Genomic DNA, 57,671 nt, shown 5'->3' on the forward strand with positions numbered 1-57,671 from the left:
CGACCGGTAGTTTGTCCCGCATGGACGTTGCCGTCAGCGCACTGCGCGCCGAGCTCAAACAGTGGATCGAGCGCGCTCGGGACGGTGAGGACGTGGTCATCACCGACCGTGGCGTGCCTGTCGCCCGCCTGTCCGGGATCGGTTCCGCGGACCTCGTCGCCCAGCTGATCCGGGACGGGGTCCTGACGGCCCCGGACGCGCCACGGGCCGAGGTCCGTGCGCCGGAGCGCACGGCCCGCACCTCGGGCGTGACCAGCTTCGTCCGACGGATCCGACGCTGACGTGCTCGTCTACATGGACGCGAGCGCCCTCGTGCATCTCTGCACGCCGGGCACGGGCTCGGAGCTGGCGGCGACCCTGTGGAACCGCGCGGACCTCGTGGTGACCAGCCGGGCCGCCGTCGTCGAGATCCCCGCCGTGCTGCGTGCCGGCCACCATGCGGGTGCGCTCGACGACGCGGCGTACGTGACGGCGTTGACGGCGTGGCAGGGGCTCCGTGGTGGTCTTCATCTGGTCGAGCTCACCCCGGAGGTGTCGCGGCGTGCGGTCCAGGTCGTCGAGAACGCGGTGACCCCGGTGCGGACGGACGACGCGCTGCACGTGGCGAGCGCGTTGACGGTGGCCCACGAGGAGCTCCTGGTCGCGGCCTGGGACGAGGCGGTGGCCGGGGCTGCCCGGCGCGAAGGCCTCACCGTCGTCCCGTAGGCTCGGTAGGTGCTCTACTCCGCCCAGCTTCTCGTGATGGACCTGCTCTCGGTCGCCATCCTCGCCATCGCCGTCTTCGCCCTCGTCGACTGTCTGCGCCGCCCTGCCGAGGCGTTCACGTCGGAGCGCAAGCTGACCAAGCCGATCTGGACGGGCATCCTGGCCGTCGTCGCGGCTCTCGCGTTCATCGCGGTCCCGCCGCTCCGGATGAACCTCGGGTTCCTGAATCTCATCGCCGCCGTGGCCGCGATCGTCTATCTCGTGGACGTGCGTCCCCGCCTCGCGCCTTACCGGCGTCGTGGCCCGCGGAAGGGGTCGGGCGGATGGTGACGGCCCCGATCGCGCGCGACGCCGTCGAGCTCGCGCTCGTCGTCCGCGGTGACCTGGTGGAGTCGGTCCACCTCGGCCATCTGGTGGTGACCGCCCCGGACGGCTCCGTGCGTACCGCGCGCGGGGACGGGAACGTCGTGTTCTGGCCGCGGTCCTCGGTGAAGCCCATGCAGGCGGTCGCGATGGTGCGGGACGGTCTGGACCTCCCCGACCGCCTGCTCGCGCTCGCGGCGGCCTCGCACGACGGCGCGGTGGTGCACGTCGCGGGCACCCGCGAGATCCTCGCGGGGACCGGGCTGCACGAGTCCGACCTCCTCAACACGCCCGACCTTCCGTACGACGCGGTGCAGGCCGCGATCTGGCGCGGTGCGGGTCACGGTCCGGCGCGCGTGGTGCAGAACTGCTCCGGCAAGCACGCGGCGATGCTGGCCACGTGCGTCGCCAACGGGTGGGACACGGCCACCTACCTGGACCTCGACCACCCGCTGCAGCGGTCGATCGCCGCGACGATCACGGAGTTCACGGGCGACGAAGCAGGCCTCCCGGTGACTCGCGACGGGTGCGGGGCACCGCTGTTCGCGACGACGCTCGCAGGCCTGGCGCGTGCGCTCGGCCGTGTGGCGGCCGCCCCCGGCACGGCACCGGGCAGCGCCGAGGCGCGCGTCGCCCGGGCGATGTCCGCGGTGCCCGAGATGGTCGGCGGTCCCGAAAGGACCAACACGCGCCTGATGCGCGAGATCCCGGGTGTCGTGGCCAAGGACGGTGCCGACGGCGTCTTCGCGCTGGGGCTGCCTGACGGGACCGGTGTGGCGTTCAAGGTGCTCGACGGCGCGGACCGACCGCGGTCGGCGATCGCCGTCGCGGCCCTGCGTGCGGTCGGCGTCGACACCCCGGGCCTGGACACGATCGGCGAGAGCCCGATCCTCGGCGGCGGGGTGCCCGTGGGGGAGATCGTGGCGGTGCTCTCGTGAGGGCGGTCGTGCAACGGGTGGCCCGAGCGGCGGTGCGCGTCGACGACGAGGTCGTCGGGCAGATCGCCGAGCCCGGGCTCTGCGTGCTCGTCGGCGCGACGCACGACGACGGCCCGGAGCAGGTCGCGCTGATCGTGCGCAAGATCGCGGAGCTCCGCCTCCTCGACGGCGAGGTCAGTGTCCAGGATGCGGACGCACCGGTGCTGGTCGTCAGTCAGTTCACCCTCTACGCGGACACACGCAAGGGCCGACGCCCGTCGTGGAACGCGGCTGCCCCGCGGGAGGTCGCCGAGCCTCTGGTCGAGCAGGTGGTCGCGGGCCTGGTGGAGCGCGGTATTCGCGTCGCGACCGGGCAGTTCGGCGCTCACATGCAGGTCGAGATCGTCAACGACGGACCGGTGACGATCCTCCTCGAGGCGTGAAAGCGCTCCCAGGCTCGGTCAACAGGACAAAAGTCGTGGACGGGTGTATCCAGGCTTTCTCAAGGTTGTTAACATTTCCATCGTCGTCCACGCCGGACGGGAGGATCGACGATGACGTCTACGACACGAACTACCGACAGCCGCGCTGAGCCACAGGCCCGACGCAGCGGTCGCAGCGGCGTGGTGCTCGATTCCAGGACGATGGAGATCGAGAACGCGCGGGACCTGGTCGACGCCGGTCACGGTGCGATCGTGTGGACCGCCGAGACCGGCTCCGGCAAGAGCACATTGCTCGACCAGGCCGTCGACGCCGTCGAGGACCTCGGTCACGTCGTCGTCCGGTCGAGCGCGCAGGTCGCGCCGACGGACCGTGGCCCGGGCCGAGCTGTCGAGAGCCTGGTCGCCCAGGTGGTCGCCGCCACCGGTGTCGCGGTGGCGGACCGTCTCGTCGAGGCCCTCGACATCGCCGCGCCGACGTACCCCTACCTGCCGGAGGTCGCGGCCGCGGCACTCGGCGAGTACCTCAAGGATGCCCTGGCGGACCGGACGCTGATCGTCGTCGCCGACGACATCGACCGGATCGACGCCCTCAGCCGAGCCGTCGCCGTCGCCGCGATATCTCAGCGTCAGGCGCGCATCGTGCTCCTGGGGACGGCCACGTCGTCGGACGACTTCGGGAGGCTGCCCTACGACGTGCGGACGCGTCCGCTGCCCCGTGTCGACGGCACGGACGTGCTGAGGCTGCTGCGCGCCAACGACGCGGGCCCGGTCGCCCCGTCGGTCGCCGCGCATCTGGCCCGTGAGCTGCACGGCAACCTCGTGTGCATCCTCGAGGCGGCCGAGCACCTCGACGCGGACCAGCTCGCCGGGGCGCGCCTGCTCCCCGACCCGCTGCCCGCGGGCGCTGCCGTCCACGCCGCGCTGGAGCCGGCGATCCTCGCGCTGGACGAGACCGAGCGCCGTGCGCTCCTGATCGCGTCGGTCAGCGTGGTCAACCGCACGGACGTCCTCGTGGCGGCGGCCGACTGCCCGGTCGAGGTGGTCACGGACGGACGCCTGGCCGACTGCCTCGGGCTTGTCTCCGGACGATTCCGGTTCGTCGACCCGCGAGTACGGTCGCTCGCCCACAGTCTCGCCTCCCTGCAGGCCCGGACTGCGGCGCACGCCGCCCTCGCTGTTGCTCACGCGGCGGCGGGGGACGATCTCCTCTCGGCGTGGCACCGGGCGCTCTCGTCCCTTGAGGGCGACCCCACCGTCGTCAGGCCGCTCCTGGATCTGGCGGTCCAGCACCTGCGGCAGGGTGAGGCGACGTGGGCGCACGAGGTCGCCCGTGAGGCGATCAACCACGCCTCCGACGCGGAGCGGCCCCACGCCTACGAGCTCGCCGGTGCTGCGGCGCACTGTGCCGGGCACGTCGTCGACGCCGTGTCGTGGCTGCGGCGTGCCGCACGCACCGGCGACGTCCAGGTCCGCTCCCGCACGCTGATGCCGCTGACGTCCGCTCTGACCCTCGCCGACGACCAGGTCCCGGACGACGTCGTCACCCGAGGGCTCGCCGAGGCCCAGGACGGCCGGGTGACCGACGGCGACAGGTTCGCGATCGCCCGCGGCCTGACCATGGCCGCGGCCCTGCACGTCGAGCGGGGCAGCGCGACGACCGCCCGCGAGCTCATGGGCGAGGCGGAGCGCCTCTGCCCCGGTGAGGGGTGGGACTCGGGCCTGCAGCTGGCGCAGACGTGGATGGCTGCCTACCAGGTGGACGACGCGGACCTGCCGCGGTCGAGCGGCGGCCCGCCGGACCACGAGGGACTCCTGTGCGCCGCGCGCGCGGTCGCGGTGGCCAGGACGGGTGACTGCGGCGCGGCGTCCCGCATGCTGGCGTCGTTCATCGCCGAGCTCGCACCCGTGCGTTCTGACGAGCGGTGGCTCGACGGGCCGCAGAGGTCCGTGACGCCGATCGTCGAGGCGCACCTGCGCGTCGCCCAGGCGCTCGTCGAGTTCTGGTCGGGCGACCTGCGGCGCGCCGCCACGATCTTGGCGAACGCGGCCTTTCGGCTGCCCGTCGGGCTGGTCTGGGCGGGGACGGCGTCCGCGCTTGCGCGGCGGCTCGACCTGCTGCGCAGCGGCGCCGTCGGTGTCCTGGCCGAGTCCCTCGAGTCGACCAGCGCGGGGACGAGCGCCCCGCCGATGCGGATCGGCGGGCTCGTCGACCGCGCGCTCTCGGCCGCGTTCCTGGGGCGGTACGGCGAGGCAGCGACGCTGCTCCAGCTTGCGGCCGAGAGGGAACGGCGGGACGAGGTGCGCGCGCTCCCGCTCGCAGGGCTCGACGAGGCCGAGACGTGGGCACTTGTCGGTCGACGCGAGGCGGCGGTCGCTGCCTACGAGCGGCTGGAGACGACCACCCGGTGCCTGCCCCCGGAGCTTCGTCAGGCAGTCCGGGACCGTTCCGCGGCGGCGGTGGCCCTCCCGGAGGAGTCTCCCGCGGCGTGCGAGCGTGCCGTCGCGTCGTCCTGGGCGTTGGACTCCGCGTTCGAGCGTGCCCGGACAGAGATGACCGTGGGTCGGGTGGCGATCCGTGACGGCCGGACGGCCGAGGCGCACGGTCATCTGCGCGCGGCCCAGGAGCTCTTCGAGGAGGCCGGCGCGCCGGCCTGTGTCGAGGTTGCCGCACACGCGCTGGCGGGGCTGACCGCGAGCCGTGCGCCCGCGCAGGAGTCCGACGGCGCCGGTGACCCTCTGCCGGTCGGGGTCTCCGCGCCCGAGGCGACGGCGGTGTCGACCGAGGAGTGGATGGAGCCCCTGACCGAGCGGGAGAGGGACGTGGCCCGGCTCGTGGTCCGCGGGCTCTCGAACCGCGAGGTCGCGGAGAGGCTCTTCCTCTCCGTGCGCACCGTCGAGGTCCACCTGGGGCGGGTGTTCCGCAAGCTCGACGTCCGCAGTCGCGTGGAGCTGACCGTCCTCGCTCACGGCGGGTAGTGCGAGGTACGGGATCGCCCGTACTCGCTGCCGTGATATAGGTCACGATCCTGTGGGTTTCCCTGATTCGGTACGGATCTCGCGTCGCTAGCGTCACCGCGTGAACGGGCCCGCAACGGGGCGGACCCGTGGAGCAGGGGAGGATGCACATGCATGTCTCGAAGCGGGCCCGCGTGGTCGCGGCCCTGACGACGGCGACGGCCCTCGTCGGAACATCCTTGAGCACCGCGGCCTGGGCGAAGACGCCGGCCGCGGTCGTCGTCGAGTGCGCACCCGCGTGGAGCGCGACGACGACCTATACCGGCGGCGACGTCACGTCGTCGGGCGGGGTGAACTACCGGGCGAAGTGGTGGACCCTCGGTGAGAAGCCGGGCGCCAGCCCGTGGGGGCCGTGGGCCGTGGTCGGCGACTGTGGCGAGCCGGACCCGGACCCGACGACGGATCCCACGACCGACCCGACCACCGACCCCACGACCGACCCGACGACGGATCCGACGACCGACCCCACGACGGACCCGACCACCGATCCCACGACACCGCCGTCGGGCAACCCCGACGAGGTCTGCCGACCGGACGGGATGGAGCCGACCGCGGGTGTCGACACGCCCTACTGCGACGTGTACGACGAGAACGGTCGCGAGATCCTGCCGAACGGGCTGGACAGGCGCGTGATCGGCTACTTCACGAGCTGGCGCACGGGGGAGAAGGGACAGCCCGCGTACCTGGCGAGCGACATCCCCTGGGACAAGCTCTCGACGATCCACTACGCCTTCGCGCACATCGGGCCGGACAACAAGGTCTCGGTGAACGCGGACGTCCCGGACAACGAGGCGACGGACATGACGTGGCCGGAGGTCCCCGGCGCGGAGATGGATCCGTCCCTGCCCTACACCGGGCACTTCAACCTGCTGCACCAGTACAAGGAGCAGAACCCGGGGGTGAAGATCCTGCCCTCGGTCGGTGGCTGGGCCGAGACCGGCGGCTACTTCGACGCTGACGGCACCAGGGTGGCCTCCGGCGGCTTCTACGAGATGACGAAGACGCAGGCGGGGATCGACACGTTCGCGGACTCGGTGGTCGACTTCATCCGGGAGTACGACTTCGACGGCATCGACATCGACTACGAGTACCCGACGTCGAACGCGGATGCCGGGAACCCTGACGACTTCGCGATCGCCAACGCACAGCGTGGGCAGCTCTGGGCGAACTACGAGAAGCTGATGAAGACGCTGCGGCTCACGCTGGACGAGGCCGGTGCCGAGGACGGTGAGTACTACCAGCTGACGGCAGCGCTCCCGGGCTCGGGCTGGCTGCTGCGTGGCATGGAGGTCTCGCAGGTCGTCGAGCACCTCGACTTCGTCAACATCATGTCCTACGACCTGCACGGGGCGTGGAACGAGTACGTGGGTGGGCTCGCCCCGTTGTACGACGACGGCAAGGACCCTGAGCTCGCGGCCGCGAACGTCTACGGCGCGTACGACAACATCGGCTATCTCAACACGGACTGGGCGGCGCACTACTTCGGCGGTGCGATGCAGGCAGGCCGCATCAACATCGGTGTCCCGTTCTACACCCGCGGATGGGACGGCGTGACGGGCGGGACCAACGGGATGGGCGGCTCGGCCCGTGCTCCCTGGGGCTACGACTGCCCGCCCGGGACCGAGGGCAGCTGTGGTGCGGGTGCCGCCGGCGTCGCGAACCTCTGGTACGACCTCGGGGAGGACGGGACGCCGGAACCGGCGGGCTTCAACCCGATCTGGCACGCGCTGAACCTCGAGAACGGGGTCGTGGGCGACTACGCCGAGTCGTTCGGCATCCCGACGACGATCACCGGCTCGTTCAGCCACCACTTCGATCCCGTGACGAAGAACGAGTGGTGGTGGAACAGCACCACCAAGACCCTGATCACCGGCGACAGCGAGCAGGCCGTCGGCGAGAAGGCCGACTACGTGATCGACCAGGAGCTCGGCGGGATCATGATCTGGGAGCTGGCCGGCGACTACGCGTGGGACGAGGCGGCCGGTCAGTACCAGCAGGGGCACACGATGATCGACCTGCTCCACCAGCGGTTCTCGGGCACCTCTCCTTACGGGGCGACGAAGGCTACCGGCGCGGCGCCGACGGAGGCGCTCGACGTCGACATCTCGTACGAGGGCTTTGCGCTCGGGGACAACAACTATCCGATCAACCCGTCCGTGCGGTTCACGAACAACGGTTCGACGGCGATCCCGGGCGGGGCGAAGATCTCCTTCCAGTACGGGACGTCCGCCCCCGGGGACATGAGCGGACAGGGTGGATGGGGCACCAGGGTCGTCGCCCGCGGGCACATCGGTGACAACATCGGTGGTCTCGACGGGCGTTTCCACACGGTCGAGATGACGGTGCCGTCCTCCGGCATCGCCCCCGGGGCGTCGTCCGCGTCCAAGGTCTCGTGGCGGCTTCCCGCCGCGCAGTTCTCGAACGTGACGGTGTCGTTCGGCGGAAAGACCTACGCGACGACGTACGACCACCCGCGTGGGGTCACGGTCGTCAGCCCGGGGCCGGGTACCGACCCCGGGACGGATCCGACGACGGGGCCGCCGGGAGCGTGCTCGGGTGCGGCCTGGTCGCCGCAGACGGCGTACAACGGCGGAGCTCGCGTCTCGCACGACGGGCACTACTGGACCGCCCGCTACTGGACCCAGGGAGAAGCCCCGGGCGGGGCCGGTCAGTGGGGTCCGTGGCTGGACGCCGGCGCGTGCTGACTCGGTGAGGTGAGGTGGAGCCCGGGACGCGACGAACGGTCCCGGGCGCCACCTCTGTGCGCAGGTCTGTCAGATCTCCGCACCGCTGTACGTAGTTACCCCTACCCGTACGAGTGGTTGAGCACTGAACGGTGTGGGAAACGCTGATTCAACTTTCCACTGGTGGTTCGTAGCGTTCTCTGGTAGTCCCGCCCGGCGCATTCGATGTCGATGCGACGGGCGCCATATCCAGGAGAGGCAGGAACCATGCTCCCCATCTCGAGGCGATCACGCAGAGGTGCGGCACTCGCCGCAGCTGCGGCCCTCGTCGGCGCATCCATGGTCTCGTCGGCCGGAGCGTGGGCACAGGCGCCCGCTGCGGTCTCGACGGCCACCGTCGCCGAGTGCGAACCCGCGTGGAGCTCGTCGTCCACGTACGTCGGAGGCGCGCTCGTCTCCGTCGACGCGACCAACTACCGGGCCAAGTGGTGGACCCAGGGCGACCAGCCCGGAGCCACGCCGTGGGGACCGTGGGAGAACCTCGGCGCCTGTGGTGCCGAGCCGACGACGGATCCCACGACGGACCCAACCACGGACCCGACGACCGATCCGACGACGGACCCGACGACGGACCCGACGACGGACCCGACCACGGACCCGACGACGGACCCGACGACGGACCCGACGACGGACCCGACGACGGACCCGACGACCGATCCGTCCACCGGGACTCCGATCTCCTCGAACCCGGACGACGTCTGCCGGCCTGACGGCATGATCCCGACGCCCGGGGTGGATACCCCGTACTGCGACGTCTACGACGAGGACGGGCGGGAGATCCTGCCCAACAACCTCGACCGCCGCGTGATCGGCTACTTCACGAACTGGCGCACCGGCGTCGCCGACCAGCCGCGGTACCTGGCCAGCGACATCCCGTGGGACAAGGTCTCGCACGTCAACTACGCCTTCGCGCACGTGGGCTCGGACAACAAGGTCTCGGTGAACGCCGATGTGCCGGGCAACTCCGCGACCGACATGACGTGGCCGGGCGTCGCCGGGGCCGAGATGGACCCGTCGCTCCCGTTCACCGGGCACTTCAACCTGCTCGCCAAGTACAAGAAGGAGAACCCGGGCGTCAAGGTGATCCCGGCGGTCGGCGGCTGGGCCGAGACCGGCGGGTACTTCGACGGCGAGGGCAACCGTGTCGCCTCCGGCGGCTTCTACACGATGACCGAGTCGCAGGCGAAGATCGACACGTTCGCCGACTCGGTGGTCGACTTCATCCGGACCTACGGCGTCGACGGCATCGACATCGACTACGAGTACCCGACGTCGAACGCGAACGCCGGCAACCCGGACGACTTCGCGTTCTCCGACGCACGTCGCGGCGACCTCTTCGCCGGCTACGTCGACCTGATGAAGACTCTCCGCGAGAAGCTCGACGTCGCGGGCGCCGAGGACGGCGAGTACTACATGCTCACCACCGCGTCGCCGTCGTCCGGATGGCTCCTGCGTGGCATGGAGGTTCACCAGGTCGTCCAGTACCTCGACTACGTCAACCTGATGTCCTACGACCTGCACGGTGCGTGGAACGAGTACGTCGGCGGCAACTCGCCGCTCTTCGACGGCGGGAACGACCCCGAGCTCGCGGCGGCCGGCGTCTACACGGCGTACGACGGCATGGGCTACCTCAACGGTGACTGGGCCGCGCACTACTTCCGCGGCGCGATGCAGGAGGGGCGCATCAACCTCGGCGTCGGCTTCTACACCCGTGGGTTCCAGAACGTCCAGGGCGGCACCAACGGCATGGGCGGCCGGGCTCCGGCACCGGCGGGCTTCAACTGCCCGGCGGGCACGAGCGGCAAGTGCGGCTACGGGGCCGACGGCATCGACAACCTGTGGTTCGACACCGACCCGCAGGGGATCGCCATCCCGGCCGGTGCCAACCCGATCTGGCACGTGCTGAACCTCGAGAACGGCGTGGTCGGCGACTACGCGGAGGCCTACGGCGTCCCCACCACGATCGAGGGCAGCTACGAGCGTCACTTCGACCCCGTCACCAAGAACGAGTGGTGGTGGAACGCGCAGACCAAGACGTTCCTGTCCGGCGACACGACGCAGGCGATCGGCGACAAGGCCGACTACGTCGTCGACCAGGGCCTGGGCGGCATCATGATCTGGGAGTTCGCCGGTGACTACGGGTACGACGCGGCCAAGGGGCAGTACGAGATCGGCCAGGACATGGTCGACCTCATGCACTCGAAGTTCAGCGCGGCGACGCCGTACGGCGCGTCGAAGGCGAACGCGGACCGCACGATGCCGAGCAAGGCGCTCGACCTGAGCATCGACTACACCGAGTTCGCGCTCGGCGACAACAACTACCCGATCGCCCCGAAGGTCGTGTTCACGAACAACGGCGCGACCGACATCCCGGCCGGCTCGACCGTGTCCTTCCAGTACGGCACGAGCGACCTCGGCGAGATGAGCGACTGGTCGGGCTACAAGACGACGACCACGAAGCAGGGGCACACCGGCGCCAACGTCGGCGGTATCACGGGCGACTTCCACGACGCCGAGTTCACGGTCCCGACGGGTGGGATCCCGGCGGGTGGCTCGATCACCAACAACATGAAGTGGACGCTCCCGATCGCGCAGTTCTCGAACGTGGTCGTGACGATCGAGGGGGTCGACTACGCGACCACCTACGACTGGCCGCGAGGCGCCACGGTCGTGGACGTCGCTGCCGGTGGCGGCACGGGCGGAACCGGCGGAACCGGCGGAACCGGCGGCTCCGGCGGGACGACGGGCGGCGGAGACGGCGTCTGCTCAGCTCCCGCCTGGAACGCGAGCACCGCCTACACGGGTGGCGCCACGGTGAGCAGCGACGGTCGTGAGTGGACCGCCCGCTACTGGACGCAGGGCAACACGCCGAGCACGGCGACGGCCTACGGGCCGTGGGCCGACGCCGGCGCCTGCTGAGACGGCGGCGCGAGAGCGCCGTGACCGGGTCGGGTGGAGGGCACCCTCCACCCGACCGTCCACCGGGCGACCGGTGGACACCAGACCAGGCCGTCACCGACGGCCGAGGTGCTGCATCGATGCGGCACCGTGACCAGAGAGGAAACACTCTGATGAGAACGACCACCACACGCGGCACGGCCCGGTGGGCCCGTGTCGGCGCGCTGGCGACGTCGTTGGCGCTCGCAGGAACGGCGGCCGTCACGTCCGTCGCTTCCGCATCGACGGAGCAGGCCGTGCAGACCGCGGCCACCGTCGAGACGGGTGACTCCGCGATCAACGGCTACCGCAGCGTCGGCTACTTCGCCCAGTGGGGGGTGTACGGCCGCGACTTCCAGATCCCGGACCTGCACACCTCCGGCTCGGCCGACAAGCTCACGCACATCAACTACTCGTTCGCGAACATCCACCCGACGACGGGTAAGTGCTTCATCGCGAACAAGGCCGTCACCGAGGGCCCGAACGGCGCCGACGGCGCGGGCGACGCCTGGGCCGACTACGGGATGACGTACACGGCGGCCAACTCGGTCTCCGGTGTCGCCGACACGTGGGACCAGCCGCTCGCAGGCTCCTTCAACCAGCTCAAGCAGCTGAAGGAGAAGCACCCGCAGATCCGCCCGATGATCTCGATCGGTGGCTGGACCTTCTCGAAGTACTTCTCGAAGGTGGCCGCGACCGACCAGGGTCGCAAGACGCTCGTCTCCTCCTGCATCGACGTCTACCTCAAGGGCAACCTGCCCGTCATCGACGGTCGTGGGGGCCCGGGAGCCGCAGCCGGGATCTTCGACGGCATCGACATCGACTGGGAGTGGCCCGGGACCAACAACGGTCTCGAGGGCAACATCGTCGACGAGGCCAACGACAAGGAGAACTACCGTCTCCTTCTCAAGGAGTTCCGCGAGCAGCTCGACGCCTACGGGGCCGAGACCGGCAAGGACTACCTCCTGTCGGCCTACCTCCCGGCGAACCAGGAGGACATCGAGGCCGGTGGCTGGAACGACCCGCGCATCTGGAACTACCTCGACTACGGGAACCTGCAGGGCTACGACCTGCACGGTGCCTGGGACCCGGACCTGACGGGCCACCAGGGCAACGTCTACAAGGACCCGAACGACCCGCGTGAGCCGAGCCGTCAGTTCAACATCGACGAGTCGCTCTCGCTGTACCTCGACGCGGGCATCGACCCGGCGCAGATCGGTCTCGGCCTCGCGATGTTCGGCCGCGGCTGGAAGGGCGCCGACCAGGCGGAGCCGTGGGGCACCGCGACGGGTGCCGGACCGGGCACCTGGGAGCCTGGCAACGAGGACTACGACAAGCTGAAGAACCTCGGCCAGGGCTACTACGACCCCGAGACGATCTCCTCGTGGCGCTACGACGGCAACCAGTGGTGGTCGTTCGACGACACCAAGTCGATCACCGCGAAGGCCGACTACATCCGTTCCAAGGGCCTCGGTGGCGGCATGTGGTGGGACCTCTCGGGCAACCGCGACGGCTCGCTGATCGACACGCTGTTCTCGAAGCTCGGGACCGGCGCGGCCGGCCCGGTCGTCGGCGGCGGCACCGTTCCCGACCCGGACCCGACCACGGATCCCACGACGGACCCGACCACGGATCCCACGACGGACCCGACCACGGATCCCACGACGGACCCGACGACGACCCCGACCACGCCCGGTGACTGCACCGTGGCGGCCTGGGACTCCTCGAAGGCCTACTCGGGTGGTGCCGCGGTCTCGTACAACGGCAAGAAGTACACGGCCAAGTGGTGGACCCAGGGCGACGTTCCCGGATCCGCCGGAGCCCCGTGGGCCGAGGCCGGCTCGTGCGGGACGTCGACTCCGACGACCACCCCCACCACGACCCCGACGGCCACGCCGACGGCCACGCCGACGACGACTCCGACGACGACCCCGACGACGACCCCGACCACGTGTGCTGCTGCGTGGGACGCGTCGAAGGTCTACACCGGTGGACAGAAGGTCACCGTCAACGGCGTCCAGTACGAGGCCAAGTGGTGGAACACGAACGACAAGCCGGGTGCCAGCACCTGGGGTCCGTGGAAGGAGCTCGGCGCTTGCTGACGAAGTTCGTGCGCAAGGCGCTCCCGGTTCTCGCAGTGGTGGCTCTCGCCGCCGGCTGCTCCGGGGACGAGCCTGCTCCGGCCGCCGAGCCCGAGAGCGTCGAGGCCGACGGCCAGGTGCAGGTGGGGTCGTTCAACATCGAGCCCGCCGAGTACTGGTCGGTCACCCCGGGTGACCCCGGGGTGACGACGGTCCGTGTGGGCGGTTGCCCGGACGAGGACGCGTGCCCGGAGTTCCAGATTCTCGAGCGTGATGCGATCGAGGAGGTCGACGTCTCGCAGCCCTACGTCCCGGAGGGTGCGACCTGCCCGGGGTCGGAGGGCCTGTCGGCGACGGCCACGGACTCCGTGGAGTCCTCGGACGCCACGGTGGCGGGGTCCTCGGCGACGCTGATGGTCGTGCAGCTCTCCTGCGTCGACGACGCGGGGGACGAGGTCCGCACGGCCGAGCAGCGCCAGTGGTTCACGGAGGAGGCCCCCGAGGTTCTCGTCGTCGACCGCTGGGCGTTCGAGGGGCTCGACGAGCGCCTGGCGTCTGCGACGGTCGCGTCGAAGGCGTAGTCCAGACGGTACGACGACGGCGGGTCCGGGGCTTTCGCTCCGGGCCCGCCGTTGGCATGCTGGAGTGATGAGGCACCCGCTCCTGTCGATCACCGTCGCCGTGCTGAGCGTCGCCGTCCTGACGTCGTGCGCGACGGACACGCCCGCCGGGTCCGACCCGGCGACCTCCGGCGCGGACACGTCCACGCCCGATCCGCCGACGACCCCCTCGGGCGAGACGTCGACCCCGCAGGTGCCGGTGGTCGACGCGGAGGCGACGGACATCCCGCTGCTGCCGGGGGTCTACGGCACCGGCTATCCGGCGGGGGTCGAGGCCGGCCAGGAGATGCGGGCGGCGGGCGGCACGGGCGTGGCGCGGACCTCGGAGCCCGGACTCGTCCACGTCTTCACGGCCGGCTCGAGCTCCTGCCCGCCGGTCGTCGAGTCGACGGCGGTGGCCGAGGACGACGGGTCCTTGTTCGTCGCGAAGGTCGAGATCCCGCCCGCGACCCCGTGCACGATGGACTTCCGGCCGTTCACGAGCGTCGTCGCGCTCCCGTCCGGGGTGGACCCCGAGGCGGCCCTCACGTTCCACGTCGCCACGGCATCCGGTTCGGACGAGTTCGTCACCGTCGAGTTGCCGGTGGACGCCGGACCTGGTGACGTGGCATGGGCGGCCGGATGAAGGGTCCGTGCCCGCCCGGTCGACCGTAGTCCCGTCGAACGAACCCCGATCATGAAGGAGAGCATCATGCCCGTACGCTCCGCACAGACCTCGTGGAAGGGAACCCTCGAGGAGGGTTCCGGCACCGTCGCGCTGACCAGCTCCCAGCTCGGCACGTACGACGTGTCGTTCCCGCGTCGCTCGGCCGACGACGCCGAGGGCGTGACGAGCCCGGAGGAGCTGATCGCCGCCGCGCACTCGACGTGCTTCGCGATGCAGTTCTCCGCACTTCTGGGCGCGGCGGGGGCCACGGGCATCTCGCTCGACGTCGCCGCGGACGTCTCGCTCGGCCCGGACCCGGCGGGCGGGTTCCGGATCCCCTCGATCGCGCTGCGCGTCCGTGGTGAGGCGAGCGGCATCGACTCCGACCAGTTCCGCTCGATCGCCGACGAGGCGAAGGCGACGTGCCCGGTCTCCAAGGCGCTCGCCGGCCCGGAGATCACCCTGGAGATCACCTACGGCGTCTGACGCACGAGGCAGGCTCGCAGCAGGACCCGCACCCTCCCGGGGTGCGGGTCCTGCCGCGTCGGGGGAGCCCTGTCGGTCCGGCGGACTACGCGGGCAGCAGCGGCGGCGTCTGAGCACCGGCGCCGTCCCGGATCCCCTCCACGGCCTCCCGGAGCGTCGAGCGTGCGTCGTGCTCGGGAGCCCAGCGCAGCAGCTCGCGCGCGAGGGTCGTGTCGAGGACGGGGGAGTCGAACAGCGTCGCGAGCCACCGCGGGTCGACGGGGGCTACGCCCAGGCGTGACGCCGCACCGAGCGCCTGGCGGGCCTGCGTGTCGGTGATGGTGCGCATCTGCCCGTTGGAGACGACGTCGGCGAAGTCCTGCCCGGAGAGCACGTCCGCCGCCGCGAGGTTGAACGCCCCCGGCTGCCGCTGGATCACGACCTTGCGGTAGGCCTCGCCGAGGTCGTCGGCGTGGATCACCTGGATGCGCAGGCCGTCGGGCCACAGCACGGTCGGGACGGTGCCGTCCTTGCGGATGGGGCGCGACGGAAGGCTCCCGACGACGTCGCGGACCAGCTGCCCGGCGACCCGGCGGTGCAGGACGATGGGCGTGCGCATCGACGTCACGATGGTGTCGCTGTTCCGGGAGAGGGCGACGAGCAGCCGCTCGACCCGCGCGGTCGTCGTCATGGGGCGGTCGGCCGCCGCGGCCGCGCCCGTCGTCGTGTTGATCCGTGCCCACGGGGCGCTCGCGGTCTCGTCGCCGCCGCGGACGGGCCAGGACTCGGTCCGTGGGGAGTCGTCGTCGCTCGGGGAGTACGCGCCCGTGCAGGAGGCCGCGACCACGTGCCGCACGTGCGCCTGGGCGGCGGCGTCGAAGACCCGCTGGGCGACGAGGAGGTCTGTGTCCCGGCGGACCCGGCTACCGACGTCGGCGCGGGGCGTGCGGGCGACATGAATCACGGTGTCGGCGCCGGCGAGGACGTCGGCGAGCCGGTCCGTGACCGTCGGGCCGTGGCCCGGGCGGGGGTCCCGGGCGGCGAGGTCGAGGCGCACCCACTGCGCCGCGTCGTGCGGGAACTCGACGGTGCTCGCGCCCTCCGTGCGCGGGACCCGGCGTGCGATCCCGACGAGCTGGGTCACCACTGGCTCGTTCGCGAGGGCAGCGAGCACCGCGGTTCCGACATTTCCACTGGCTCCGACGACGACGACGTGCACGGCCGACTCCTTCTCCGTAGGTGTCTCGACGCTAGCCCGCGGAGCCGTCCTCTGCTCGTCCAACGGCGCCGGTGATGCCTGCCAGGGTCGACCTCGGCGGGTCCGGGAGCTCGGGGAGCAGCACGGACATGCTCGCGACGAGCAGCGACTCGACGTCGTCGCGGGTCAGGCGGCCTGCTGCGGTCCCGCCGTCGTGGGTGAGCCACGTGGCGGTGAGGTTCTCGGCGAGCGCCACCCATCCGCGCGCCAGGGCGGCCAGGCGGGGCGTGGGGGTGAAGCCGATGGAGGTGGCCGAGAGGCTCATGCGCCCCACGAGCGACTCGCGCACGGCGGTGAGCATCTCGTCGGTGTCGACGTCGACGAGGGCGCCGCCCCACAGGTCCCGCCAGATCGCCTCGTGCTCGGCCACGGCGTCGAGGTAGGCATGGGCGATCCGCGTGGGGCGCTCGGCAGGGGGCACGGACTCCGGTGCGCGCAGCGCCGCGTCGAGCTCCTCGATCGCGACGCGCGCCACGGCGCCGTGCAGTCCGTGCGCCGAGCCGAAGTAGTGGAAGACGAGGGCCTTGGAGCGGCCCGCGCGCTGGGCGACGGTCGCCGCGGTGACCCCGCGCAGGCCGTTCTCGTCGGCGTCGGCGACGGCGGCGGCAAGGAGCTCGCGACGGCGGTCGTCCGGTCCGCGGCGGGCGGGCGTGGCCTGGGTCATGCGACTGGTCTACCAGACGTGTTGACCCGAGGTCAACAGTGGTCGTACCGTTGTTGACTCAAGGTCAACACAGGAGGACGGATGCAGATCACGCTCGACCACGTGCGGGTCGACGGTCGGCGCGAGCCCATGCTCGAGACGATCGACCTGACCCTCGCGACCGGCAGCGTCGTCCTCGTGGCCGCCGAGCCCGGGCACGGTCACACCGCGCTCGCCCTCGTCGCGACCGGGCGGCTGCGCCCCGACGAGGGCACGGTCACTTTCCAGTCCGACGGCCTCGTCTCCGCCGACCCGGCCGACCTGCGCGACGCCTCCGCCGTCGTCGACGCGAGCGGGATCAGCGAGCCCGACGACGCGCTGACCGTCGCGGACGTCGTCGCCGAGGGGCTGTCGCTGGCCGGGCGCAGGTCCTGGCCCGTGGACGTCACCCGGTGGCTCGCCGAGACCATGCCTGGTCTCGACCGACGCTCGCGGGTCGACGCCCTGCTCGGCACCGATCGGACCGCCCTGATGGCGGCGCTCGCGGTGAGCGACCCGCGCGTCCGTGTCCTCGTGGTGGTCGCCCCGGACCGGCACGGCGGCAACCCGGCCGGCTGGTGGGACCTCGCCGTCCGGTACGCCGAGGCCGGGTACGGCGTGCTCGTGACGGCAGCCCGCTCGTCGGTGCGCCTCCTCGGCCACCACCTCGAGTCCGCGCGCGACGACGACGCCTGGCACGCACCGCCCGTCGTCGTCGCGACCGAGACTCCGACCCCGTCCGTCTCGAACATCCCTACGGAGGACCTCGCGTGAGCGCGTTCCGACTGTCCGTCTCCGAGCTGCGCCGACTCACCTCCGGGCGCATGCCACGCCTCGCGATCCTCGCGATGGCGCTGATCCCGACCCTGTACGCCGGGCTGTACCTGTGGGCGAACCACGACCCGTACGACCGGCTGGACGAGATCCCGGCAGCGCTCGTCGTCCAGGACGAGGGCGCGACCACGACGGATGCGAGCACCGGGGAGACCACGACCGCGAACTACGGCGACGACGTCGCCGACCAGCTCGTGGAGGACGGCGGCTTCACGTGGGTCGAGACCGACGAGGCGGACGCCGAGTCGGGCGTGCGGACGGGCCGCTACGACGCCGCGCTCGTCGTCGGGCCGGAGTTCTCGGCCGACCTCGTCTCGAGCGGGGAGTTCGAGCCGCACCAGGCGAGCCTGCGCCTGGTCACCAACGACGCCAACAACTATCTCGCCACCACGATCGCGGAGACGATCGTGGGAGAGGTGCGCGACGCGATCGCCGCGGAGGTCGGGACCGAGGCCGCCACCGAGTTCCTCGACGGCTTCGACGAGATCCACACCAACCTGGCCGACGCCGTCGACGGCGCCGGTGACCTGCAGGACGGCGCGGCCGACCTGGACGACGGCGCCCACGACCTCGCGGACGGCGCCACGGACCTCAGTGCCGGTGCGGGGACGGCCGCCGACGGCGCGGCCACCCTCGCCGACGGCGCGCAGCAGCTCTCCGCCGGGACGGGTGACCTCGTCGCGGGAGCGGACGACCTCGCCGCGGGCACGGGCACGCTCGCCACCGGGGCGCAGTCGCTCTCGTCCGGCGCATCGGACCTGTCGGCCGGCCTCGAGGACCTGCGCGGCGCGACGGCGGACCTGCCCGACCAGGCGCAGGCGCTCGCCGACGGTGCACAGCAGGTCGCGGACGGCAACGCCGAGGTCGCAGGCTATGGCGACCAGGCCGCCGCGGCCGCCTCCGACGTCGTCGACAGCCTCGACTCCTGGCGGGACGACGTCGAGCAGACGCTCGTCGACCAGGGCGTGCCGCAGGACGAGATCGACACGATCCTCGCGACGCTCGACGAGGGCCGGGCGCCCGTCGAGGACGCGGCCCAGAAGGTTCAGGGCGCGGCCGGGCAGCTCGACGACCTCGCCGACGGGGCCGCACAGGTCTCGGACGGTGCGACGTCGCTCGCCGCGGGCGCCGACGACCTCCGGGCCGGGGTGGCGACCGCCGCGGACGGTGGCGCCGACCTCGCCGACGGCGCCGCGGACCTGGCCGACGGTGCCGCGGCCGCCGCCGACGGTGCCGGAGACCTCGACGACGGCGCGCAGCAGCTCGACTCCGCGGCCGGGGCGCTCGCCGTCGGTGCCTCGGACCTCGCCCACGGCACCGCCGACCTCGACGCCGGGGCACAGACCCTCGCCGCCGGTACCGGCTCCCTCGCCGCGGGCGCCGGAGACCTGCTCACCGGCACGGGGGACCTGCACGACGGGCTCGCCGACGGCCTCGACGACGTCCCCGACCTCGACGGCGAGACCCGCACGGAGACGGCCGAGACCATCGGCGACCCGGTCGCGGTGGACGCGGACTCGCTCTCGAGCGCCGGGACGTACGGCGCGGGGCTCGCACCGTTCTTCCTCAGCCTGGCGACCTGGATCGGCGCCTACGTGCTGTTCCTGCTCGTCCGCCCGCTCTCGACCCGGGCGCTCGCCTCGGGCCGCTCGGCGCTCGGGGCCGCGCTCGGCGGGTGGCTCACGCCGTTCCTGCTCGGCGTCGTCCAGGTGGTCGCGATGCTCGCCGTGACGTTCTTCGCCCTGCACATCGACATCGCCCACGGTCTGGGGACCGTGCTGTTCATGATCCTGGTCTCGGCGACGTACGTCGCGATCGTCCAGGCGCTCAACGTCTACCTCGGGGCAGCCGGGCAGTTCCTCGGGCTCGTGCTGATGCTCGTCCAGCTGGTGACCGCCGGCGGGACGTTCCCCTGGCAGACGATCCCCGAGCCGCTGCGCTCCCTGCACCAGCTGCTGCCCATGACGTACGCCGTCGAGGGGCTGCGCCAGCTCATGTACGGCGGGAGCGCCTCTACCGTCGCGCGCGACGTCGCGGTCCTCGCCGGGTTCCTGGTGGTCGCCCTCGCGGCGACGACCTACGCGGCCGTGCGCCAGCGGATGTGGACGATCACGCGACTCGAGCCCGAGCTCGTCCTCTGACGGCGCGCCGCCCGACGGCGAGCCACCGGGGTTGAGCGAGGGTGCTCTGGCCTTTAGGCCGGGGGTGAATCGCTCGGCCTGGGGTGTCAGTTGGGTCGGTTCTGGCTCTCGATGTACTGCCGGAGGACGTCGAGCGGGGCGCCGCCGACCGATCCGGCGAAGTACGACCCGGACCACAGTCGCTTGGCCCGCCAGTAGTGGCGTTCAAGTTCGGGGAACTCTTGGCGCATCCGGCGTGATGAGACGCCTTTGAGGGAGTTGACCAGCCGGGCCAGGGCGATCTTGGGCGGGTAGGTCACGAGCAGGTGAACGTGGTCGTCCTCCCCGTTGAACTCGACCAGTTCGGCCTCGAAGTCCGCGCACACGTCACTCATGATCGTTTCCAGCCGGGACAGGTGGGCGTCGGTGAAGACGTCGTGCCGGTACTTGGTGACGAAGACCAAGTGCGCGTGCATCGCATAGACCACATGCCGACCAGTGCGGATGGGGTGTTGATTGTCCATGAAACCAACACTACCTGGTGGTAGGGTGAGGGTATGAGTTTCACAATGCGTCACCGCTACCGGGCCTACCCCACGCCCGGTCAGCAGGACGCGCTCGCGCGGACGTTCGGGTGCGTGCGTGTGGTGTTCAACGACGCCATCGCGGCACGGAAGAACGCCCACGCCCGGGGTGAGGCGTTCATCAGCGCCAGCGCCTTGCAGTCACAGGTCGTGGCCCAGGCCAAGCGCACCCCGCAACGCCAGTGGCTGACCCAGGTGTCCTCCACCCCGCTCGAACAGGCCGTGCGTGACGCCGACCGCGCCTACCGGAACTTCTTCGATTCCCTGACTGGCAAGCGCAAGGGCGCCAAGATGGGACTTCCCCGGTTCCGGTCGCGTCACGACACCCGCCAGGCCGCGAACTTCACCCGTTCCGCCCGGTTCAAGGTCCGCACCACCACCCACGGCGTCGGGCACGTGTACCTGCCCAAGGTCGGATGGGTACGGTTCGCGCTCTCGCGTGACCTGCCCTCCGACCCGTCCTCGGTGACGGTGATCCGCGAGGCAGACGGGCACTACTACGTCTCGTTCGTCGTCCAACGCGACGTCGAACCGCAGGCACCCACCCACCCGGGCAGGGGTGCAGGGATCGACGTCGGACTGAGCGGATTCGCTGCCATCACCTACACCGACGGCACCCGCGAGACCATCGAGAACCCCCGACACCTGCGCACCCGCCAACGACGCCTCGCACGCGCCCAACGCGCCCTGGCGCGCAAGCAACGCGGGTCCGCGAACCGGGCCAAAGCACGAACCCGCGTGGCCGTCGAGCACCGCAAGGTCAAAGACGCCCGCCAAGACTTCCACCACCAACTCAGCGCACGGCTGATCCGCGAGAACCAAACGGTCGCCGTCGAGAAACTGAACGTGGTGGGACTGGCACGAGCCGGTGCCAAGAACGCCCAAGGACGGGGCCTGCGCCGCTCTGTCCACGACGCCGGATGGGCCGCATTCCTGACCCACCTCGCCGCCAAGGGCACCGAGCATCAACGCACCATCACCACCATCAACCCCGCCTACACCTCCCAAACCTGCGCGGTATGCGGAGTCCTGGACGGACCCAAGCCCTTGCACGTCAGGGCCTGGCAATGCACCGGATGCGGTCAACACCTCGACCGGGACTACAACGCCGCCGTGAACGTCATGGTCGCCGCTGGACTAGCGGAGACCCTAAACGCCCGTGGAGGGGATGTAAGACGACGGCTCGCCGCCGCAACCCCCGCAGAAACAGGAACCCACCGACACGATCAGACCCTCGCGGCCTGACGTAGTAGGAATCCCCGTCCTTCAGGGCGGGGAGGAAGTCAACTCCCGGACAGGGGGTGACCTCGCCGTCGGGTGGTGCGACAATCCAGGCGTGCCTGACAGTCGAGCCGCCACCGCGACCGCCGCGACCCCGCAGCCTGCGGAGTCGCCCGAGCAGCGCGTCGAGGAGGCGAGACGCGAGGCCGAGAAGGCCGCGGACGAGGCCCGCGAGGCGCTCGCCGTCGCCCTGCGTGCGGTGACCACCGCCGACGTCGACATCACCGTGCGACGTCGTGCCGAGTACTCGACCGACGCCTCCAACTACAGGGTGGTGCCCGACGCGGTCGCGTTCCCCCGCGGGGTCGACGACGTCGTGGCGCTCGCGGACATGGCCCGCGAGGTCAGGGTGCCGCTGACCCTGCGCGGCGGCGGGACCTCCATCGCCGGGAACTCGATCGGCGAGGGCCTCGTCCTCGACACGTCCCGGCACATGAACGCCGTGCTCTCGATCGACGCCGAGGAGCGGGTCGCGCGCGTCGAGCCGGGTGTGGTGATGTCCACGCTCCAGCAGGAGGCGGCCCCGCACGGGCTGCGGTTCGGTCCGGACCCCTCGACGCAGAACCGCGCGACGCTCGGCGGGATGATCGGCAACAACGCCTGCGGCCCCCACGCGGTGGCGTACGGGCGGACGGCGGACAACGTCCGCGAGCTCGACGTCGTCGACGGGCGCGGGCGCAGGTTCGTCGCAGGACGCGGGGACGCCACCTTCGCCGCGGTGCCGGGCCTCGCCGACCTCGTCCGGGACAACCTCGCCCTGATCCGCACCGAGTTCGGTCGGTTCGGGCGCCAGGTCTCGGGCTACTCCCTGGAGCACCTGCTGCCGGAGAACGGCTCGGACCTCGCACGGTTCCTCGTCGGCACCGAGGGCACGCTCGTGACCCTGCTCGAGGCCACGGTCGAGCTCGTGCCGATGCCGAGCAAGCCGACGCTCGTCGTCCTGGCGTACGAGGACATGCCGGCCGCCGCCGACGATGTCCCTGCGCTGCTGCCGCTCGGGCCGCTCGCGATCGAGGGGCTCGACGCCCGGCTCGTCGACGTCGTCCGGCACCACAAGGGCGACGCCGCGGTGCCGCCGCTGCCTCCGGGCGCCGGGTGGCTGATGGTCGAGGTGGGCGGCGAGACGCCGGAGGAGGCCCTGGCCAACGCCGAGGCCGTCGTGGCCGCCTCGGCGAGCCCGGCGACCGCGATCTACCCGGCCGGGCCCGAGGCGACGTCGATGTGGCAGATCCGGGCGGACGGCGCGGGTCTGGCCGGCCGCACGCCCGCGGGCGAGCAGGCGTGGCCCGGCTGGGAGGACTCGGCGGTCCCCCCGGAGAAGCTGGGCGACTACCTGCGGGACCTCGACGCGCTGATGGAGCGCTACGGCGTCGACGGCCTGCCGTACGGGCACTTCGGCGACGGCTGCATCCACCTGCGCATCGACATCCCGCTCGAGGAGAACGGCTCCGTCCTGCGGACCTTCATCACCGACGCCGCGATGCTCGTCGCGAAGTACGGCGGGTCGTTGTCGGGCGAGCACGGCGACGGACGCGCCCGGTCCGAGCTGCTCCCGCTGATGTACTCCGCGGAGGCCCTGGCGCTGATGGCCGAGGTCAAGGCGCTGTTCGACCCCCAGAACCTGCTCAACCCGGGCGTGATCGTCGACCCGCGCGGGATGGACGAGGACCTACGACGCCCGATGGCGTCCCCGCTGCCGTCGCCCGTCACCCGCGACGTCAAGGGCATCGCGCAGACCGCCGGGTACACGGGCTTCTCGTTCGCGCACGACCACCACGACATGTCGACGGCGGTCCACCGCTGCGTCGGCGTCGGCAAGTGCCGCGCGGACAACGCCGCGTCCGGCGGGTTCATGTGCCCGAGCTACCAGGCCACGAAGGACGAGAAGGACGTCACCCGGGGCCGTGCGCGCGTCCTGCAGGAGGCGATGAACGGCACGCTCGTCGGCGGGCTCGCCGCGCCCGAGGTCAAGGACTCGCTCGACCTCTGCCTGAGCTGCAAGGCGTGCTCCTCGGACTGCCCGGCCGGTGTCGACATCGCCCAGTACAAGTCCGAGTCGCTGCACCGCACCTACAAGGGTCGGCTGCGCCCTGTCGACCACTACACGCTCGGCTGGCTCCCACGCTGGGCCCGCCTGGCCGGCGGGATGTCGCGGTTCGCCAACAGAATGCTCTCGATCCGTCCCCTCGCCAAGACCGTCCTGTGGGCCGGAGGCATGGACACGCGCCGCAGCATCCCGCGGTTCGCCGAGACGCCGTTCCGCACGTGGTGGCGTCGCGGTGGTGCGTCGAGCGGTGTGCCGGGGCTCGCGCCCGGACAGGTCCCCGGGCGCCCTGCCGCTGCGGAGGAGCGCCCCCGGGTGGTGCTCTGGACCGACTCGTTCTCGGACTCGTTCGACCCCGGCGTGCCGCAGGCCGCGCTCGAGGTGCTCCGTGCCGCCGGGTACGACGTGATCGTTCCCGACCAGGACGTCTGCTGCGGGCTGACGTGGATCAGCACCGGCCAGCTCGACGGCGCGCGCAAGCGCCTCTCGACGCTCCTGTCGGTGCTCGGCCCGTACGCCGTCAACGGCATCCCGATCGTCGGGCTCGAGCCGTCCTGCACCGCCGTCCTGCGCTCGGACCTGCAGGACCTCTTCCCGGACGACCCGCGGGCGCACGCCGTCGGCGAGGCCACGCACACGCTCGCCCAGCTGCTGACCGGTCCGGCGACCGCGCCGCGCCCCGAGGCCGGCTGGACGATCCCCGACCTCTCGGACGTGACCGCCGTCGTGCAGCCGCACTGCCACCAGCACGCGGTGATGGGCTTCCGCGCCGAGGAGGCGCTGCTGCGCGACGCCGGGGCCACCATCCAGACGTTGTCCGGCTGCTGCGGCCTGGCCGGGAACTTCGGCATGCAGAAGGGCCACTACGAGGTCTCGGTGGCCGTCGCGGAGAACTCGCTCCTGCCCGCGCTGCGCGACGCCCCCGCGGGGTCGGTCTACCTCGCGGACGGGTTCAGCTGCCGCACCCAGGCCGACGACCTCGCCGGCGTGCAGGGAACGAGCCTCGCGCAGCTGCTCGCCGACCGGCTCTGACGCGTCCGTGACAGGCTGACGCCGTGGAGTTCGAGGAGGTCGTGCGCCGGCGCCGGATGGTGCGGCGCTACACCGACGAGCGCGTCGACCCGGCCGCCGTCGACCGGATGCTGCGTCACGCCGTCCGCGCCCCGAGCGCCGGCTTCACGCAGGGCTGGTCGTTCCTCGTCCTGGACACCGCCGACGACGTCGCGCGCTTCTGGGACGTGACCTCGCCCGGGACGGGGGAGCCGTCAGCGTGGGCGCGTGGCATGCGGACCGCACCGGTGGTGATCGTGGTCCTCGCCTCCAAGGACGCCTACCTGGACCGGTACGCCGAGCCCGACAAGGGCTGGGACGACCGCGCCGAGCAGCGGTGGAGCGCCCCCTACTGGCACGTCGACGCCGGGATGGCCGCCCTGCTGATCTTGCAGACCGCCGTCGACGAAGGCCTCGGCGCCTGCTTCTTCGGCGTCCCGCCCGCGCAGGTCCCCGCGTTCCGCGAGGCCTTCGGCGTGCCCGAGACGTACGCACCCACCGGTGCCGTCACCGTCGGACACCCGGACCCCACCGCGACGGCGCGCGGATCGGTGGCGCGGCGCTCGCGGAAGCCGTGGGACGACGTCGTGCACCGCGGGCGCTGGGGTGGCAGGACGGGAGACGGCGCGGACGGCGGCGCGTAGCATCCGCCGCATGGCTATCTTCGCGTTCTCCGTCGCCCCGCTCGGCGCGGGCGAGTCCGTCACCGGCCCCGTCAGCGAGGCCGTCCGCATCGTCCGTGAGTCGGGCCTGCCCAACCGCACCACCTCGATGTTCACCGAGATCGAGGGGTCGTGGGACGAGGTGATGCCCGTGATCCAGCGCGCGACCGAGGCCGTCGGCGCGGAGGGCCACCGGGTCTCGCTCGTGATCAAGGCCGACATCCGCCCGGGCCGTACGGGCGAGCTCGACGGCAAGGTGGAGCGCGTCGAGCGACGGCTCGCCGACGAGTCCTGACGGCCCCGTGCCCGGCGCGTGACCTCCATGGTCAGTTGCAGACTTGAGCGCGCTCTCAGTTGCTGGTAACAACCTATCCTCGAGCGAGAAGCTTTTGTAGCAAACCTTGGACCATCCGTACTGTCAGGCGTTCTACCTACCAGCATTTGAGCCGTCGCTCCAGACGGAACCCGGAGCACATCGGCTGATTCAATCAACGGGGAGGAAAGACATTGGACCAGAGTTTTTCGCCGAAGAACCTGCGCAGGATATGGGATCTTGAGGCGCGGCGCGGACGGGATCGACTTGATCTATTCCCCGAAGTCCGCCGTGCCTATGAAACAGCTCGCGATGCGAAGCGGCACGCACGAGCAGTACGAAAGAGTGGAGTACAGTTCAGTGGACCGTCTAAGCACCATCCAGACGTTCTTGCTCGCGAGACTCGACAAGCCGCCGACGAACTCCTTGAATTGTCGCTGACCAGAACTAGTGAGAACCTGATTAGAAGTGTCGAGACGGACACCTTCACGTGGGGCTTGACGCCTGGCCGGGTCCTCCACGGGAAGCGACAGATCTACACCATCGGGGCCACCCCGGAGATTTTCTTCGCAGACAAGCAAATTCAGCGCGTTCTCGCGTCAACTCTGCCGAACCGCCCGCTTGGCCGGCAATCGGTCGTAGCGGGTTTGGTACGCACCATCGACAACAGCCTTCCGAAGATTGTTGTCCGGGTTGACGTGAAACGCTTCTATGACAATATTGATCACGGGCTGCTTCGTTCTCGCCTCGACCGATCATCACTAAGCCCATCGTGCCATCGCCTAATTGACAAGCTCCTCGCCGAGATGGAAGCAGTCACTAATCGCAGGAGAGGAATTCCAGCAGGGGTCGGCATGAGCGCGAAACTTGCGGAGTTATATATAGCTCAAGCAGATCGCGCGCTTCGAGATTCGAGGGGTACTCTCTACTTCGCACGATACGTCGACGACATTATCCTAGTGAGGGGCGAGGAACAACCTGGTAGCGTGAAACCAGACGCAGTGAAAGAAGAGATTGAAGCCGAGCTTCGCAAGCTCGATCTCTCGCTCAACCCGAAGAAGATCGTCTGCAGCCAACTCAAAAATAGAAGTCTCGATAAAATAGACTTCCTGGGATACGAAATCAAGTATCAGGGAAGAAGGGGTCTCATTGTAGGGCTCACCAAAGAACGTCAGAAGACAATACAAAGCAGGCTAGACAGAGCCTTTAATGCATGGGACCGTGCGGATGACAACAATCACGGAAGGCGCAGTCTTCTCCTTGATCGAGTCCGTTTCTTGACCGGGAACACTCGTCTTTCGCATAATAAGCGGAACGCGTTGGTCGGAGTATACTTCTCAAATCCCCATCTAACGGACATGGATTCCCTGAAGCGTCTGGATCGCCATCTAAAGCGACGCGCGTTGCAGTCTTCACTTCCGCCCGGCCTAGACGAGAAGGTTGCCAGATTGTCTTTCGTAAACGGGTTTCAAAAACGCACAATCCACCGTTGGTCCATGCAACGCATGAAGCGACTAAAAGGGGCTTGGAATGTCTAGCCGCAGACAATCTCTGAAGAGGCACCCAGCACGTGTCGTATTGAGCGACGTTCTGCCCTACGAGCTGCCACCGTCGTTCAGCAATCGGGGGCTCTACAATTTTCTGCGCGATGCCGATGTTCGTCTCGACGCGGATTCGATTTATGCGAAACGGCTCGACGACACGACGGAAGTCATCCTCGGGATGGTTCTCGGGAGGCGCGTTTCATTTCCACCTGGCACCACGGCGCAGGACCTCGTTGCAATCGAGCACGAAAATGACCGCGCAGTAGTCCCCACTATACCATTTCAGTATACGGTTCGCCATAAGATCAACGACTATCGGACGTTGACGGTGCCCCACCCGATGGCGCAGGTTGATATCGTCTACTTTTACGCGCGTTTCTCCGACCTCATGCTGTATCACACTTCAAAGAGTCGATTCTCGCTTAGGAGGCCAGCGCGCATTGCGCCCTACGTGGTCGTTAGAGACTCACTGTTTCATACTCAGCGACGATCTCATGACAGTGTTGAACATGATGATCACGAGTATGAATGGTTACGCTCCTATTTCACATATACGCGTTACTCGAACATATACAAGTTCTACGATTCTTCTGAGTATCGTTCTTGCGAACGCCGATTCGGCTATCTGATCAAAGCAGACGTAGCAAAGTGTTTCGACAGCATATACACTCATTCGATTGCGTGGGCAGCTCACGGTCACGACGTTGTGAAGGCAAATCTGGGTTCGCATCTTGATCGGACTTTCGGTGGAGCGTTTGACAAGGTCATGCAGCGTCTCAATCATATGGAGACTAGCGGGATCACCATTGGGTCGGAGGCTTCACGGCTCTTCGCTGAAGTAATTCTCCAGGCTGTCGACCTTGATCTTTGCAGTCAGCTTGACGAACTTGGAATGAAGTTTGGCGAGGACTATGAAGTGCTGCGGTACGTGGATGACTACTTCATCTTTCTAGCTGATGAGCGAATGCGTATACGCGTCATCGATGCGCTCTCGAGAAGTCTGCGTAAGTACAAGTTGCACTTGAACGCTTCGAAAGAAGAGGGTGAGCATACGCCTTGGGTGTCTCCTTTGACTATCGCGAAGGAAGGTGTTCGCCAGCTCCTACGACGCGCTACGAAACGCCGCAATCGTAACCCTAGTTTCAGTCTTGCACCTCGCCCGTACATCGATGCGCAGCAGTTGATCGTGGGATACAAGGCCATCCTACTCGACACGGGTGTGAGTCATTTTGAGCTTGCAAACTATGCTTTGGCTCGAGTGGAGCGTTCATTTGAGAAGATTCTCCGACAGTCGAGACTCGATCTCGGTGACCTCGGACTTTCGCACCAGCAACGCTCGGCGTACCATCGGTCACTTACCTCGGCTCTCCTCGCGTTGACGGACTTCGTGTTCTTTATATACTCTGGCTGCTCACTGATGAACCCTGCGGTAAAAGTTGCACGGGTTTGCAGTCTAGTTCTTCGTTACGCGCGCTCCGACGAAGTCCCAGGGCACGATCGCGAGCGAGTGGAAATGCAAGTTCGCAATGAACTGATGCAGCAACTGCGGCGTTCTAGAGGGTCGATGGCTCCGGATGCTGTTACGGCTACGCTTCTTGACTGCGTTTCGGATCTTGGTATGAGTCACTCAATTCCCGAGGACGAGCTCGCTGATCTCTGCGGATTCACGAGGGTAAAGGGAAGACTTAGGGTGCCATCCACGATGAATGTGCTGCTCCTGTTCAGCATTCTTTTGCATGTTAAGCAGTCGAGGGCCTATCCTGACCTTCGTCGAGCATGCGAGGATTGGATTCGTGAGATGCAGAATCGGCCGTTGATAGATGGAGAGTTGGCGTTGCTTAATCTCAATGCTATTACGTGTCCATTCATTTCACGCCCCCTTCGTGAAGAGATTCACAACCAATACGCAGCTCCGACGACTGCTTCGGTGGATCGCCTGACTGCGAAAGGACGACGGTGGAATGTCGATTGGGAGTCATTTGATCTTTATGCTGCACTTGAGCGGAAACGTATGCTTGAGGTATACTAGGGAAGCGCCCAGGCTCGCCCGAGTTTACTCGAGCACACACACCAGCGCAGAGCGTGACGCCTGGAGAATCGCCAGCGTTGGTGGGGCACTCGCGGCCCCGCCAACGCGAATTTTAGTTCCGGCAAGCTGTCGTTAATGTACTCAATGCTTGCCACGCCTGTGGTTTAGGGAAGAGCTGCCACGCCGAGTTGTACAGTTCTCGAGCACGGGCTGGAATATGGTGTGAGCGGTGGTCGACGCCGGTGTGTCGCCGTGCTCTCGGTGGCCGGTCCTCCTCATGTCAGGCGTGCTCGCGGGTTGCGTTCTCTACTCGGGTCTGATGAGGGGGTTTCCGGTGTCGAATCCTGGTACTTGTCAATTTTGGGTTGGCGTTCGTCAGGGTCATGTGTCAGATCTCGCTGGAGGTCTGACGCAGGTGCGTAGGCGTGTGGCATTCCGTGGTCTATGTATTGCGAACTCAGCTTAGACGTTCTCGGCGCCGTTCGGGATATTGTTGTGGGGCGTGCGGACGCGGTGTGAGACCGGGGTTCCCTCGTATTGTGGGATCGAACAGAAGGTATTGCGGTCGGCGAATCGAGTACATGTGCCGTTGCCGATCGTCGTGTACCAGTTTCGTTCGTATTCCGGCGGCGACGGCAGTGTTGTCAGATGCGTCGTTTTCGGTGCCCACTATGTTCCATATCTGTGTGTAGCGACGATGTGCAGGCAAGCGTGAGCGGTGTGAGCGATCTTCAAGCAGCGTGCTATGCCACCGCGGCCGCCTGTTGCGCTCCGTACATCTTGGTGCGGACGCTTTCGGTGGTGAGGCGGCCCGCTTGTTGTCATTGAGGTTGTCTCTTTATTGGCGCTGAGGTCCACTGGGCAGCTATGCCCTCATTCACCGGGGCCGTACGGGCGAGCTCGACGGCAAGGACGAGCGCGTCGAGCGACGGCTTGCCGACGAGTCCTGACGGCCCCGTGCCCGGCCCGTGACCTGCGTCCAGTGCGCGGCATCGGGGCGTCGCGGGCCGATTGCGGGAGTTTCACGGCGTCTGCGCGGTATGTGCGACTTCGGGTATTCGGTCTTCACAGAAGCGCCACGTAGAGTAGGCGCGCAGAGCCCGTGACGAGGGGTCCGCCACCACCGTGGAGGAGATGGGATGCCGCTGTTCGAGGTCGATCCGGACCGTGCTGTGCTGGTCGCGCAGCAGCAGGACGGGGCCAACCTCGCCACCACCGCGCAGCGTGTGGTGGACGGGCAGATCGACTCCCTCCTCGGCGAGCAGATCTTCCCTGTCTCTGAGCGGCGCACCGAGCACGAGCCGTACATGCTGGCCATCGACGCCGCCGGCTCCCCGGTGGTCATCGAGGTCGTTGCGAGCCTCGACGAGCACGTCCTGACCCGGGCCATGCGGTTCGCCGGTGCTGCCGGCCGGCTCACCCGCGCCCAGCTCGCCAACCGCTACAGCCGCGGCCCCGAGGCCTTCGAGCGGGATCTCCAGCGGTTCCGCGACGACCTCCCCTTCGGTGCCGTCGCCGACCCGACCCCCGGGGCCGGTGCCCGGCTCGTCGTCATCTGCTCGGCCGCCCGCGAGGACGTCCTCGACGCCGTCGACTTCCTCCGCAAGCCCGGCGCACGGGCGTCCGTGCTCCGCGCGTCGGTCGTGACCTCCGACGACGGTCGTCGGTTCGTCGACGTCTCGCCCCTGGTGACCGAGCACCTGCGCGCGGCCGAGCCGGTGCAGCGCACGATCGAGGAGCCCGAGGCTCCCCTCCAGGTCGTCACCCCCGAGCCGGAGGCCCCGCGACCGGTCACGTCGAGCCGTCCAACGGGAACTCGTCGGTCCGGTGCATCCCCGACGCGTGCCGCAGAGCCAGCAGCCCCTGCCTCTGCCTCTGCCCCCGCGCCGTCGCCCGAGCCGGTTGCGCAGACTGCGCCGGCCGCACCGCTCACGAGCCGACCGTTGACCCGTGCCGAGCGTCGGGCACGGGCTGCCGCCGAGGCATCGGCGAGCACGCCGGATCCCGAGCCCACCCGCACGCGCACCGAGACCCGGTCCCAGACCCCGTCCCGGTCCGAGCAACCCGAGCCGCCCGCGCGACCCGCGCCGCCCGAGCCGACGGCCTCCCCGTCGGTCGTCTCCCGCCGCGTGCCCGACTCGCCCCCCACCCGTCGGAGCCAGCGCACCCGCACGCCCGAGCCCGAGCCGGAGCCGCAGCAGCGCGAGGAGTACGTCCCGTACGAGCCGCCGGCGGACTACGACTTCTATCGTGCCGACGCGCTCGCCGACCCGCTGACGTCGAGGACGGTGCCGTCGACCTACGACACCCCGCCGAGCCGCTCCTACGAGGCGCCGTCGGCCCCCTCCTACGAGGCCCCCGCGACGCCGTCGTACTCACGCCCGGACCCGGCACCGGTGCCGTCGGTCACGCCGACGCTCGACCCGGACGTCGACGAGGTCGACCCGGACCTGATCGCGCTCGCGCAGAACATCGGCTTCTCGGCCGGGCTGATCTGGGTACGGCCCCGCCGCGGTCAGCGCTTCGAGGCGGTGCTCCACGTCGACGGCCAGATCGAGCTGATGGACGGCTCCTGCTACTCGAACCCGGACGCCGCCGCGATCGCCGCCTCGGGTGCCTCGACCGCGGACGGTTGGAGCGTCTGGCGCTTCGGCGACGGCGGGCCGTCGCTGATGGACGAGTTCCGCCTCCGCTTCAGCTAGCGCCAGCCGTACGCCGCGGTCCAGCGCGTGATCTCCTCGTAGAACGTCGCTCGGGCGGCCGGCATCGAGAGCGCGAGGTCGTGGACCCCGCCCGGAACCCGGACCAGCGTGACCACCCGGCCGAGGTTGGGCGCGCGGTGCGCGAGCGCGTCGACGTCGAGGACGATGTCCGCCGACCGCATGTCCTCGCTCCAGCGCGGACTGATCAGGCTCTGCCCGGCGATCAGCACGACGATCGGGACGTCGATGTGGAGGCCGCGGGCGACCCGGGCCTGGCCGTCGATGATCGCGTTGAGCCACCCGCCGCGCACCGGGAAGGTCGGCGTCGGGCGCCACCGCAGGTCGTAGTCCCAGGACCCGCCGGTGCTGACGTGCATGGTCCGGCCGAAGTACCCGGGGTCGATGTTCGGGAGCGGGGCTCGTGGCTGGAAGCGTGCGATCTGACGGATCGCCGGGGTCGAGACGGTGCGGACCACGGACGAGCCCTGCATCTCGATCCAGGGGGAGTTGAGGACGATGCCGCTCACCACGCCCGGGCGGCGCTCCGCCCAGAGGACGCCGGTGAGCCCGCCGGTGGAGTGGGCGACGAGCATCAAGGAGGCGTGCCGCCCGAGCTCTGCCCGGATCACCGCGAACGCGGCGTCGAGGTCTTCGTCGTACGTCTCGAGGTTCTCCACGTACCCCGGGGTGTTCCCCGGCCGGAGGCTGCGGCCGTACTTGCGCAGGTCCAGGGCGTAGAACGCGACGCCCTGGCCGTGCCAGTACTCCGCGAGGCCGGTCTGGAAGAAGTAGTCCGACCACCCGTGCAGGTACAGCACGGCACGCGCCGGTCGGACGGGCTCGTCGGTCTTCGGCCGGTACCGCACCAGGGTCGCGACGACGTCCCCCTCGTCGTCGGTGCCCAGGTCCAGCGTGAGGCGCTGGTAGTCGGGGCCGAGGAGGTCGGTCACCCACCCCTCGTCGGAGGTGGGGAAGACCTCGTCGGTGCTTCCCGCCACCCCGGTGCCGAGGACGACGTTGTCGCTCATGGCGTCGCCGGTGTCACGACGACCTTGCCGAAGTGGTCGCCGGAGACGACGCGCGCGACGCCGTCGCGTGCGCGGTCGAGGGGGACGGTCGAGTCGATGGTCGGGCGGACGCCGGTCCGAACGAGGAAGCGCAGGAGCGCCGCGAGGTCGTCCCGCGTGCCCATCGTGACGCCGTGGATGCGCAGGTCCTGGAAGAACACCCGCGTCAGCTCGGCCGGCTCCGGGTCGCCCGAGGTGAGCCCGGCGACCGTGATGACGCCGCCCGCGCGCACCGAGGACACCGAGTGCTTCCACGTCGCGCGGCCGACGGACTCGACGACGGCGTCGACGCGGGTCGGGAGGCGTTCGCCGGGCTCGAGCGCGGCAAATGCACCGAGGGAGAGTGCGCGCTCGCGCTTCTCGGCGCTGCGGGAGGTCGCGTAGACCTCGAGTCCCGCGGCCGCGCCGAGAATGATCGCGGCGCTGGTCAGGCCGCCGCCCGCGCCCTGGACCAGCACCCGGTCCCCGGGCGAGAGCTCGCCGGCGCCGAAGAGCATCCGGTAGGCGGTAAGCCACGCCGTCGGGAGGCAGGCGGCTTCCTCGAAGCCGAGCTCGGGGGGCTTGGGGATCAGGTTGGCCGTCGGCACGGAGACACGCTCCGCGAGCGTCCCGGGGTACTTCTCGCTCAGCAGGGTCCGCGGTTCACGAGGACCGACGCCGTGGCCGTCCTGGCCGACGACACCGTGCACGACGACCTCGGTACCGTCCGGCGCGACGCCCGCGGCGTCGGTGCCGAGCACCATGGGCAGAGCCTTCTCGGAGAGTCCGACACCGCGCAGCGCCCAGATGTCGTGGTGGTTGATGCTGGCGGCCCGGACCTCCACCGTGGACCAGTTCTCCCGGTCGACGGGGTCGGGGCGCTCACCCACGTCCAGGGCTGAGGCAGGGTCGTTCGGGGCGAGGCGTGCGGCGTAGGCGGCGAGCATGCCTCCACGGTAGCCGTGAGTGCGGTGGTCTGACCCGCTGAGCGCAGGTGAGCGCAACTGTCATTCGTGGGTTGCTCGTGGCGCGGGACTAGACGTAGCGCCGGACCGTGTCACGAATAGCGTCCGCGTGCGAGTAGATCTCGTCCAGGGTCGTGATCGGCTTCCGGGTCTCCGTCTTCGATTCGTCGAACAGCCCGAGGTACTTCTGGCCGGTGTTGAAATGAAGCCGAACGATCGGCTTCCGATTGTTGTCGTCGAGCAGGATCCCCATGTAGCTCTTCGTGTCGCGGTGGACGATCCGATGCGGAGCGATCTCGCTGCAGGCGATTGCACGAACGATCTGGTAGCCCTCGACTTCCTCGAGCGTGGTCTCGATGCCACGCTCATCCTGATTCGACGATTCTTCGATGCTCTGTTCAGCAGCCGCCTCGGCAGTGACTTCTGACGTCGCTGACACCGGATACGGTTGTCCGCCGAGTGCGGCCTTCAACCGATCATTCACCTGGTCGGCGAGAAATTGCCTGCTCGCCTTGGCGACCAGCCCGCGAAACTGTTCGCGAACTCGCTGAGTGAAAGCTCCTTCATAGACGCGGTTCGTCAAGAACTTCACCCACTCGTCGTCGGGTTCGCGAACCTGGCCGGCGAGCACTCGCTTGATCGCACCGATGTACTTGAGCTCCTCGGCCGCGCTGACGACGGACTCTAGGTCGAACGAGTCCTTCGTCAATTTCTGGAGTTCAGGGACAAGCGTTTCGTCCAGGTCGAGGAGGTCGAGTTGGAGAAACGGCTTGTCGTCCATCCGGTTCGGTCGATCGAGGTCGGTGTAGAAGTAGTAGTGCTGGCCGTTCGTCAGCACCGCGATCCGTGCATTGGTCGTTGCGAAGTAGCGAAAGAGCTGCGATGCATGATTGAGACTGAGCGGTGCCCCGACTGTCTTTGCTTCGACGAGGATCTGAACGTCGCCGTCTTGGACGATCGCGTAGTCGATCTTCTCGCCCTTCTTGGTCCCGACGTCGGCTGTGAACTCGGGGACGACTTCCGATGGGTTGAAGACGTCGTAGCCGAGCACGAGTGAAATGAATGGCATGACGAACGCGTTCTTCGTCGCTTCCTCGGTCTCGATCGAACTCTTCTGCTGCTGAATCTTGGTCGCGAGGGAGGCCATGCGTTCGCCGATGTCCACGATCAATATCTCCTAGTGGTCGCTCGTGCAGAGGTGCGTGCCACCACGGTAATGGTCTCGTCGGATTCGAGCCTGGTCAGGAGATGACGTGCCGTCCGATTTTCGGAACGGCAGTCGGAGTACAGCGGAATAGAGTAGTCCAGCGGGCAGTGTGCCTATGGCGGTCAGTCGACGACGCTCGCAGAAGGCCGGTCGTTGTCTGAGTCTGCTCGTCAGAGCAGCGGGAGCAGCCGTCCGAGGTCGGGGACGCCGCCCGCGGTAAAGGTGGGGCGCAGTGCTCGGGCGAGGTCGTCGACGTCGTACGGCCGTCGCCCGGCGGCGAGCCGGATCCACAGGCGGGGGTCCTCGACCTCGATGTGCCAGCCGCCGCGCGCCACGACGATCTTCAGCAGCTCGTCCGCCGCGAGGTCGACGGCGTCGCGGTTCAGGGGGTCCCCGGCGACGTGCGGCAGGGAGCGGGCGAGGTCGTCGCCGTGGACCACGAGCTCGAGGAGCCGGGAGATCACCATGTCGCGCAGGCTGATGGGTCCGCGGCGGGCCTGGACGATCTCGTTCCCGGCGAGCGCGTCGACCTGGGCGAGCGCGCGGTCGCCCTTGGCGCGGATGCCGGCGAGGCGGTCGGCCCTGATCTCGCCGTCGAGCTCGCGGGTCACCGCGGTGATCTCGTCGGCGCGGCCGGGGTAGGTGCCCAGGTACTCGGCGAGGCTGAGCGGCACGGTGCCCGCCGGGACGGTGTCCGCGACGGCGAGCGCGTCCATCGCGCGACCGAGGTGGCTGACGAGCTCGCCAATGGTCCACCCGTCGAGCTGGCTCGGCGTGGAGTAGGCGTCGTCGTCGAGGTCGGCGTCCTCGAGCCATTCCACGAGGGTGTCCCACTGGGTGCGCAGGATGCCCTCGGCCGTGGCGAGGTCGGTCATCGGTCCTCCCTGAGCGTGGCGCGGTCCGCGAGGAACGCGGAGACGGCGGCCCCGACCTCGTCGGACTCGACGAGGAAGCCGTCGTGGCCGAAGTCGGAGTGGATGACGTGCAGCGGGAGCGCGCGGGGGATCCCGGCGACGATCCGCTCGGAGTGCGAGGGAGGGAAGAGCCGGTCGGAGTCGACCGTGATGACGAGCGCCTCGGCGGTGATCGTGCTCAGCGCCTGCTCGACGCCGCCGCGGTCACGGCCGAGGTCGTGGGTCAGCATGGACTCGGTGAGCCGGACGTAGCTGTTGGCGTCGAACCGGTGGGCGATCTTCTCGCCGTGGTGCTCCAGGTAGGACTGCACCGCGAAGCGCCCGTCGGTCAGCGGGTCCTCCCCGCCCTGGGGGATGCGGCCGAACCGCGTGTCAAGCTCGAGCGCCGTGCGGTACGTGGTGTGCGCGATCGACCGGGCGATCGAGAGTCCCACGTGCGGACCGGCGCCGTCGGGTGCGTCGTAGTAGTCGCCGCCGCGGAACGCCGGGTCGGCGCGGATCGCGGCGAGCTGGGAGTGCGCCCAGGCGATCTGGTCGCCGGTGGTCTGGGCACAGGTGACGATCGGGACGATCGAGTCGACGGAGATCCCGGCCTCGGGGCCGAGCACCGCCCACTCCAGGACGCGGTGCCCGCCCATCGAGGCGCCGACGACGGCGTGCCAGGAGGTGATCCCGAGCGTCCGGGCGAGCTCGATCTCGACGGCGACCTGGTCACGGGGCGTGACGCGGGGGAACCGGCTGCCCCAGGGCTTGCCGTCGGGGGCGAGCGAGGCCGGTCCGGTGGTGCCCTGACAGCCGCCGAGCACGTTGGGCGCGACCACGAAGTAGCGGTCGGTGTCCACCGGGGCGCCGGGGCCGACCATCGCCTCCCACCAGCCGGGGGTGAGGTGGCCGGGACCGGCGTCACCCGTGACGTGCGAGTCCCCGGTCAGGGCGTGCAGGAGCAGGACGGCGTTGGAGCCGTCCTCGTTCAGCTCGCCCCAGGTCTCGTACGCGACCCGGACACCGGGGAGCCGGGCGCCGGACTCGAGGTCGAACGTGCCGACGTCGGCGAACCTGCGGTCGCCGACGGGATCGTTCTCGCGCCAGGCGGCGGTGACGGGGGCCGGCCCGCGCGCAGCGCGACGTCCGGCGGCCTGCCGGGCCGTCGGGTTGCGTCGGTTCTCTGCGTCGTTCACTGGGTCCCATCGTACGGGGAGGGTCGCGGGCATGTCGGCGGGGCTCGTCATCGGTCCGAGGTGGGACCCGCCCCGCGCCGGGTCCCGGCGCGGGGCGAGCGGTCCGTCAGGCGGTGGCGGCCGTCACGGCCCGGGCGGCGGCGAACCCGAGCTCGAGGTCCGCGAGGATGTCCTCGACGTTCTCGATCCCCACGGACAGGCGCACCAGCCCCGGCGTGATGCCCGAGACGGCGCGCTCGTCCTCGTTCAGCTGGCTGTGCGTCGTCGACGCGGGGTGGATGACGAGCGAGCGCACGTCGCCGATGTTCGCGACGTTCGAGTGCAGCTCGAGCGCCGAGACGAACGCCTGCCCGGCCTCGCTGCCGCCCGCCAGGTCGAACGCCAGGACCGCGCCCGCTCCGCGGGGGAGGTACTTCTGCGCCGTCGCGTACGCGGGGCTGGAGGGGAGCCCGGCATAGCGCACCAGGTTGACGTCGTCGCGGGCGTCGAGCCACTCGGCGACCTTCTGCGCGTTGGCGACGTGGCGCTCCATGCGCAGCGACAGGGTCTCGATGCCCTGGGCGATGAGGAACGCGTTGAACGGCGAGATCGCCGTGCCGAGGTCGCGCAGCAGCTGCACGCGGGCCTTGAGGACGTAGGCCAGGTTGGCGCCGAGAATCCCGTCCACGCCCAGGTCGCGTGCGTAGACGATGCCGTTGTACGACGGGTCCGGCGTGTTGAAGCCGACGAACCGCTCGGGGCTCGCGCCGAAGTCGAAGTTCCCGGAGTCGACGATCACGCCGCCGATCGCGGTGCCGTGGCCGCCGAGGAACTTGGTGGCGGAGTGGATGACGATGTCGGCACCGTGCTCGAACGGCCGGACGAGGTACGGGGTCGCGACGGTGTTGTCCACGAGCAGGGGCACGCCGTTCTCGTGCGCGACGCCCGCGACGAGCTCGATGTCGAGGACGTCCGCCTTGGGGTTGGGGATGGACTCGGCGAAGAACGCCTTGGTCTCGGGCCGGACGGCGTCGCGCCACTCCTGGGCGTTCGAGGCGTCCTCGACGAACGTGGTGGTGATCCCGAGCTTGCTGAGCGTGTGACGGAGGAGGTTGTAGGTGCCGCCGTAGAGGGATCCGGAGGCGACCACGTGGTCGCCCGCCTCGGCGAGGTTGAGGATCGCGAGCGTCGTGGCCGCCTGGCCGGCCGAGACGAGGAGGGCTCCGACGCCGCCCTCGAGGTCGGCGATCCTGGCCTCGACGACGTCAGTGGTCGGGTTGCCGATGCGGGTGTAGATCGGGTTCAGGTCCTTGAGCGCGAAGCGGTCCGCGGCGGCCTGGGCGTCCGGGAAGACGAACGACGTCGTCTGGAAGATCGGCAGGGCGCGGGCGCCCGTCGTGGGGTCAGGGGTCTGGCCCGCGTGGATCTGGCGGGTCTCGAAGTGTGCGGTCATGAGCTTCTCCTGCGAGTGGGGGCGGCGTGCCGGGCGGGTCCTGCCGGAGCGCACGTGCTCCTACGGCCGGGACCGGCGTCGGCTCAGAGGTGCCGGACGCGGGCAGGCGAACGTGCGCTGGGGCTAGCGGCAGCACATTCGGCGGGTCATGGGGTCGACGCTAGGTCAACGTCTCGCAGTGCGAAAGGCCGATTTCACGATGTGGACAGAGTGTCTCCGCAACGACGACGACCCCCGTCCTGCTCGGTGCAGGGCGGGGGTCGTCGGGGCCCGACGGCGTCGGGCAGGCAGATCAGTGGTGGTAGCCGGAGTCCTTCGCGCGCTGGAACGAGCGCTCGATCTCGACCTGGGCCTCGTCGCGGCCGACCCAGTGCGCGCCCTCGACGCTCTTGCCGGGCTCCAGGTCCTTGTAGACCTCGAAGAAGTGCTGGATCTCGAGACGGTGGAAGTCGGACACGTCGTCGATGTCCTGACGCCACGCGGCCCGCTGGTCGGCGGTCGGCACGCAGAGCACCTTGTCGTCGCCGCCGGCCTCGTCGCGCATGCGGAACATGCCGAGCGCGCGGCACTTGATCAGGCAGCCGGGGAACGTCGGCTCCTCGAGCAGCACCAGGGCGTCCAGCGGGTCGCCGTCCTCGCCGAGGGTGCCCTCGATGAAGCCGTAGTCGTCGGGGTAGCGCGTCGAGGTGAAGAGCATCCGGTCAAGACGAATCCGACCGGTCTCGTGATCAACCTCGTACTTGTTGCGCTGACCCTTCGGGATCTCGATCGTGACGTCGAACTCCACTGTTCCTCCAGTCGGTCCCACCGGTGCGCTCCAGGCCCCGTGCAGGTCATGTGCGTGGTGCGGAGGATTCGTCCCCGGACCACGTCGGTGTGTGCTGGACTAGTGTGACACGCGTACTGCACCATCATGCGAGAACGGGCGCCACGGTGCGCCGGAACCCGTCATGATTGTCCGACAGGCGTGCGACGACGACGAGGGACGGCGATGGGCTGGGGAGCCAAGGCAGGCAGCACGGTCGCTGCGGTGCTGCTGCTGACGGGCGTCTACCTCACGCTCGACGCGTACGACGTCGTCCCCGGCCTGCTCACCACGGAACCGGCACCCGCGCCCGCCGCCCCGTTCCCCGACTCGCCGGGGGCTGTCGCCGGTGAGCCCCCCGAGCTCGTGACCGTCATGCTCGGCGAGGACGCACCCGTGCCCGCCGCCGCCAGCATCCAGTCGCTCGTGGACGATCTCGCGGACGACGACCGGCTCGGCACCCGCGTGGGCGTCTCCGTCGTCGACGCGGCGTCGGGGGAGACCCTCGGCACGCACGCACCCGACGCGAGCTTCGTGCCCGCCTCCACGCAGAAGCTTCTCACCGCCGTCGCGGCCCTCAGCACGATCACGCCCGGGACCCGGTTCCCGACCACCGTCGAGCAGGCCGGTGACGGCCTCCTCGTCCTGCGCGGCGGCGGGGACACCCTGCTCGCGGCCGGCGCGGGCGACCCCGACGCCGTCAACGGGCACGCCGGACTCGGCGACCTCGCGGACCAGGTGGCGGGCGAGCTCACGTTGACCGGGGACACCAGCGTCACGCTGCGCGTCGACGACTCGCTGTTCACCGGACCCTCCGTCAGCCCCACGTGGGACCCGGGCTTCGTCACCGACGGGTACGCGTCGGCCGTGACGGCGCTCGCGGTCGACGGCGGACGCCTGGAGGACGACGAGTACGCCCCGCGCGCCGACGACCCGAGCCTGGCCGCCGGGGAGATCTTCGCGGAGGCGCTCGCCGACCGGGGGATCACGGTGGACGGCGACGTGAAGCGCGCCACGGTCGAGGCATCACCGCTGGTCGGTGCGGTGCAGTCGGCGCCCGTCGAGGACGTCGTGGGCTACTTCCTCGAGCACTCCGACAACTCGGTCACCGAGGCGGTCGGACGTCTCGTGGCCCTCCAGGCAGGACGCGAGGGCTCGTTCGACGGGGCGACGAGCGCGGTCACCACCGCGGTCGAGCGGCTCGGCGTCGACCTGACAGGAGCGGAGCTCGTCGACTGCTCGGGCCTCGGCGAGGGCTCCGACCTGAGCCCGACGCAGCTGACCGACGTCGTCGAGCTGATCACGGACCCGGAGCAGCCCCGCCTGCGGCCCGCCGCGGTGCAGATGCCGATCGCCGGTCTCACGGGCACGCTCGACGACCGGTTCGTCGGTGACCCGGGCGCCGGGGTCACCCGGGCGAAGACTGGCAGCCTGTCGAACGTCCGCTCGCTGTCCGGCACCACCGTCACCGACGACGGCCGGATGCTCGCGTTCGCGGTCCTCGCGGACAAGATCCCGGACGAGAACGCCTGGGGTGCGCCGTTCATCATCGACGACTTCGTCGACGAGCTCGCGTCGTGCGGGTGCACAGGGTGAGTGTCGAGGTCATCGACTGGCCGAGCGCCGCGACGATCGCCGGTCGGCTCGCCCGCCCCGGCCCCGACGCCACGCGGCCGCAGCGCGAGGCGGTCGTCGACGGGCTCCGCACCGCGGCACGCCGTGCCGTCCCCGCCGTCCTCGACGTCACAGGGATGCGTCCCGCCCCCGAGTCCGAGGCGACGAGCGACCGGCTCTCCGAGGTCCTCGTCGTGGACCGCCCGGGGTGGGCGCGCGCCAACGCCCGCGTCATGAGCGCGATGACCCAGGGGCTCGGCGACGGGCTGACCGAGGCCGAGCGGGCCGGTCTCGCCAGGCCCGCCGTCGCCGTCATGGGAGCCGTCGAGGTCGGGGGAGTCCTCGCAGCACTGTCGAGCCGTGTGCTCGGGCAGTTCGACCCCTACGGCCAGGCCGGCCTGGGACGGCTCCTGCTCGTCGCCCCCAACGTGCTCTCCGTCGAGCGGGCCCTGCGCGTCCGGGCCCGCGACTTCCGGCTCTGGGTGTGCCTGCACGAGCAGACGCACGCGCTGCAGTTCGCGGCGGCGCCCTGGCTGGCCGAGCACCTGCGCGCACGGACGCACTCGTTGCTCGGCTCCGTGACCGAGGGCGCGCGCACCGGCGCCGGCGCTCCCGTGTCGCAGAGGCTGCGGACCGCGGGCCGGGCCGTGGTCGGGGTCGCGCGCGGGCAGGGGGTCACCGGCGGGATCATGACCCCGGAGCAGCAGGACGAGCTGTCCGAGCTCACCGCCGTGATGGCGCTGCTCGAGGGGCACGCCGACGTGATGATGGACGCCGTCGGCCCGAGCATCGTCCCCACGGTCACAGCCATCCGCCGCCGCTTCGAGCAACGCCGTGACGGCGCCGGGCAGAGTCCCGTCGACAGCATCCTGCGCAGGGTGCTGGGGATGGACGCCAAGCTCGCGCAGTACCGCGACGGTGCCCGGTTCGTCCGAGGCGTCGAGGCGGTGGTCGGGCGCGACCGGCTCAACACGGTCTGGACCAGCGTCGAGACGCTCCCGACGGCAGCCGAGATCCGCGACCCCGACGCGTGGGTCCGCCGGGTCCGTCCCTGAGATGGTCGGCCCGCACCCCGCGGAGGCTGCGCTCCGCCGCGCCGTCCGGGACTCGCTCGCCGACCTTGACGACGACGCGCTCGTCCTCGTCGCCTGCTCCGGCGGGGCCGACTCGTTGGCGCTCGCCGCAGGGCTGGCGTTCGTCGCACCACGGCACGGGCTGCGGGCCGGTGCCGTCGTGGTCGACCACGCCCTCCAGGCGGGGTCGGACGACGTCGCGGGGCGCGCGGCGAGACAGTGCCGGGACCTCGGGCTCGACCCCGTCGTCGTCGAGCGCGTCCGGGTCGGCACCGCCGGTGGCCCGGAGGCGGCGGCCCGGACCGCCCGCTACGACGCGCTCGAGCGCGCGGCACGCGACCTCGGCGCGCAGGCGGTGCTGCTGGGCCACACGCGCGACGACCAGGCCGAGACCGTCCTGCTGGGGCTCGGCCGTGGCTCGGGCGCGCGGTCGCTCGCGGGCATGGCGCCCCGCCGGGGACCGTGGCGCCGCCCGATCCTGGGTCTGCGCCGGCGTGACACCGAGGCCGTCTGTTCCGCACGCGGTCTGGACCCGTGGACCGACCCGACCAACCTCCTGCCCGCCGACTCGCGCGCCGGGGTGCCGCGCCGGACCCAGGTGCGCCACGTCGTCGTGCCGGTGCTCGAGGACGTCCTCGGCCCCGGGGCCGTCGACGCCCTCGCGCGCAGCGCCGACCTCCTGCGCGACGACGCCGACCTCCTGGACGCGCTCGCGGACGAGCTCGGCACCCGGGCCGAGCGGCCCACCGACCTCCCCGGTGGTGTGGCGCTCGACACGGCCGCGCTCGCGGAGGCGCCCCGCCCGCTGCGGCGTCGCGTCCTGCGCGCGGCGGCTCGTCGTGCCGGATGCCCTGCAGGTTCGCTCTCCCTGCGGCACGTCGAGGCCATGGACGACCTGGTCGTGGACTGGCACGGGCAGAAGCCGCTCGACCTCCCCGGAGGCGTGGCCGCCGCCCGCAGGTGTGGCACGCTTGTGCTTGGCCCGCCTCGGGCCTGACCGTTGACTTCTCGCCCTTGGGAGCACACGTGGAACCGTCCGACCTCGGAACCGACCTGGCACGAGTTCTGCTCACCCAGGAACAGCTCGAATCACGTCTCGACGAGATGGCGCAGAAGATCGACGAGGACTACGCGGGCAAGGACCTGCTGCTCGTGGGCGTGCTCAAGGGCGCGGTCATGGTGATGGCGGACCTCTCGCGCCGCCTGCACCACCCCGTGCACATGGACTGGATGGCCGTCTCCTCGTACGGGTCGGGGACCAAGTCCTCCGGCGTGGTGCGGATCCTCAAGGACCTGGACGCCGACCTCACCGGCCGCCACGTGCTGATCGTCGAGGACATCATCGACTCCGGCCTGACGCTCTCGTGGCTCGTCTCCAACCTGCGCAGCCGTGGCCCGGCCTCCGTCGAGATCGCGACGATGCTGCGCAAGCCCGACGCCGCGAAGGTCGACGTCGACGTCCGGTACACCGGGTACGACATCCCGAACGAGTTCGTCGTGGGCTATGGACTCGACTTCGCCGAGAAGTACCGGAATCTGCCGTTCGTCGGCACGCTCGCCCCGCACGTCTACTCGAGCTGAGCCACGCTCTGGGCGAACAGCCCAGCGAACGCTCAGAGTTTCCGTGTAGTTTCGCAGGCCAACCGTTGTGCGACTGGAGGGATCCGGGGGTAGTGCCCCGCCGCCGATGAACGCCAAGAAAATCTTCAGTGGTCCGTACGTATGGATCGTCCTCGGATTGCTGCTGCTGTGGATCGCGTTCGCGACCCTTCGCACACCGAGCACGCAGCCCGTCGAGACCTCGCAGGGACTCGAGCTCCTCGCCGGCGACACCGTCGAGAGCGCGCTGATCGTCGACGGCGACCAGCGCGTCCAGCTGGAGCTCTCCGAGGACTTCACGTACGAGGACGAGGACGGCGAGGAGCAGAACAAGGGCACGACGGTCCAGTTCTACTACGTCCAGCCGCAGGGCGACTCGGTCGTCGCCGCGATCGAGTCCGCGGACTTGGCGGACGGGTACGACTCCGAGGTGCCGCAGCCGTCGTTCCTCGGGTCGATGCTGTCGTTCATCATCCCGTTCCTGATCATCGGCGTCGTCTTCTGGTTCCTGCTCTCGCGGATGCAGGGCGGCGGTTCCAAGGTCATGGGATTCGGCAAGTCCAAGGCCAAGCTGGCCTCGAAGGACACCCCGCAGGTGACGTTCTCCGACGTCGCGGGTGCGGAGGAGGCCGTCGAGGAGCTCTACGAGATCAAGGAGTTCCTCTCCGAGCCCGAGAAGTTCCAGGCCGTCGGCGCCAAGATTCCCAAGGGCGTCCTGCTCTACGGACCTCCCGGAACCGGCAAGACCCTGCTCGCCCGCGCCGTGGCGGGGGAGGCGGGCGTCCCGTTCTACTCGATCTCCGGCTCCGACTTCGTCGAGATGTTCGTCGGTGTGGGTGCCAGCCGTGTGCGTGACCTGTTCACGCAGGCCAAGGAGAACTCTCCGGCGATCATCTTCGTCGACGAGATCGACGCCGTCGGGCGACACCGCGGTGCCGGCATGGGCGGCGGCCACGACGAGCGGGAGCAGACCCTCAACCAGCTGCTCGTCGAGATGGACGGGTTCGACGTCAAGACGAACGTCATCCTCATCGCGGCGACCAACCGTCCCGACATCCTCGACCCGGCGCTCCTGCGCCCGGGACGCTTCGACCGCCAGATCGCCGTCGAGGCCCCCGACCTCAAGGGCCGCGAGGCGATCCTGCGCGTGCACGCCGCGGGCAAGCCGATCGTCCCGGACATCGACCTGAACGCCGTCGCCCGCCGGACCCCCGGGTTCACCGGTGCCGACCTCGCGAACGTCCTCAACGAGGCCGCGCTGCTCACCGCCCGCTCGGGAGCCCAGCTGATCGACGACCGGGCGCTCGACGAGGCCATCGACCGTGTCATCGCCGGACCGCAGAAGCGGACCCGCGTGATGAACGTCAAGGAGCAGAAGGTCACCGCGTACCACGAGGGTGGCCACGCGCTCGTCGCCGCCGCGATGCGCTACACGGACCCCGTCACCAAGGTGACGATCCTGCCGCGCGGCCGGGCCCTCGGCTACACCATGGTCATGCCGATGGAGGACAAGTACTCCACGACGCGCAACGAGCTGCTCGACCAGCTCGCGTACGCGATGGGCGGCCGCGTCGCCGAGGAGATCGTCTTCCACGACCCGACCACGGGCGCGAGCAACGACATCGAGAAGGCGTCGTCGATCGCGCGCAAGATGGTCACCGAGTACGGCATGAGCGACCGGGTCGGCGCGATCCGCCTCGGCACGTCCGGCGGCGAGCCCTTCATGGGACGCGACATGGGCCATCAGCGCGACTACTCCGAGTCGGTCGCCGGCACCGTGGACCACGAGGTGCGCAAGCTCGTCGAGGCGGCGCACGACGAGGCGTGGTCGGTGCTCACCGAGTACCGCGACGTGCTCGACGCGCTCGTCCTCGCGCTCCTCGAGAAGGAGACGCTCAACCAGGCGGAGCTCGCCGAGGTCTTCGCCCCGGTGGTCAAGCGCGAGCCGCGCGACGTCTGGCTCTCCTCGGAGCAGCGGACCGTGCAGACCCGCGGACCCGTCCTGACGCCGGCCGAGCAGGCCGAGCAGAAGGGCGAGGTCGTCCCGCAGGACGAGGCGGCGGCCGCCGCGGACGAGCTGCCCGCCGAGCACATCGGCGAGGTGCCTCCGAGCAGTGCGGTCGACAGTCCCGTGGAGCGTCAGGCCGACGGCGAGTCGACCCCGGATCGCGACTGACGTGGGCGAGACCCCGGACGTCGGAGCAGACCTGCCCGGCCCCGACGTCGTCCCGCCCTACGACGAGGATCGGGCGCGCGCCGCGGTGCGCGAGCTGTTGCTCGCGGTCGGGGAGGACCCCGACCGCGAGGGTCTGGTCGAGACCCCGGACCGGGTGGCCCGCGCGTACCGCGAGATCTTCGCGGGGCTGCGTCAGGAGCCCGCGGACGTCCTGACCACCACGTTCGACATCGGCCACCAGGAGATGGTGCTCGTCAAGGACATCGAGGTGTACTCGACCTGCGAGCACCACCTCGTCCCGTTCCACGGCGTCGCGCACGTGGGGTACATCCCCAGCGCCGACGGCCGCATCACGGGCCTGTCGAAGCTCGCGCGCCTGGTCGAGGTCTACGCCCGTCGCCCGCAGGTCCAGGAGCGGCTCACCACGCAGATCGCCGACGCCCTCGTCGAGCACCTGGACCCCCGTGGGGTCATCGTCGTGATCGAGTGCGAGCACCTGTGCATGGCGATGCGCGGCGTCCGGAAGCCGGGCGCGCGGACCGTCACGTCCGCGGTGCGCGGGCAGATGCGCGACGGCACGACCCGCGCCGAGGCCATGAGTCTCGTCCTCGGGCGGTAGCCGGCCGTGCTGCCCGACCGCCTTGCCGTCGACCGCACGCTCGTCATGGGCGTCGTCAACGTCACACCCGACTCCTTCTCGGACGGCGGCCGCTGGTTCACCCCCGACGCCGCCGTCGCGCACGGCCGGGCACTCCTCGCCGAGGGCGCGGACATCCTCGACGTCGGCGGTGAGTCGACCCGACCGGGAGCCGGGCGCGTGAGCGTCGACGACGAGCTCGCCCGTGTGCTGCCCGTCGTCGAGGCCCTCGCGGGGCTCGGCGCCGTCGTCAGCGTCGACACCACCCGCGCGGTCGTGGCCGAGAAGGCCGTCGAGGCGGGGGCGCTGATCGTCAACGACGTCTCCGGTGGCCTCGCCGACCCCCGGATGTACGAGACGGTCGCGCGCCTCGGCGTCGTCTACGTCCTGATGCACTGGCGCGGACCCTCGGACGTCATGGACGACCTCGAGGCGTACGACGACGTCGTGCTCGACGTGCGCGACGAGCTCGCCCGACGGGTCGAGGCCGCCCGTGCCGCGGGCGTCGACCGGTCGGACCTCGTCGTCGACCCGGGGCTCGGGTTCTCCAAGGCGGGAGCGGCCAACTGGCCCCTGCTCGCCCGCCTGCCCGAGCTCGACCTGGGCCTCCCCGTCCTCGTCGGCGCGTCCCGCAAGAGGTTCCTCGGGCACCTTCTCGCCGACGACGACGGCACCCCCGCACCCCCGGAGCGGCGGGATCATGCCACGGCCGCGCTCAGCGCTCTGGCGGCCGCCTCCGGGGCGTGGTGCGTCCGCGTCCACGACGTCCGTCCCAGCGCCGACGCCGTCCGAGTTGCTGCCGCCTGGGGAGAGGCGGAGTCTGCAGGGAAGGTGTGAGAAGGTTCAGGGCGGTCTTCACAGAGCGCCACGGACCGTGAACGAACGATGCAGGAGGACGACGTGAGCCAGTTTCCCGGAGGGCTTCTGGGGCCCGATGGATTTCCCTTGGACACCATTCGTCTGGTGGGGATCCGCGCGACCGGGTATCACGGGGTGCTCGACCACGAGAAGCGCGACGGCCAGGAGTTCGGCGTCGACGTTACGCTGCACGTGGACACGCGCGCGGCCGCCGCGGGGGACGAGCTCTCCGCGACCACGAGCTACGCCGACGTCGCGGCCGACGTCGTCGACATCGTCACCGGGCCGTCCGCGGACCTGATCGAGACGGTCGCCGAGCGCATTGCCGCGACCGTCCTGACCAACCCGGGCGTCCACGGCGTCGACGTCACCGTGCACAAGCCCGAGGCGCCCATCCCGGTGCCGTTCGACGACGCCGCCGTCTCGATCCGCCGCGACCGGGTGGTACGCCGACCCGCCGTCGCGCCCGTGCCGATCGGCGGATCCGCGGAGGAGTCAGCCCTCGAAAACCTCCCGCCCGCCCCGGTCGTCGTCGGCCACGTGCGACTGCCTGACGACGGCGCGGCCGCGGCCGTCCCGGCAGCCGCACCTGTTCCTGCGCCGCCGACGGAGGTCCCCGCGGCACCCGTTCCCACCGGCGCCATTCCCGCCGGCGCCGTGCCCGCGGAAGCGGTGGCCGCCGAGCCCGCGCCCGCCGAGCCGGCGTACGTCGTCGACGCGCCGTCCTTCGAGCCGACGGCTGCCGCTGTCCCGCTCGCGGTCGACGAGGGCGACGTGCACACCGTCGGCGAGGGTGAGGCGCCCGTCGAGCCCGACGACGCGGGGACGGGCCCGGTCGCCGTCGACGAGGTCATCGCCCCGACGGAACCTGAGCCCGAGCCCGAGCCTGCGGTACCGGCGGCTCCGACCGGCGACGTCATGGACGTGGTCCCCGAGAAGTTCGTCGACGTGGTGCTCGCTCTCGGGTCGAACGTCGGGGACTCGAAGCAGTCGCTGCGCGACGCCGTCACCGACCTGGACCGGATCCAGGGGCTCGAGCTGCGCGAGGTCGCGCCGCTCGCCCGGACGGAGGCGGTCGGCGGCCCCGACCAGGACGACTACCTGAACACGGTCGTCATCGCTCGCACGACGCTCTCGCCGCGGTCGCTGCTGCACGAGTGCCAGGCGGTCGAGACCGCGCACGGACGCGAACGGGCTGAGCGCTGGGGTCCGCGAACGCTGGACGTCGACATCGTGAGCTACGGGTCGATCGTCGACGAGACCCGTGACCTGACCCTCCCGCACCCTCGGGCGCGGGAGAGGGCGTTCGTCCTGGAGCCGTGGGCCCAGATCGACCCCGACGCCGTGCTGCTCGGCCTCGGTGGCGGCCCGGTGGCGGCCCTCGCGGGCACGGCGCCGGACGCTGGCGGGATCCGATGGATGGCGCTCGACTGGTTGACCGACGCGCCGATGTCGGGACCCCAGGAGACCGTCGCACCGGCGGAGGTGCAGGAGGCACCCGCGCCCGCACAGGCACCCACACCCGCGCCCGCACCGGCGGTCGCGCCTCCAGCGGATCCGGCCCCGGTGCACGACGAGCGTCCCGCACCCGCCGAGCAGCCGGTGCCGGTCGCGGCGGCGTCGACCGCGCCGCCCACCCCGGCCCCGTGGGCACCCCCCGAGAGCTTCCAGCCCGTGGGGTACGGCCGTCCCGCCGAGCGTGACGTCGAGCGCCCCGACTTCCCGGCGCGTCCGCAGCCCGTGGGCCCACGGCCCGTCGACTCGCAGGGCCTGCCCGCCCAGGTGACGGGGCAGCAGCCGAACGTGCCCTCGACCCCGGAGTCGTGGACGCCGTCCGCGCCGCAGCGCCGCCGCGTCCTCGGTCCGCCTGACGACACCACGAGCTGAGCCGGATCGTGCAGCGGACGTCACTGCGCACTCTCGTCCTCGTCATGCTCGTCACGGCCGCCGTGGCGTGGACGGTGCTGCGGGTGGTCGAGAGCACCGGTGCGTACGTCTCGCCGGTCCCGTGGATCGTGGACGCGGCGCTCGTCGTGCTCGCCCTGGGCGTGCTCTGGGCCGGGTGGACGGTGCGCCAGTACATCGCGGGCGACCGTCCCTCGCTGAGCGGCGTCCGGGCCGGGCGGACCCTGATCCTCGCGAAGGCGGCCTCGTTAGCCGGGTCGCTGCTCACGGGCTGGTACGGCTCACAGGTGCTGCTCGTCGCCGGCCAGCTCGGGATCGAGGCGCGGGCCGACAAGGCGGTGGCTGCCGGCGTCGCGACGCTGTGCGCGGTGGGTCTCGTCGTGGCCGGCCTCGTCGCCGAGCACTGGTGCCGCGTGCCGCCGTCCGACCAGGACGACGAGCAGAGCACACGCGGGCCGGAGGAGGAGTCCGGAGAAGCGGGCGCGCACGCCTGACGGTGCCACAATGCATCCATGACTCCGAGCGGACCGTTCGACCCTGACGGCATCACGTGGACGCGCGTCTCGACGCGCCTGGTGCACGCCCGGCTGATCACCGCGGGCCTGACGCTCGCCGTACCCCTGGTGGTGGGCGTCGTCCTCGCGCTGACGCTCTCGCCGTGGTGGTGGTTCCTCGGTGGCGGTGCCGCGGTGGTGCTCCTGGAGTCGATCGTGGTCATTCCCCGCCAGGTCGCGGCCATCGGGTACGCCGAGCGCGACGACGACCTGCTGATCCGCCGGGGCATCCTCTTCCGCACCCTCGTCGTGGTGCCGTACGGCCGGATGCAGTACGTCGACGTGCAGGCCGGCCCGCTGGACCACCGGCTCAAGATCGCCACTCTCCAGCTGCACACCGCGAGCACGAGCACCGACGCGACGATCCCGGGCCTGCCTCCGCACGAGGCTGACCGGCTGCGTGACCAGCTGGCCGCGCGGGGCGAGTCCCGGCTGGCCGGCCTGTGAGCGAGGAGAACCTCCGCTGGCGGCGCGTCCACCCGGTGACACCGCTGGTGCGCGGGTGGGGGATCTTCCTGGCGGCGCTCGTCGTGGTCGCCAACACCCAGATCGACAACATCGGCGCAGGCGGGGGCATCCCGGGATTCGGGGACCTGCTCTGGTCGATCGTCGGCCTGGTGGTCGTCCTGGTCCTCGGGATCGGGTTCGCCGCGCTGTCGTGGCGGTACATGAAATACGCGATCGGCGAAGACACCGTCCAGGTCAACTCCGGGATCCTCTTCCGGCAGCAGCGGCGCGCACGGCTCGACCGGTTGCAGGCCGTCGACGTCGTCCAGCCGCTGTTGGGCCGGATCTTCGGCCTGGCGGAGCTCAAGCTCGAGGTCGCCGGTGGCGCGGACTCCGGGATCAAGCTCGGGATGCTCTCGTTGTCCGAGACCGAGGCTCTGCGCAACGAGCTGCTCGAGCGTGCGGCCGGGGTGCGGCAGGCCAAGCGGGCCGAGACCGCGGGGCAGGAGCCCGGAGCGTCGGACGCCCTGCCGACCGGGACGACGGGCACGGCCGCGACCGAGGACGGCGACGGGCACGGCGAAGGGCTCGGCGCCGTCGAGGTCGACGAGGCCGGCGTGCCCGGCGTGCCTGTCTATGCCTCCGCCGGAGCTCCCGCGGACGCCGACGTCGTCCTGGAGACGACCGCCGCGCCGGAGCGGCCGGTCTTCGACGTCCCGGCGGGCCGCCTCGTCGGGTCGATCCTGCTCTCGTGGGAGCTGCTCGCGTTCGTCGTCGCGGTCCTCGCGCTCGCCGGGGTCGTCGCCGGGACGCGTGAGCCGTTCCTGCTGTTCGTCGTGCTCCCGGGCCTGCTGGGGTTCGGGGCGTTCGCGGTCTCGCGGTTCACCCGAGAGTTCGGGTTCGCGGCCGGGATCTCGCCCGACGGGATCCGGTTGCGCAGCGGTCTGCTCGAGACGCGCCGTCAGACCATCCCGCCGGGCCGGGTGCAGGCCGTGGTCGTGCACCAGCCGCTGCTCTGGCGCCGGCGGGACTGGTGGCGCGTCGAGGTGAACGTCGCCGGGTACGGGGGCTCGAAGGAGTCGGCCGCCGAGAGCGTCCTGCTGCCCGTGGGGACCCGGGCGGACGCGCTGCTCGCGGTCTGGCTCGTGCTGCCCGACTTCGGCACGGACGACCCCGTGGCCGTCCTGACGGAGGGGCTCGTCGGCGTCGGACCGAGCGAACGGACCACGGTCTCGCCGCGGCGTGCCCGCTGGGTGGACCCCTGGTCGTGGCGCCGCAACGGCTGGTCGGTCACGGACCGTGCGCTGCTCCTGCGCTCGGGGTACTTCCACCGCACGCTCGACGTCGTCCCGCACGAGCGCACCCAGTCGCTGGGGCTGCAGCAGGGCCCGTTGCAGCGGCGGCTGGGCGTCGTCACGTTCGCCGTGCACTCGACGCCCGGGCCGGCCTCGCCGGGCTGCCCGCACCTCGACGAGTCGGACGCCGTGGCCCTGACGGTCGCGCAGGCGGCTCGGGCCCACGAGGCGCGCGAGCACGCGACGCCTGAGCAGTGGATGCGCACGGTCAGCGAGGGAGTGCTGTGAGCGCCGGGGTCGGTGCGCGCCCCGGTCGCCTGGGTGTCGGGGTCGTCGGCGCCGGTCGGGTCGGCGCCGTGCTCGGCAGTGCGCTGCGTGCCGCCGGTCACGCGGTGGTCGGGGCCAGCGGTGTGTCCGCGGCGTCGCGCGAGCGCATCGACACGCTGCTGCCCGGGGTCCCCCTGCTCGAGGTCCCGGACGTCGTCGAACGCGCGGAGCTGGTGGTCCTGGCCGTTCCCGACGACGCACTGGCCGCCGTGGTCGAGGGCCTCGCCACGACCGGGGCCTGGCAGCCCGGGCAGATCGTCCTGCACACCTCGGGCCGGTACGGCGCGAGCGTGCTCGACCCCGCGCGGCAGCGCGGTGCGATTCCGCTGGCGGTGCACCCGGCCATGACGTTCACCGGGACGTCCCTCGACCTGGCCAGGCTCGAGGGGACGACGTTCGCCGTCACCGCTCCCGGGCCGGTGCTGCCGATCGGGCAGGCGCTGGTCGTCGAGATCGGCGGGGAGCCGGTCGTCGTCGACGAGGCCGCCCGGGGGCTCTACCACGCGGGCCTCGCCCACGGGGCGAACCATCTGGTGGTGCTCGTCGCCCAGGCCGCCCAGGCGCTCGCGGCCGCCGGGGTGGAGCGTCCGGGCCGGGTGCTGGAGCCGCTGCTCGGGGCCGCGCTGGACGGCGCGCTGCGCGCGGCGGACTCGGGCACGGCCGCGCCCCTGGAGCCCCTGGAGCCCCTGACCGACGCCGAGGTCGACCTCACCGACGACCTCCCGGCCGCGCGCGACGGGTCTCCCGGGGCCATCGCTGCGCTGACCGGTCCCGTGGCCCGGGGAGACGTCGGCACCGTCGTCGAGCACCTGCGCGTGCTCGAGGAGCTGGCCACCACGCAGGGCGCGACAGACGTCCCGGCGTCGTACCGGGAGCTCGCCCGGGCCGCGACGAGGCGTACCCTCGCCACGGCCCGTATCGACCGCCACCAGGCCCAGGGCCTGCTGGACGCACTGGAGGAAGACGAATGACCGCCGTCGTGCACACGCGCACGGACCTCGCCGCCGCGCTCGACACGCATCCGGGGACGGGCCGTCGCGCCGTCGTGATGACCATGGGAGCGCTGCACTCGGGGCACCTCCTGCTCGTCGACGCCGCGCGCGACGCCGTCGGCCCCCACGGGCAGGTGGTCGTGACGATCTTCGTCAACCCCCTGCAGTTCGGCCCCCACGAGGACCTGGACGCCTACCCGCGGGACCTGCCGGGCGACGTCGAGAAGCTGCAGGGCCGGGGCGTCGACGTCGTCTTCGCGCCCGAGCGGGAGACCGTCTACCCGGGCGGCGACCCGCGCGTGACCGTCAGCGCCGGGCACCTCGGCACCATCCTCGAGGGCGCGCAGCGTCCCGGGCACTTCGACGGCGTGCTCACCGTCGTCCACAAGCTGCTCCGGCTCACGCGGCCCGACGTCGCGGTCTTCGGCGAGAAGGACGCGCAGCAGCTGCTCGCGGTCCGACGGCTCGTCCTCGACCTCGAGCACGACGTCGAGATCCTCGGCGTCCCCACGGCACGCGACGACGACGGGCTGGCCCTGTCCTCGCGCAATGCCTACCTGAGCGCGCAGCAGCGGACCGACGGTCTGGCTCTCTCGCGGGCGCTCGCCGCCGGGCGCGCCGCCGGGCCCCGGGGCGCGTCAGCCGTGCTCGCGAGCGCCTCTGCGGTCCTCGCAGAGGTCCCCGGGGTCCGGGTGGACTACCTCGCGCTCGTCGACCCGGTTACCGTAGAGGAGGTCGACCCGTCCTTCGGCGGACGCGCGCTCCTGCTCGTGGCAGGACGAGTCGGGACTACCCGGCTGCTCGACAACGTTGCGGTAGAAGTGACCGCTCTCCCTGAGGAAGGATCGTCGTGAGCAACACCGCGCCCGCGTCCCTGCAGCGCCCGATGATGATCGGCAAGATTCACCGTGCCACCGTGACGCAGGCCGACCTGCACTACGTCGGCTCGATCACCGTGGACGTCGACCTGCTCGAGGCGGCGGACCTCTACCCGGGCCAGCGCGTCGACGTCGTCGACGTCACCAACGGCTCGCGCCTGACGACCTACGTCATCCCGGGCGAGCGCGGGGCCGGCGAGATCTGCATCAACGGCGCCGCGGCCCACCACGTGCACCCCGGTGACGTCGTGATCCTCATCGCCTACGGGATGATGAGCTCCGCCGACGCGCGGCACTACCTGCCGAACGTCGTGTTCGTCGACGGGGAGAACAAGATCGTCGAGGTCTCCGACGAGCCCGGCCAGGTGCCCGACGGCTACGACCTCGAGCCGTCCGGCGTCCCGATCCACGAGTTCCAGGCGTGACCGACGGCCCCCTGGGTCCGGTGCACCTGGCACGGACCCTCGCGGCCCCCGACCCCGGGTGGACCACCCGCGCCGACGTGATCGTCGTCGGTTCCGGCATCGCCGGCCTCACCGCCGCGCTCGAGCTGCGCACTCGGGTGCCGCGCGTGCTGCTGGTGACCAAGGGTCAGCTGTGGTCCGGATCGACCGTCTGGGCGCAGGGCGGCATCGCCGCGGCCCTCGCGCCGACGGACTCGCCGGCCGCGCACCTGGCCGACACGCTGGCCGCCGGCGGGGGAGTCTGCGACCCGGCCGCCGTCGAGGTGCTGGTCACGGAGGGCCCCGACCGTCTGCGCGAGCTCGTCGCCCGCGGCGCGACGTTCGACCTCGACGACGGCGGCCAGATCGCCCTGACCCGGGAGGGCGGGCACGGCGCCGACCGGATCGCGCACGCCGGTGGCGACGCGACGGGGGCCGAGATCTCCCGCGCTCTCGTCGCGCAGCTGGAGGCCGTGCGCAACGACCCCGGTATCGAGGTGATCGAGAACGCCCTCGTCCTCGACGTCCTGACCACGGACCCGCACGACGACGGGGGTTCCCGGGCCTGCGGCGTCACCCTGCACGTGCGGGGCGAGGGGTCGCGCGACGGCGTCGGGCAGGCGCTCGCGGGGGCCGTCGTGCTCGCCACGGGCGGGATCGGGCAGGTCTTCCGCTCCTCGACCAACCCGCCCCAGGCCACGGCGGACGGCCTCGCGGCCGCACTGCGTGCCGGTGCCGAGCTCGGTGATCTCGAGTTCGTCCAGTTCCACCCGACGGTGCTCTGGCTCGGGTCCGCGGCCCAGGGGCAGCTGCCGCTGATCTCCGAGGCGGTCCGCGGGGAGGGCGCGGTGCTCCTCGACGTCGACGGCGTCCCCTTCATGCAGGGGGTCCACCCGATGGCCGACCTCGCCCCGCGCGACGTCGTCGCCCACGCGATCGTCCGCCGGATGGCCGCCACCGGCACGGACCACGTCCTGCTCGACGCCCGGCACCTGGGCGCGGACTTCCTCCGACGGCGGTTCCCCACCATCACCGCGCGGCTCGCGGACCAGGGCATCGACTGGACCGAGGTTCCCGTCCCCGTGGCCCCGGCGCAGCACTACCACTCGGGCGGCGTCGTCACGGACCTCGACGGCCGGTCGACGATCGACGGCCTCTACGCCGTCGGCGAGGTCGCGTGCACGGGCGTGCACGGAGCCAACCGGCTCGCGTCCAACTCCCTGCTCGAGGGGCTCGTCTTCGCCCACCGTGCCGCGCACGCGATCGCCGACCGGGTCGCGCGCAGTGAGCTCCGGCCCGGCACCCCCGCCCGACGTCCCGGTCCCTCGGCCCTGGTCCCCGCCGCGGCGCGCGCCAAGATCCAGGCGACGGCGGCTGCCGGCCCCGGGGTGATCCGCACCGACGACGGGCTGCGCCGCGCCGCCGCCCGACTCGCCGGCGTGCCGACGGACGCGCACCTGCGGCACGCGGGGACGAGCGTCCTCGCCGAACCCCAGACGGCCGAGTGGGAGACCACCAACCTGCGCCAGATCGCCGCGGCGCTCACGGCCGCGGCCCTCGCCCGGACCGAGAGCCGGGGCGGTCACTACCGTGCCGACCACCCGGACCTCGACCCCGCATGGGCCCGACGGGTCACCGTGGCGCTGGCCGACGACGGGGAACTCGTGGTCACGGCCGGTGCGGAACGGGCGGTCGACGCTACCGTTCTCCCGTGACCTCCCTGCCTGACGCCGTCCCGTCCGCCGTCCCGTCCCTGGTCGACCCGCCGCTCGCACCGGCGTGGATCGCCCGCGCCGTCGAGACCGCGCTCGACGAGGACCTCGGTGCGGCGCCCGGTCGGGACGTCACGACCCAGGCGACGGTCGACCCGTCGGACACCGGGGTGGCCGACCTCGTCGCGCGCGCCGAGGGCGTCGTCGCCGGCCTCGTCGTCGTCACCGAGACGCTCCGCCAGGTCGCGCAGCGCTTCGGCCTGGCCGAACCGGAGGTGACGTTCTCCGCCCGGGACGGGGACGCCGTCGTGCGCGGACAGGTCCTGGCCACCCTGAGCGGCCCGACGCAGGTGCTCCTTACGGCCGAGCGGACGCTGCTCAACCTCGCGAGCCGCGCGTCCGGCGTGGCGACGGCGACCCGTGCGTGGGCCGACGCCCTGGCCGGGACCGGTGCGCAGGTGCTCGACACGCGCAAGACGACGCCCGGGCTCCGCGCGCTGGAGAAGTACGCCGTCCGCGCGGGTGGCGGCACCAACAAGCGCATGGGTCTGCACGACGTCGCGATGGTCAAGGACAACCACGTGGTCGCGGCCGGCTCGGTGCGCGCCGCGATCGAGGCCGTCCGTTCACGCTTCCCGGACGTGCTGATCCAGGTCGAGGCCGACACGGCCGAGCAGGCCGACGAGGCGCTGGACGCCGGTGCCGACTTCCTGCTCCTCGACAACATGCCGACACCCGTCCTGGAGGCGATCGTCGCCGCGGTCCGTGCCCGCGAGGCCACGGTCGGCCGGATCGAGCTCGAGGCCACCGGCAACCTGACGCTCGACCGGGCGCGCGAGGTCGCGCAGACCGGGGTCGACTACCTCTCCGTCGGGGCGCTGACGCACTCGGCGCCGATCCTCGACCTCGCCCTCGACCTGCGGTCCTGATCACACCGGGCCCCGAGTACGTCCGGGCCGACCAGGGACCGGACCACGGTCGGTAGGATTGCCGGGTGACTTCCTCTGACATCCCCGCTGTGCCCGACGCGACCGACGAGACCCCGGAGCAGGTGCGCGTGCGGCGCGACAAGCGCGAGCGCATCCTCGCCGAGGGTGGCGAGGCGTACCCCGTGGGGGTCCCGCGCACGCACACGATCGCGCAGGTCCGGTCCGGGTGGAGCCACCTCGAGACCGGCGAGGAGACCGAGGACGAGGTCGGCGTCGCCGGGCGTGTGGTGTTCCTGCGGAACACCGGCAAGCTCTGCTTCGTCACGCTGCAGGACGGCGAGGGTGCCCGCCTGCAGGTGATGCTGAGCCAGGCCGTGGTCGGGCCGGAGTCGCTCGCGGCCTTCAAGGCGGACGTCGACCTCGGCGACCACCTCTTCGCCCACGGCCGGGTCATCAGCTCGCGGCGCGGGGAGCTCAGCGTCTTCGCGGACGAGTGGAAGATCGCGGCCAAGGCGCTGCGTCCGCTGCCCAACCTCTACGAGCGCGAGGACGGCACCGCCGTCGAGCTCTCCGAGGAGGCGCGTGTCCGTCAGCGGTACGTCGACCTGATCGCCCGTCCGGCGGCCCGCGACATGGTGCGCGTCCG

49 protein-coding genes (1 of these 49 running past the window's edge) are annotated in these 57,671 nt (G+C 70.7%); 39 read left to right on the forward strand and 10 right to left on the reverse strand.

The window, feature by feature from the left end:
* Positions 1-20 precede the first annotated feature (20 nt).
* From BLU20_RS04365 to BLU20_RS04430, 12 genes are all read left to right on the forward strand, one after another.
* Positions 21-281, forward strand: coding sequence for a type II toxin-antitoxin system Phd/YefM family antitoxin (locus tag BLU20_RS04365; RefSeq protein ID WP_043109741.1), 261 nt, complete (start codon positions 21-23; stop codon positions 279-281).
* 13 nt (positions 282-294) lie between these two features.
* Complete coding sequence (locus BLU20_RS04370; protein WP_083372906.1) at positions 295-705, forward strand: type II toxin-antitoxin system VapC family toxin; 411 nt, start codon at positions 295-297, stop codon at positions 703-705.
* Between the two features lie 9 nt (positions 706-714).
* Positions 715-1,035, forward strand: a complete 321-nt coding sequence (locus BLU20_RS04375) for a DUF2516 family protein (RefSeq protein ID WP_231959294.1) — start codon at positions 715-717, stop codon at positions 1,033-1,035.
* Positions 1,029-2,006 (forward strand): asparaginase, encoded by a 978-nt coding sequence (locus tag BLU20_RS04380; RefSeq protein ID WP_083371732.1) that lies wholly within the window; start codon positions 1,029-1,031, stop codon positions 2,004-2,006. Before BLU20_RS04375 ends, BLU20_RS04380 begins: the two co-directional genes overlap by 7 nt.
* A complete protein-coding gene (dtd, locus tag BLU20_RS04385) occupies positions 2,003-2,428 on the forward strand; it encodes a D-aminoacyl-tRNA deacylase (RefSeq protein WP_083371733.1) in 426 nt (141 codons plus the stop codon). The genes BLU20_RS04380 and dtd overlap by 4 nt, the downstream gene beginning before the upstream one ends.
* A 201-nt stretch (positions 2,429-2,629) precedes the next feature.
* Complete coding sequence (locus BLU20_RS04390; RefSeq protein WP_083371734.1) at positions 2,630-5,404, forward strand: helix-turn-helix transcriptional regulator; 2,775 nt, start codon at positions 2,630-2,632, stop codon at positions 5,402-5,404.
* Positions 5,405-5,553: 149 nt separating this feature from the next.
* Positions 5,554-8,148 carry a glycosyl hydrolase family 18 protein gene (locus BLU20_RS04395; RefSeq protein ID WP_083371735.1) on the forward strand — a complete coding sequence of 865 codons (2,595 nt, stop codon included), beginning with the start codon at positions 5,554-5,556 and terminating at the stop codon, positions 8,146-8,148.
* 246 nt (positions 8,149-8,394) lie between these two features.
* Positions 8,395-11,106: a glycosyl hydrolase family 18 protein gene (locus tag BLU20_RS04410; protein ID WP_197675419.1), complete on the forward strand. Its 2,712-nt coding sequence runs from the start codon at positions 8,395-8,397 to the stop codon at positions 11,104-11,106.
* A 152-nt stretch (positions 11,107-11,258) separates the two neighbouring features.
* Positions 11,259-13,226 carry a glycosyl hydrolase family 18 protein gene (locus BLU20_RS04415; protein WP_083371736.1) on the forward strand — a complete coding sequence of 656 codons (1,968 nt, stop codon included), beginning with the start codon at positions 11,259-11,261 and terminating at the stop codon, positions 13,224-13,226.
* Positions 13,220-13,786 carry a hypothetical protein gene (locus tag BLU20_RS04420; RefSeq protein ID WP_083371737.1) on the forward strand — a complete coding sequence of 189 codons (567 nt, stop codon included), beginning with the start codon at positions 13,220-13,222 and terminating at the stop codon, positions 13,784-13,786. Before BLU20_RS04415 ends, BLU20_RS04420 begins: the two co-directional genes overlap by 7 nt.
* A 67-nt stretch (positions 13,787-13,853) precedes the next feature.
* Entirely contained in the window at positions 13,854-14,450 is a 597-nt protein-coding gene (locus BLU20_RS04425) for a hypothetical protein (RefSeq protein WP_083371738.1), read from the forward strand.
* Positions 14,451-14,516: 66 nt separating this feature from the next.
* Entirely contained in the window at positions 14,517-14,957 is a 441-nt protein-coding gene (locus BLU20_RS04430; protein WP_029252870.1) for an OsmC family peroxiredoxin, read from the forward strand.
* A gap of 85 nt (positions 14,958-15,042) precedes the next feature.
* Here BLU20_RS04430 and BLU20_RS04435 read toward each other — a convergent pair whose 3' ends face one another.
* A complete protein-coding gene (locus BLU20_RS04435) occupies positions 15,043-16,155 on the reverse strand; it encodes an NAD-dependent epimerase/dehydratase family protein (RefSeq protein WP_172829012.1) in 1,113 nt (370 codons plus the stop codon).
* 31 nt (positions 16,156-16,186) lie between these two features.
* On the reverse strand, positions 16,187-16,858 hold the full coding sequence (locus BLU20_RS04440; protein ID WP_083371740.1) for a TetR/AcrR family transcriptional regulator: 672 nt from the start codon (positions 16,856-16,858) through the stop codon (positions 16,187-16,189).
* A gap of 81 nt (positions 16,859-16,939) precedes the next feature.
* Here BLU20_RS04440 and BLU20_RS04445 point away from each other — a divergent pair, with 81 nt between their 5' ends.
* Together BLU20_RS04445 and BLU20_RS04450 are read left to right on the forward strand one after the other, a co-directional pair.
* A complete protein-coding gene (locus BLU20_RS04445; protein ID WP_157270308.1) occupies positions 16,940-17,650 on the forward strand; it encodes an ABC transporter ATP-binding protein in 711 nt (236 codons plus the stop codon).
* The gene (locus BLU20_RS04450; RefSeq protein ID WP_083371741.1) at positions 17,647-19,851 is read left to right on the forward strand and encodes a YhgE/Pip domain-containing protein; all 2,205 of its coding nucleotides are present in this window, start codon (positions 17,647-17,649) and stop codon (positions 19,849-19,851) included. Before BLU20_RS04445 ends, BLU20_RS04450 begins: the two co-directional genes overlap by 4 nt.
* 86 nt (positions 19,852-19,937) lie before the next feature.
* Here the strand turns inward: BLU20_RS04450 and tnpA are convergent, their stop codons facing one another.
* On the reverse strand, positions 19,938-20,354 hold the full coding sequence (gene tnpA / locus BLU20_RS04455; RefSeq protein WP_083371742.1) for an IS200/IS605 family transposase: 417 nt from the start codon (positions 20,352-20,354) through the stop codon (positions 19,938-19,940).
* Positions 20,355-20,399: 45 nt separating this feature from the next.
* Between tnpA and BLU20_RS04460 the strand changes: the two genes are divergently transcribed.
* The 7 genes from BLU20_RS04460 (at position 20,400) to BLU20_RS04490 (ending at position 32,039) form a co-directional block, all read left to right on the forward strand.
* Positions 20,400-21,659 carry an RNA-guided endonuclease InsQ/TnpB family protein gene (locus BLU20_RS04460; RefSeq protein WP_157270559.1) on the forward strand — a complete coding sequence of 420 codons (1,260 nt, stop codon included), beginning with the start codon at positions 20,400-20,402 and terminating at the stop codon, positions 21,657-21,659.
* Between the two features lie 226 nt (positions 21,660-21,885).
* Positions 21,886-24,771, forward strand: coding sequence for an FAD-binding and (Fe-S)-binding domain-containing protein (locus BLU20_RS04465; protein ID WP_231959342.1), 2,886 nt, complete (start codon positions 21,886-21,888; stop codon positions 24,769-24,771).
* A 23-nt stretch (positions 24,772-24,794) separates the two neighbouring features.
* Positions 24,795-25,433, forward strand: a complete 639-nt coding sequence (locus BLU20_RS04470) for a nitroreductase family protein (protein ID WP_083371745.1) — start codon at positions 24,795-24,797, stop codon at positions 25,431-25,433.
* 10 nt (positions 25,434-25,443) lie between these two features.
* Entirely contained in the window at positions 25,444-25,746 is a 303-nt protein-coding gene (locus BLU20_RS04475) for a thiamine-binding protein (protein WP_083372908.1), read from the forward strand.
* 212 nt (positions 25,747-25,958) lie between these two features.
* Positions 25,959-27,302: an antiviral reverse transcriptase Drt3a gene (gene drt3a / locus BLU20_RS04480; protein WP_083371746.1), complete on the forward strand. Its 1,344-nt coding sequence runs from the start codon at positions 25,959-25,961 to the stop codon at positions 27,300-27,302.
* Between the two features lie 40 nt (positions 27,303-27,342).
* The gene (gene drt3b, locus BLU20_RS04485; RefSeq protein WP_172829013.1) at positions 27,343-29,337 is read left to right on the forward strand and encodes an antiviral reverse transcriptase Drt3b; all 1,995 of its coding nucleotides are present in this window, start codon (positions 27,343-27,345) and stop codon (positions 29,335-29,337) included.
* Between the two features lie 1,139 nt (positions 29,338-30,476).
* Positions 30,477-32,039, forward strand: a complete 1,563-nt coding sequence (locus BLU20_RS04490) for a restriction system modified-DNA reader domain-containing protein (RefSeq protein WP_083371748.1) — start codon at positions 30,477-30,479, stop codon at positions 32,037-32,039.
* Here BLU20_RS04490 and BLU20_RS04495 read toward each other — a convergent pair.
* From BLU20_RS04495 to BLU20_RS04520, 6 genes are all read right to left on the reverse strand, one after another.
* On the reverse strand, positions 32,036-33,067 hold the full coding sequence (locus BLU20_RS04495; RefSeq protein WP_083371749.1) for an alpha/beta hydrolase: 1,032 nt from the start codon (positions 33,065-33,067) through the stop codon (positions 32,036-32,038). The genes BLU20_RS04490 and BLU20_RS04495 overlap by 4 nt on opposite strands.
* Positions 33,064-34,032 (reverse strand): zinc-binding dehydrogenase, encoded by a 969-nt coding sequence (locus tag BLU20_RS04500; protein ID WP_083371750.1) that lies wholly within the window; start codon positions 34,030-34,032, stop codon positions 33,064-33,066. Before BLU20_RS04500 ends, BLU20_RS04495 begins: the two co-directional genes overlap by 4 nt.
* A gap of 88 nt (positions 34,033-34,120) precedes the next feature.
* Positions 34,121-35,197, reverse strand: a complete 1,077-nt coding sequence (locus BLU20_RS04505) for a type I restriction endonuclease (RefSeq protein WP_407946479.1) — start codon at positions 35,195-35,197, stop codon at positions 34,121-34,123.
* 230 nt (positions 35,198-35,427) lie between these two features.
* The gene (locus BLU20_RS04510; RefSeq protein ID WP_083371752.1) at positions 35,428-36,132 is read right to left on the reverse strand and encodes a maleylpyruvate isomerase N-terminal domain-containing protein; all 705 of its coding nucleotides are present in this window, start codon (positions 36,130-36,132) and stop codon (positions 35,428-35,430) included.
* Positions 36,129-37,349, reverse strand: a complete 1,221-nt coding sequence (gene metX, locus BLU20_RS04515) for a homoserine O-acetyltransferase MetX (protein WP_231959295.1) — start codon at positions 37,347-37,349, stop codon at positions 36,129-36,131. The genes BLU20_RS04510 and metX overlap by 4 nt, the downstream gene beginning before the upstream one ends.
* Positions 37,350-37,455: 106 nt before the next feature.
* On the reverse strand, positions 37,456-38,781 hold the full coding sequence (locus BLU20_RS04520) for a bifunctional o-acetylhomoserine/o-acetylserine sulfhydrylase (RefSeq protein WP_029252881.1): 1,326 nt from the start codon (positions 38,779-38,781) through the stop codon (positions 37,456-37,458).
* On the opposite strand from BLU20_RS04520, the gene BLU20_RS14280 reads away from it, so the two are divergent.
* Complete coding sequence (locus BLU20_RS14280; protein ID WP_269457225.1) at positions 38,780-38,908, forward strand: hypothetical protein; 129 nt, start codon at positions 38,780-38,782, stop codon at positions 38,906-38,908. The two genes, BLU20_RS04520 and BLU20_RS14280, sit on opposite strands and share 2 nt — an antisense overlap.
* 165 nt (positions 38,909-39,073) lie before the next feature.
* Here BLU20_RS14280 and BLU20_RS04525 read toward each other — a convergent pair whose 3' ends face one another.
* Positions 39,074-39,568, reverse strand: coding sequence for an inorganic diphosphatase (locus tag BLU20_RS04525; RefSeq protein WP_029252882.1), 495 nt, complete (start codon positions 39,566-39,568; stop codon positions 39,074-39,076).
* Positions 39,569-39,748: 180 nt separating this feature from the next.
* Here BLU20_RS04525 and dacB point away from each other — a divergent pair, with 180 nt between their 5' ends.
* The 17 genes from dacB to lysS all read left to right on the forward strand — a co-directional run.
* Positions 39,749-41,182, forward strand: coding sequence for a D-alanyl-D-alanine carboxypeptidase/D-alanyl-D-alanine endopeptidase (gene dacB, locus BLU20_RS04530; protein WP_231959296.1), 1,434 nt, complete (start codon positions 39,749-39,751; stop codon positions 41,180-41,182).
* On the forward strand, positions 41,179-42,255 hold the full coding sequence (locus tag BLU20_RS04535; RefSeq protein WP_231959297.1) for a zinc-dependent metalloprotease: 1,077 nt from the start codon (positions 41,179-41,181) through the stop codon (positions 42,253-42,255). The genes dacB and BLU20_RS04535 overlap by 4 nt, the downstream gene beginning before the upstream one ends.
* Before the next feature lies 1 nt (position 42,256).
* Positions 42,257-43,270 (forward strand): tRNA lysidine(34) synthetase TilS, encoded by a 1,014-nt coding sequence (gene tilS / locus BLU20_RS04540; RefSeq protein ID WP_083371755.1) that lies wholly within the window; start codon positions 42,257-42,259, stop codon positions 43,268-43,270.
* A 29-nt stretch (positions 43,271-43,299) separates the two neighbouring features.
* Positions 43,300-43,854: a hypoxanthine phosphoribosyltransferase gene (gene hpt / locus BLU20_RS04545; RefSeq protein ID WP_083371756.1), complete on the forward strand. Its 555-nt coding sequence runs from the start codon at positions 43,300-43,302 to the stop codon at positions 43,852-43,854.
* Positions 43,855-43,960: 106 nt separating this feature from the next.
* On the forward strand, positions 43,961-46,048 hold the full coding sequence (gene ftsH / locus BLU20_RS04550) for an ATP-dependent zinc metalloprotease FtsH (RefSeq protein ID WP_029252887.1): 2,088 nt from the start codon (positions 43,961-43,963) through the stop codon (positions 46,046-46,048).
* Between the two features lies 1 nt (position 46,049).
* Complete coding sequence (gene folE, locus BLU20_RS04555; protein ID WP_083371757.1) at positions 46,050-46,667, forward strand: GTP cyclohydrolase I FolE; 618 nt, start codon at positions 46,050-46,052, stop codon at positions 46,665-46,667.
* Between the two features lie 45 nt (positions 46,668-46,712).
* Positions 46,713-47,522: a dihydropteroate synthase gene (gene folP / locus BLU20_RS04560; RefSeq protein WP_083372910.1), complete on the forward strand. Its 810-nt coding sequence runs from the start codon at positions 46,713-46,715 to the stop codon at positions 47,520-47,522.
* A gap of 108 nt (positions 47,523-47,630) precedes the next feature.
* The gene (folK, locus tag BLU20_RS04565; protein ID WP_231959298.1) at positions 47,631-49,430 is read left to right on the forward strand and encodes a 2-amino-4-hydroxy-6-hydroxymethyldihydropteridine diphosphokinase; all 1,800 of its coding nucleotides are present in this window, start codon (positions 47,631-47,633) and stop codon (positions 49,428-49,430) included.
* 8 nt (positions 49,431-49,438) lie between these two features.
* Positions 49,439-49,942 (forward strand): DUF3180 domain-containing protein, encoded by a 504-nt coding sequence (locus tag BLU20_RS04570; RefSeq protein ID WP_083371759.1) that lies wholly within the window; start codon positions 49,439-49,441, stop codon positions 49,940-49,942.
* Positions 49,943-49,960: 18 nt separating this feature from the next.
* Positions 49,961-50,449 carry a PH domain-containing protein gene (locus BLU20_RS04575; protein ID WP_083371760.1) on the forward strand — a complete coding sequence of 163 codons (489 nt, stop codon included), beginning with the start codon at positions 49,961-49,963 and terminating at the stop codon, positions 50,447-50,449.
* On the forward strand, positions 50,446-52,032 hold the full coding sequence (locus tag BLU20_RS04580) for a PH domain-containing protein (protein WP_083371761.1): 1,587 nt from the start codon (positions 50,446-50,448) through the stop codon (positions 52,030-52,032). Before BLU20_RS04575 ends, BLU20_RS04580 begins: the two co-directional genes overlap by 4 nt.
* Positions 52,029-53,042, forward strand: a complete 1,014-nt coding sequence (locus tag BLU20_RS04585; RefSeq protein ID WP_083371762.1) for a Rossmann-like and DUF2520 domain-containing protein — start codon at positions 52,029-52,031, stop codon at positions 53,040-53,042. Before BLU20_RS04580 ends, BLU20_RS04585 begins: the two co-directional genes overlap by 4 nt.
* Positions 53,039-53,917 (forward strand): pantoate--beta-alanine ligase, encoded by an 879-nt coding sequence (gene panC, locus BLU20_RS04590; protein WP_083371763.1) that lies wholly within the window; start codon positions 53,039-53,041, stop codon positions 53,915-53,917. The genes BLU20_RS04585 and panC overlap by 4 nt, the downstream gene beginning before the upstream one ends.
* A gap of 32 nt (positions 53,918-53,949) precedes the next feature.
* The gene (gene panD, locus BLU20_RS04595) at positions 53,950-54,366 is read left to right on the forward strand and encodes an aspartate 1-decarboxylase (RefSeq protein ID WP_083372911.1); all 417 of its coding nucleotides are present in this window, start codon (positions 53,950-53,952) and stop codon (positions 54,364-54,366) included.
* Positions 54,363-56,099 (forward strand): L-aspartate oxidase, encoded by a 1,737-nt coding sequence (locus tag BLU20_RS04600; RefSeq protein WP_231959299.1) that lies wholly within the window; start codon positions 54,363-54,365, stop codon positions 56,097-56,099. The genes panD and BLU20_RS04600 overlap by 4 nt, the downstream gene beginning before the upstream one ends.
* Complete coding sequence (gene nadC, locus BLU20_RS04605) at positions 56,096-57,025, forward strand: carboxylating nicotinate-nucleotide diphosphorylase (protein ID WP_407946470.1); 930 nt, start codon at positions 56,096-56,098, stop codon at positions 57,023-57,025. Before BLU20_RS04600 ends, nadC begins: the two co-directional genes overlap by 4 nt.
* 65 nt (positions 57,026-57,090) lie before the next feature.
* Positions 57,091-57,671 carry the 5' portion of a lysine--tRNA ligase gene (gene lysS, locus BLU20_RS04610; RefSeq protein ID WP_083371765.1) on the forward strand. 958 nt of this gene lie beyond the right edge of the window, so 581 of the gene's 1,539 nt are visible here — the first part of the coding sequence; its start codon is at positions 57,091-57,093; the stop codon falls past the right edge of the window.

The sequence above is a fragment of the Paraoerskovia marina genome (assembly GCF_900105445.1).
Taxonomy (GTDB): Bacteria; Actinomycetota; Actinomycetes; order Actinomycetales; family Cellulomonadaceae; genus Paraoerskovia; species Paraoerskovia marina.

Excerpts from the sequence above, each read along its gene's own strand:
- BLU20_RS04520 (WP_029252881.1), bottom strand. The coding sequence starts at position 38,781 with ATGACCGCACACTTCGAGACCCGCCAGATCCACGCGGGCCAGACCCCT.
- BLU20_RS04380 (WP_083371732.1), top strand. The coding sequence starts at position 1,029 with ATGGTGACGGCCCCGATCGCGCGCGACGCCGTCGAGCTCGCGCTCGTC.
- BLU20_RS04440 (WP_083371740.1), bottom strand. The coding sequence starts at position 16,858 with ATGACCCAGGCCACGCCCGCCCGCCGCGGACCGGACGACCGCCGTCGC.
- BLU20_RS04505 (WP_407946479.1), bottom strand. The coding sequence starts at position 35,197 with ATGGCCTCCCTCGCGACCAAGATTCAGCAGCAGAAGAGTTCGATCGAG.
- BLU20_RS04390 (WP_083371734.1), top strand. The coding sequence starts at position 2,630 with ATGGAGATCGAGAACGCGCGGGACCTGGTCGACGCCGGTCACGGTGCG.
- ftsH (WP_029252887.1), top strand. The coding sequence starts at position 43,961 with ATGAACGCCAAGAAAATCTTCAGTGGTCCGTACGTATGGATCGTCCTC.
- BLU20_RS04365 (WP_043109741.1), top strand. The coding sequence starts at position 21 with ATGGACGTTGCCGTCAGCGCACTGCGCGCCGAGCTCAAACAGTGGATC.
- BLU20_RS04475 (WP_083372908.1), top strand. The coding sequence starts at position 25,444 with ATGGCTATCTTCGCGTTCTCCGTCGCCCCGCTCGGCGCGGGCGAGTCC.
- BLU20_RS14280 (WP_269457225.1), top strand. The coding sequence starts at position 38,780 with ATGAGCTTCTCCTGCGAGTGGGGGCGGCGTGCCGGGCGGGTCCTGCCG.
- BLU20_RS04575 (WP_083371760.1), top strand. The coding sequence starts at position 49,961 with ATGACTCCGAGCGGACCGTTCGACCCTGACGGCATCACGTGGACGCGC.
- panD (WP_083372911.1), top strand. The coding sequence starts at position 53,950 with ATGATGATCGGCAAGATTCACCGTGCCACCGTGACGCAGGCCGACCTG.
- BLU20_RS04445 (WP_157270308.1), top strand. The coding sequence starts at position 16,940 with ATGCAGATCACGCTCGACCACGTGCGGGTCGACGGTCGGCGCGAGCCC.
- tnpA (WP_083371742.1), bottom strand. The coding sequence starts at position 20,354 with ATGGACAATCAACACCCCATCCGCACTGGTCGGCATGTGGTCTATGCG.
- BLU20_RS04425 (WP_083371738.1), top strand. The coding sequence starts at position 13,854 with ATGAGGCACCCGCTCCTGTCGATCACCGTCGCCGTGCTGAGCGTCGCC.
- panC (WP_083371763.1), top strand. The coding sequence starts at position 53,039 with ATGACCGCCGTCGTGCACACGCGCACGGACCTCGCCGCCGCGCTCGAC.
- BLU20_RS04415 (WP_083371736.1), top strand. The coding sequence starts at position 11,259 with ATGAGAACGACCACCACACGCGGCACGGCCCGGTGGGCCCGTGTCGGC.
- BLU20_RS04460 (WP_157270559.1), top strand. The coding sequence starts at position 20,400 with ATGCGTCACCGCTACCGGGCCTACCCCACGCCCGGTCAGCAGGACGCG.
- BLU20_RS04490 (WP_083371748.1), top strand. The coding sequence starts at position 30,477 with ATGCCGCTGTTCGAGGTCGATCCGGACCGTGCTGTGCTGGTCGCGCAG.
- BLU20_RS04395 (WP_083371735.1), top strand. The coding sequence starts at position 5,554 with ATGCATGTCTCGAAGCGGGCCCGCGTGGTCGCGGCCCTGACGACGGCG.
- folP (WP_083372910.1), top strand. The coding sequence starts at position 46,713 with ATGGGCGTCGTCAACGTCACACCCGACTCCTTCTCGGACGGCGGCCGC.
- tilS (WP_083371755.1), top strand. The coding sequence starts at position 42,257 with ATGGTCGGCCCGCACCCCGCGGAGGCTGCGCTCCGCCGCGCCGTCCGG.
- BLU20_RS04495 (WP_083371749.1), bottom strand. The coding sequence starts at position 33,067 with ATGAGCGACAACGTCGTCCTCGGCACCGGGGTGGCGGGAAGCACCGAC.
- BLU20_RS04370 (WP_083372906.1), top strand. The coding sequence starts at position 295 with ATGGACGCGAGCGCCCTCGTGCATCTCTGCACGCCGGGCACGGGCTCG.
- BLU20_RS04510 (WP_083371752.1), bottom strand. The coding sequence starts at position 36,132 with ATGACCGACCTCGCCACGGCCGAGGGCATCCTGCGCACCCAGTGGGAC.
- BLU20_RS04500 (WP_083371750.1), bottom strand. The coding sequence starts at position 34,032 with ATGCTCGCCGCCTACGCCGCACGCCTCGCCCCGAACGACCCTGCCTCA.
- BLU20_RS04410 (WP_197675419.1), top strand. The coding sequence starts at position 8,395 with ATGCTCCCCATCTCGAGGCGATCACGCAGAGGTGCGGCACTCGCCGCA.
- BLU20_RS04430 (WP_029252870.1), top strand. The coding sequence starts at position 14,517 with ATGCCCGTACGCTCCGCACAGACCTCGTGGAAGGGAACCCTCGAGGAG.